Raw genomic sequence first — 57,671 nt, 5'->3', positions numbered from 1 at the left:
AGGTTTTTATATATACAGATAAGGAAATTATGGACAGAATATTTGAGAATAGCATACGATTTGGAGTTACATTAAATAAGAAGAAAAAAGAGTTGTTTTATGGTTATGGGATCAGACTGGGTACTCAAGAAGTAGCACGTTACGGTTGGCCTAAAGACTCAATGAAAGCAATAGCAGAAATAATATATGAAATTTCTTTGCCGGTTGTTGATGACAGAAAAGTTCAGCGCTTGTTATCAGGCATGCCACCAAAAAAAATACAGTATACTTTTGATGATGCGACAGCGGCATATTTTAAAAGATTTGTACAATAGGCGTGTTATTTAAAATGGTTTAGTATTTTGCTGTAATATTGTAGAGTAACAAGATTATAATCACAATTAAACTAATATTATGGAGTACATTTTTTAGGGCATCTACCTTAGCATTAGGGATTACGTGGTAGTGCCCTATGGGCTCTATGGTGCTTGTGTTATTTTAAAGTATTAAGATTTGGTAATTATAGAGATGCACGACTATTAACTGCAGCAATATTTTCAAAATATTTCATAGAAGAAAAGTATATGAAATTGATTATGGCAAAGTGGCCTTTGAAAGCAAGTCCACATGGGTGGAAGTATTTGGTTGAGGAAAGAAGTCTGATAAATGGAAGGAAAGTAATTATGGACGAATTAATAAGCGTTATAGTGCCAATATATAATGTTGAACCATATTTACGACAGTGTATTGAAAGCATTGTAAATCAGACTTATAAAAATATTGAGATAATATTGGTTGATGATGGCTCTACGGACAAATGCCCAGACATCTGCGATGAGTATGCTGCCGAAGACAAACGAATAAAGGTAATACATAAGATGAACGGCGGTCAGGACAGCGCGAGGAAAGAAGGCATGAAAAATGCAAATGGTGTATACATCGGTTACGTCGATGGGGATGATTGGATTGAACCGGAAATGTATGATACTTTATATAGACTTGCTAAGCAGTCAGGAGCTTTGATTGTTGAATCAGGTGTAATTGATACATACATAGACAAGGAGGTGTTACGTAAACCTTTTTATAATGATGGATTTTATTATGATAAGAAATTCTCAGATATTATTCCGACAATTATTTATACCGGTAATTTCTTTCAGCATGGGATTTTTCCATATCTGGTTACTAAGCTTTTTTATAAAGATTGCATATTTAATTATCAAATGATGTCGGAGGAAAGCAATAATCTTGTTGATGATGTTATGTGTGTGTTCCCTAGTGTAGTTAACACACAATCAATTTATATTACACATAAATGTTTTTATCATTACAGAATGAGGAATGGTTCAACTAAACGCACAAGAAGAAATGATGTTGCTGATATTGTTAAAAGCAATTATTCCGAATGGTTAAAAAGGTTTAATGCTGTTGGCTTTGAAAAAAGTATTGAAAGCCAGTTGAATTATTTTGTAATGTATTTATTTTTATCTAAAGCCATGTATACACTTGACGTTAAAGAATCGGATTTGTACCTTATGCCATATGGTGGAGTTAAAAAAGGTTCTAGAATTGTGTTGTACGGAGCGGGTGCGGTTGGGATTCAACTTTATAATTACATTTCAAGCAATAAGTGTTGTGATATTGTTTATTGGGCAGATAAAAATTATGCTTCATTTACTGATTTGAGTGTAAAAAGCCCAACGGCAATAGTCGATATAGATTTTGATTATTTAGTTATTGCCATTTTTAATAGAGATGCATATGTAAGTGCTAAAAACGATTTGATTTCAATGGGAATAGACGAAAAAAAAATACGTTGGATAGATAATAAATATTTAGAAAATCCAATGTTATTAATAAAGCAATGCTTAATATAAAATAATCTTTGAAGAAATTCAAATGGAGATTTGCTAATTCTGTTGCGTTCTATAACCTCAAAAGTGGGGAATAAAAGATGATATGCAGTATAATTGTTCCAATATACAAGGGTAATAAATATATAAAAAATTTGGTTGATATGTTACAGCAGTGGAGTGACTCAAATGATGATATTAGACTGGAAATCATCTTTGTAAATGATTTTCCTGAGCAACCTATCGTATTGCCTCAATGGAAAAATCAATGTAGGGTATCCATTCATGTATTAGATAATCAACGTAATATGGGAATTCATTACTCTCGAATTGTTGGGGCACAATATGCAACAGGTGAATATATTGTGTTCTTGGATCAAGATGACATATTGAATGTGGATTATTTAACTAGTCAGTTACAACATTTAAAGGATGGAGAAGCTGTAATTTGTAATGGTTTGTACAGAAATGGTGAAAAGATTTTTTCTTTATCTAACCCTATTGAAAAAGATTATTCTTTTAAAGAATATTTGGATCATGGTTATCCTTTAGTTTCATTAGGACAGCTGCTTATCAAAAGAGATAGTATACCTCAAGAATGGCTTAATAACTTAATGGTGCATAATGGATGGGACGATCATTTTTTATGGGCACTTATGATGGTGCATAATGTTAGGGTTAATATAAATGAGGATATTTTGTATGTACATGAGGAAGATGGTAATAATGCATCCTTTAATTGGAAACAAATGAGTCTATCAGGTCGGAATTTTAGAGACATATTTTTGAAGTTAAACTTAATGGGAGATACTGAGGAAAAACAATTCAGATACATGACTGATTCGAAAATATTGAAATACGAAGATTATGCTGAGTTAGAAAAACTATTGAATAAGGTTACATCGAATCAGTTAGAACAATATTTTCACTCAAAGGATATTCATAACATTTCCATATATGGATTTGGAGTATATGGAAAAGAATTATATAGAATTATGGAAAATATAGGGGTGGAAGTTGAATATTGTATAGATAAAAGAAACGATATCAAAAATGCCAATATTCCTGTAATTTCACTTGATGAAAATATGCGAAAGGTTGATGCTATTGTAGTATCGCCAGTAAATTCTTTTAAAGAAATAGAAAAAAATATTAAAAGGTATTGCTCTTTTGAAGTAATTTCATTATTCGATATTTTAAGAGAAATAAATAGTGATAGTTAACTGATTCAAAGATTTTTGGGATTTGAAGGGAGAATTATGGGTATTGCTTATGAAAATTTGGAAAATCTAAATTGTATTCTTTCAATCGACTACTTAACAGATGGATTTGACAAAAAAAATTTAAGCAACCGGGTTGCTGTGGTTATTCATCTGCATTATTCGGATACTTTTAATCAGTATAAAAAATATATGGATAATATACCTCAAGAGATTACTGTATATTTTACCACCTCTAATGATGAATTAAACAGGAAAATTGAAAATTATGCTAGGCATAGAGAAAATTGCAGAATGATACAGAAAAATAATCGCGGCAGGGATATAAGTTCTTTTTTAGTAGCTTGCCGCAAAGAGATTTTGAACTATAAGTATATTTGCTTTTTGCACGATAAAAAGGAAAAAGATCCAGAAATGAAAGCTGATACGAACAAATGGATCTATACCCAGTGGGAAAATATGCTAGGAAGTACAACGTATATATATAATGTACTTTCCTATTTTGATAAAAATACGCAAGTAGGTTTACTGCTCCCACCTATTCCAGTTAGTGAGCGTATTTCCTTTTCATATAGAAATAATTGGTTTAACAATTATGAAAATACCATCGAGTTGGCAGGTTGTCTCAACTTGAATTGCGATATCAACAAAGAAATCTCTCCTATGGCTTTAGGAACAGTTTATTGGGCAAGGGTTGATGCTTTAAGAAAGCTTTTTGAACATGAGTGGAAATACGAGGATTTTGATGTTGAACCATTGGCTGATGATGGAACATTAAGTCATGCGGTTGAGCGAATATTGGAATATGTTGCTAAGGATGCCGGATATGGAAGTAAATGGGTTATGACAGACCGTTATGCAGAAGAAAGCTTAGGATATTTTACGATCGCCTTATCAAAGGCATTTGAAAGGCTTAGAAGTTCATTAGGTCTTCGGTATATATATGATTTGGATCAATTTGATGCTAAGTCATTAGAATTAAAAAAGATGTATCGGAATTACAAAAAAGTATATATATATGGAGCGGGTTTATTAGGAAAAGATTGTCTTCATTTTATGAATTTTATTGACATAAAAATAGATGCCTTTATTGTTACAGAGATGAATGGAAATGAGTCCGTAATTGAATATATTCCGGTATATCCTTTCAATGAAATTGAATTTGACAACGAAACACTTGTAATCATAGCCGCCAACAAGAAATATCAGGAAGAGATTTTTGGGAATTTAAAAAAGAAGCAGTTGCCTGCAAGTTCCCTATATAATTGGTGTTCATACTAATTTATTTTGAGAAATTTGCCTTGAGCATAGCGAAAGGAATGATACTTAATATGGATATAAAAGAAAATATATTAGATGATACAAATCATAGATTTGGCATAGATAAATTTAATTTTCAGACATGGGAAGACTTTGATAATTTCAAAAAAAATAAATTTGTGTTTATATTCGGTATTGGTTACGGTGCTGACTTCTATTTTGAAAATTATACCGAAAATATTGTAGGCATTATTGATAATGATGAAAAAAAGCATGGGCTTCCGATTAATTTGTTTATTGATAAAATTGCATTGGATAAGTGTCAGGAAAAGAAAGTATTAGATGTTTCCGTATTAAAGCAGTATAAAAATGATAATATAGTTATTCTAATAGCTAACCTTAAAGCATTTGAACAAATTGCAGAGCAACTTGAACACTTAGGAATATGCAATTATTTTTCATTGCTCACAATGGAAGCTATAAGAAGAAAATCCTTCATTACGGCTAAAGATCATATTACTAATAGTATTATAACGAAACGCACTGATAAAATTGAACAAAATAAGCTTGTATTTTACACCACCGGTGGTTATTTTGGACATGGAAAATATATTGCTGAACAGCTATTAAAACTGCGCAATGATTTGGACATTGTTTGGATTGTTAACGATTTAACGTTAAATGTGCCGAAAGGTATCAGGCTTGTATATTGGAAAAATAGAAAGAAATATATTCATGAGATGCGAACAGCTAAGATATGGATACATGATGATATGGTTCCATTAGACATTCAAAAACGACCGGAACAGATTTATGTACAAGTTAAACATTGGTCCAGCGTTACATTAAAAACGTTTGGGTTTGACTTTACAACATTTCGCAATGACGCTGTTGAAATTGCAATGTGCAAACACAATTCAGAAATGATTGATTATATTATTACAGGTAGTAAGTTTGATACAGATACTTGCAGAAGCGGCTTTGGCTTTAAAGGTAAGATTATACAGGCTGGCTCGTCGCGTTCTGATGTTCTTTTTAACGAGAGTAAATATAGACAAAAAATATGTAGTTTTTATAATTTGGATAATAGCAAAAAAATTCTGCTATATGCACCGACATTTCGCTACAAGCAAGATGAATATAATATACGTGAGGCTTATGAGACAAATATCGATTACGAATTAATAGTTGATAAGCTGGCTAGTAGATTTTCTGATGAGTGGAGTGTTCTTTTGAGATTACATCCGTTAGTTTCCGAAGCAAGCAAATCAATGAAATTATTAAATTATGTTATTGATGCCAGCGATTACCCTGATAGTCAGGAGCTTGTTGCCGCTGCAGATGTAATGATTACAGATTATTCAAGCATTATGTTTGAGCCTGCTTTTGTAAGGAAGCCTGTGTTTTTGTTTGCACCTGACCGCAAGGAATATATCAACGGTGAACGTAAGCTGCTGATTGACTATGATACTCTCCCATTTTCCATTGCGGAATCAAACGAAGACCTGGCAAATAATATTGAAAATTTCAACCAGGAAGAATATGTAAGGCAAGTTGATGAATTTATGGAAAAGTACGGTGTTCATGAAGACGGACATGCAAGCGAGCGCGCGGCAAAGTTTATATCGGATTTAGTTGATGGTATAAGGAGTTAAATGAAATGCCGAAAATTTCTGTAATTATGCCGTCCTTAAACGTGGCAGATTATATTGAACAGTGTATGGAAAGTGTAATAAACCAAACACTGAAGGACATGGAAATAATTGTTGTAGATGCAGGGTCGACAGACGGAACTCTTGAAATATTGAAAAAATACGAATCACAGGACAATAGAGTTCATATTATACACTCTGATAAAAGAAGCTACGGCTACCAAGTAAACCTGGGAATTTCAATGGCTCATGGTGACTATATCGGAATTGTAGAAACTGATGACTATATAGAATTAAATATGTATGAAATCTTATATAGCCTAGCTTCGCAATCACAAGCAGATTATGTTAAGGGAAGTGCAGAAAGGTTTTTTGGTTTGACCGGAGGAATATCATATACCAGTAAAATTGAAGTTTTCACAAAAAAAGAATTTGCTCCTGATCATGGTATGATTACTGTCAATCCAAGTGTAACACCGGAACTTATTCTTAGGGATTATTACTTATGGACAGGCTTATATAAAAATGATCTTATTAAATCCATACGATTGAATGAAACTCCCGGCGCTGCCTATCAAGACATAGGTTTTCTTATTCAGACCTTTTGTAAAGCGCAAAAAGCAGTTTATGTGGATAAAATATTTTATCATTATCGGCAGGATAATCCAAATGCTTCAGTATATAATCACAAGGCTTTCCATTACATTGTTCAAGAGTATCAATATGCAGATGGTTTGCTTCAATATCAAGATGAAATGTGGCGTACATTAAGCTATTGCAAAATGTTTCGTCAAACAAATCAAAGAATTAGATTGATGGCGATTTCGGGCAGCGTTTGGGGTTCGGCAATATCGGATCTGCAAATCATCTCCGGCAAATTGAAACAAGGAATGAATAAAAATCATATTGCATCTGAACATTTATCGCTTAAAGAATGGTCGGAATTAGAATTAATGATACAAGATCCGATAGATCTATATGATTATTATATAATTGCCGAAACTGAGAAACGCAGAGAGCTTTCCTGTTTGTTAAAAAAATTGTCTGCTGTTGATCAAATTGTTGTTTTCGGATGTGGTTTATTCGGGGATTTTGTTTCTGTTTTGCTCGAAATAAACGGAATAGATAAAATTGAAGCATGCTGTGATAATAATTCTGATTTGTGGGGCAATGATTTGCAAGGAAAGCCTATAATTCCGCCGGAACAGGCTGTTCGGGATTACCCGCAGGCAGCATATATCGTTGCTAACAAAGCTCACCGTCAAGAAATAAAGAACCAATTAGTAAGCATGGGCATTGCTGATGATCATATTTATGCATATAGCTTGGATGCAGATACTTTATTGTTAAGTAAAGCTTATTTGCAGAGTCAATGAACATTACCTAAAATTTTCAATGAACGGAGCTAAGTTATGGTTAACGGTATTCCTCATCCGTTAAATGAAATTGACGCTGATATAGGTGCATATATTAATTCGCGTCCTGATAATAATTTCACCGATATTATAAGAAAGGATAAGCGTCTGGAGGTTTCACGCTATCTAAGCGATATTCCAAACGGTTTGTTCGCATGGTATCCGTTTGAAAGCACCTCGAAAGTATTGGTCATCGGCGGATTTTTTGGCGCATTCTTAATGAGCGTATGCAGAAGATGCGAAAGCATTGTCGTTGTAGAACAAGACGGATATCGTGCGCACTTTCTTAAAAAGCGTATGAATAATGTCAAAAATCTCAGTGTTATAAATTCCGATGTGATACAGTATCAAAAAAAATCCGAGCAAGTCTTCGATTATATCATTTGGGCAATTGACGAAAGTAATGACAGTTTGAGTGAAAAAGACTATGAAATTTACTTTTCAGCTATGAAAAGCCTGCTCGCACCAAAAGGGAAAATTCTTGCCGTAATTCCAAACCGCATGGGTGTCCGTTTTTTTTGCGGAGAAAGAGACATCCAATCGGGATTACCGTTTGAAGGAATAACCGATAATCACTTTGGTACGCATCGATTCAGCCGCAGTGAGCTTCTGAATTTTCTTGAAAATATGCATTTTAACTCCATAAAACTCTATTATCCGTTTCCCGACTATAGAAATCCTCAACTCATATATACAGATGATAATCCTCCATCAGAGGATATAACCGAGCGTATAAAGGCTTATAACCCTAACAACAACGAGAGAGTTCTAAGTGAGAAGAACCTATATCGTATCCTTGCTCAAAATAATGTACTGACCTCCTTTTCCAATTACTTTATTGCCGAGTGCGGGAACAATGTTAAATCCAGTAATATCCTGTATGCTGCAATTTCTTCAGAAAGGAGCCGCAGCAGAGGATTTGCCACGGTTATATGCAGCGACGACAAGGTAAGAAAGATACCAATATATGACGAAGGACTACAAGGGCTTAAAGAATTACAAAGCAATGCCGAAGAACAGATAGAAAGAAAAATACCGTCGCTTAAAATATCGATTGAAAACGGCATTGCAGTCATGGATAAAATTGAAGCGCCCACATTATCGAACTATTTAAGGCAGCTGGTCGATGACAAGAATGCGCAGGCTTTTTTTAATTGCTTAGATCTACTGTATAAGCACATATTAAATTCGTCGGATTATACTTCTAATAATTCACTATCAAGCATGGCGCAAAATGAAGATTGGGGACCTATACTAAAAAAGGCGTATGTTGAAATGATCCCCGTTAATTGCTTCTTCTTCAATGAAGAACTTTTGTTTTTTGATCAGGAATATACAACGGATGATTGCCCGGCAGGATATGTTATGTTCCGAGCTGTGAATGATATCTATAATTTTATACCTGAGACTGAACAACTGATTCCGCTAAAACAAATGCAGGAAAGATATAAGTTAGAACGTTTATGGAATTACTTTTTGAAAGTGGAAAATGAGTTAAGCAAAAAGATAGTAAACCGGGATATATATACAGGACGTTCAATGTGGATGAATGATTCCGAGCGTATTTATAGAAGCAATAGGAGGACAATGAAGTTGAGCAGCGACAGTTTAATTAAGCTTTTTGACCCCGTCTCAGGGCTCAATGATAAAAGTCTAGTTCTTTTTGGCTCTGGAAAATATGCGGATTATTTTTTGGATAAATATGGGCAACGGTATAAAACGGATTTTATTATTGATAACAACAAGGATAATTGGGGAACAGTAAAACGGGGAATAGTTGTAAAATCACCTTATGAAGCTAGTAATCTTATTTATGGAACATACCGGATTGTTATAGCAATCGCAAATTATCAACCGATAGTCGAGCAATTAAACTCTATGGGTATTTATGAGGACAGTTATCGTATTTACCAGAAAAGTATTGATGATTTACTGCCATTGACCGTTGCCGATACAATCTCTGACGGAAAATATAATATAGGTTATGTAACAGGAGCTTTTGACTTGTTTCATATTGGTCATCTTAACCTTCTTAAAAGATGCAAGGAGCGCAGTCATTACTTGATTGCAGGAGTATTAACAGATGAGATCATTGAAACTGAAAAGCATAAAACCCCGTTTATCCCCTTTGAAGAGCGTATTGAGATTGTTAAGCAGTGCAAATATGTGGATAGAGTCGTTCCGGTCGATAAACACAATACAAATAAAATTGATGCATGGAAAGATTTGCGTTATGGCTGCTTGTTCTCAGGGAGTGACCATGACGGCGAACTTTCTTGGACAAGACTTCAAATGCAGCTTCGTAGTTTAGGAGCGGAGCTTGAGTTCTTCCCATATACACAAAGCACAAGCTCATCTATGCTGCAAAAGGCGTTAAGAAAACAGATAACAGGTCAAACTCAGTGATGTAGAGATTTCTCATCCTAATGGAAAAGCGGGGATAAAATCTATGAGAAGTCTAAAAAGGCGGTGATGTATTCATGAAGTACGATTACTTGATTGTCGGTGCCGGGCCCTTTGGGGCTGTATTTGCACATGAAGCTATGAAGTGCAATAAAACTTGCCTAGTGATCGATAAGCGTAATCATATCGGAGGAAATATTTATACGGAACAAGTAGAAGATATTAACGTGCACAAATACGGCGCGCATATTTTCCACACCAATGATAAAGAAGTTTGGGAGTATGTAAATCGTTTTGCGACATTTAATCGTTATACCAATTCGCCAATAGCGAATTTTAATGGTGAGATATACAATCTGCCTTTTAATATGAATACATTCTATCGGTTGTGGGGCGTTTCTGATCCGAAGGAAGCAGAACAGATTATAGAGACGCAACGTTTGAAATGTGATGATCCACAGAACCTCGAAGAACAGGCTCTTTCATTGGTCGGACGCGATATTTACGAAAAGCTGATCAAAGGCTATACAGAAAAACAATGGGGGCGTGACTGCAAGGACTTACCTGCGTTTATTATTAAGCGCCTGCCCGTTCGTTTCACTTGGGATAATAACTATTTTAACGACCAGTACCAGGGAATACCAGTCGGTGGGTATACGCCGATCATTGAAAAGCTGCTTGAGGGCAGCGAGGTCAGACTGAATACGGATTATTTTGCACAGAGAGAATACTTTGATCAAATTGCAACAAAGACTGTTTACACAGGAATGCTTGATGAGTTCTACAATTACCAATTCGGCCCGTTGGAGTACCGCACACTGCGTTTTGATTCGGAAATTCTTGATCAACCTAATTTCCAAGGTAACGCCGTTGTAAATTACACGGATAAGGAAACTCCGTTTACGCGCATCATTGAACATAAACACTTTGAATTTGGCACTCAGCCTAAAACCGTAGTTACGCGCGAGTATTCAAAAGAGTATGAGAACGGAGATGAACCCTATTATCCGGTTAATGATCAAAGGAACAATGCGCGTTATCTAAGTTACAAAGGACTTGTTGAAAGTGAACAAAACATTATTTTCGGCGGCAGGCTGGCTGAATACAAGTATTACGATATGTGGCAAATCGTCAGAAACTCGCTGGATGCAGCAAGAAAAGAGCTGAAAGAAGCTCAAAAATAATCGTTATGAATGTGATTGAGGAGTTGAGCGCTTGAAGCAATCATTAACAGGTTTGGCAGGGATGAAGCTACGCGCAGTTGATGGCTCTCAAGAGCTGGGACATCCTGAGATGCTAAGCACCCCTCTTTTTTATTTGGCACAGCCTGGCGATAGACTGCGGCTTATGGATCCGGCGTATAAGTTCAACGTTGCAACCTACGCGCCGGAGATACAAGGTCGTTGGATTTACACCTATGCCTATGCGCCGGATGAGAGCTGGACGGTTTACCGGCAGGATTTAAGCGGCAGCAGCTACAGGCAAGACGATTATATATTTACGGAGTACGTTTACTTTCGTGTATGTCTAAGGAAAATGAATGGAACAGAATTTGAAGGTTTTGAGGATATCAATCGTATTCTTTCTTTTGAAAAAAATGCAACTCCCCTATCTGAAATGAAGCCGTGGCTCAGAAATGAAATAGAGCGGGTCTCGGAGTGTGTTATGGATGTACGGGAAAAGAATGAACTTTCCTTTGCGTTGTTGACCGATACACATTATACAGTAAACGGGACTTGGGATGACACGTCTGTATCCATCCAACAACTGCATAAAGAATTAGGCTTTGATGGGATCATTCACCTCGGGGATTTCACGGATGGCATGGTAACGCGTGAGGTGAGCCGCTATTATGTAGAACAGATTCTTGGAGACTTAAAAAAGTGCGAAATACCTGTATGGGTGACGCTTGGCAATCATGACACAAACTATTTCGGGAATAACCCGGATCAGTTTTCCTTAAAAGAACAGTGCGAGCTTTATTTAGGCAAAGACGAACCGCGATATTCCATTGATTTTGGTGCACATAAACTGCGTTTTATATTCTTGGACTCCTTCGACCCGTATGAGACATTGCGTTATGGATACAACGCAGCATGCATCCAGTGGCTAAATAAACAACTAGAAAACACGCCTGATGATTGGCAAATTGTGATCTTTTCCCACCTAACGTCTATTAGACGCTTACAGTATTGGGCAAAGGAAATGCGTGGCGAAAACGAGTTGATGGGGTTGTTGAACAATCATGCCGGAAAAATACTTGCCTTTATAAATGGTCATAACCATGCAGACTTTTTGGACAATGAAGAAAGCTTTCCTATTATATCCATAGTAAATTCCAAGTGTGAAGCATTTACGGAATATAAGCCGGAAGGCTTTATCACCCCTGATCGAAAACTCGGGGAGCCCTCGCAAGAAGCATTTGATATTATGCTCGTTAACACAGAGAAGAGACAGATACGCTTTGTGAGATTTGGCGCGGGTAAAGATAAGATCGTTACACATGGAAGGGCGGAGTGGCTTTAATGAAAATATGGGGTCATCGCGGGGCCTATTCTTCCGCGCCAGAAAATACGCTTGTTGGTTTTCAAATGGCAGCCCAAATGGGCGCTGAAGGAGTAGAGCTTGACATTCAGCTTACCAAGGACAGAGAGATCGTCGTCATCCACGACGAAACTGTTGACCGAACGAGCAATGGACAAGGGTGGGTAAAGGACTTTACCCTTTCTGAAATAAAAAAGCTCAATTTCAATAAAAGCGGCCGCACTAAGCCGCTCTTTATGGAAGTGCCAACGCTGGCAGAAGTATTGGAATTATTGAAACCGACAGGATTGACTATCAATATAGAGTTGAAAACAGGTGTCATCTATTACGATGGGATTGAACCTATTGCGTTAAAATTAGTAGAAAAGTACGGCATCTGCGACAGGATTATATGGTCGTCATTTAACCACTATTCTGTTCAGAAAATAAAGCTGCTTGAGCCGTCATCCAAAACTGCGCTGCTATGCGGCGGGGAAATATTGGTCACTGGGGAGCAATGCGAAAAGGTTGGAGCTGAAGCGCTGCATCCTAGCGTTCATATGCTGCGCCATCCATCGCTCGCTGAAGATTGCCGCAAACGGGGCATAATGATACGTCCGTGGACGGTTACGAATGATGATGAGCTTAAACTTGCAAGAGATCTCAGTGTAGACGCGGTGATGGTTAACAGAATTGACTGGGCGAAGGGTGCTTTGGCGCATGGGAATTGAAATGCAGAGGGCAACCCCCGGGTATCGTGGGGATATGGGATGGATTTCAGAGCGGTCTAATGATTTATCTGAACAAGCCGGATTTCAAAATGAGCACCGAAGTATTCGGTGACATGACGCTTAGGAGAATTAATTGGTGAATAAACTAAATGAGTTACAGGTCGTTGAACTTGATATTCTAAAAGAATTTACAAGGGTCGCAAAGCGTGAAGGGCTAACCTGGTTCGCCATGTTTGGAACTCTTCTCGGCGCGGTACGTCATAAAGGATTTATCCCTTGGGATGACGATATTGATATTGCCTTGCCGCGTAAGGAATATGATCGTCTCCGGCTTTCGCAGCATTGGTTCAGTGAACCCTATTTCCTGCAGACACCGCAAAATGATCCTGCTGCCGCTCCCCATTATATAAGGCTGCAGCGAATCGATACGACGGTCCTCTCGAACTTTCCTAATGGATATACGCGAGGCGGTCACATGGGAGCCTATATCGACATCCTTCCTCTAGACGATATGCCCGGCGGCGATGCTGCAAAGCGCGTTCAGGAAACCGCTTTGAAGATGCAAATTCAAATGTACGCTTCGGCTGCCCTCGATGAATGTGAGGGGCCTGAGATCTCCGAAAGTAAAGAGGGATTTTGTTACGGTGCCGGCGGAATATCTGGACAATACGACTTTTTTGCAGAGCGGTATGAACGCTTCTGCTCAAAGTATTCTAACCAGTTATATTACGCTATCCCCGTTGTAATGGGCGAGCATGGCAGAAGGGTGTATGACAAGAAGTGGTTCTCGGAAAGTGTTGAAATGGACTTTGAAGATTTAAAAATTCCAGTGCCTGTCGGCTACAAGGAAACGCTAATTGCATCTTATCCTGGCGGGCTATACGAGCCGGATGCGAAAGATCGCAAACCAAAGCACCGGGATCATAGTATTGTGGATTTGGGCCGGTCTTACCAAGAGTATGTTCGTGCCTATACAGACATGCTATGCGGTATTGAAAATAAAAAGGTGTACATCTTCGGTGCTGGTGATAGCCTGCGGATTTGGTTAGAGCGTTACAGCAATGGGTTGAATGTAGTTTGCGCTTTTGATAATCGTAAAGCCGCATGGGGGAGTTTAGCATATGGTGTACCCGTGCGATCTCCTTCCGAATTGCCTGTGTTAATGGATGAGAATTCACGGCTAATTATTGCAAGCATCTATCATAAAGAAATAGCCAAGCAGCTTGAGGAAATGAATATATTCGATTACTACTTTTTTATTGACGGCTTAAAATATACGAGGTGTTTAAACAATGCGAAGTAAGTGAGCATGGTTGTCCCCTGTTACAATAAAGTGAAAGACATCGGGGCAATGCTGGAAAGGTAATTGTCCAGGTATGGGAATGGTACCCGTGAGGTAATCTTCGAATGCGAGCCGAAACTTCGCGCTCGGGGGTATGAGGTTGTTATTGTCGATCAAATAAACGCAGACTGCTGTGTGGCCGTGTAGGCAAATGGTAACTATGTCCAGATTTAATGAACTCAAAGAGGATGATATTATCTACATGGGCATCTTAATTTGATCCGTCAGTCGAAGTAACGGTGCGACAAGCTGACTGTGGGTGTTCTTACAGATGAGCTGGTAGCGAACCAAAAAAATAAATGGCCGACCATACAACTTAACGAACGCCTAGAAATTGTGCGCGGGAATATCTTCCTATTGCTGAGGGCAGCTATACAAAACTTGCGAGCTATAATTTGTTGTCCATCATGTGTACTTCAGATAGGCGCAAAGATTTTACGATGAATACAATCGGCTCTGTAAAATCGCTGTAAGCCACCTGACAGAAAGTGTTGTATTAGGATGCTGGAATGCGAGAAGGCTCATTACTTCCTGCTGCTGCGTTTTATAAATCAGAAAATTGGCATATAAGGGTGAACTATCTATTGTTTTCTAAAGAATTTTGTGTGATCTCTGCTATTTCAAAATTAGACTTTTTAGGATGGATAAGATGAAACTTTCCCTAGTCATGATTGTAAAGAACGAGGAAGTCACCTTGAAACGCTGCCTGGGAAGTGTCTCTAAATTCGTTGATGAAATAATAATTGTTGACACTGGTTCAACAGATGGGACTAAGCGAATCGCTGCAGAGTTTCAAGCCAAGGTATTCGATTACGAGTGGACCAGCGACTTCGCTGCTGCACGTAATTTTGCGCTTTCACAGGCGACCAGTGAGTGGAGTTTGGTATTGGATGCAGATGAATTTATTTCTAACGACTGTGAAGATGAGATATATAGTTTCATATCCCATTCTCCTGCCATAGGCCAAATAAAAAGAATAGATAAATTTATGTCGAAAGATGGAGTGAGCTTTGAGCAAAGCTATATTTCACGCCTTTTCCCATCCAGTTGCCGATATTCCGGGAAAATTCATGAACAGATAGTATCTGACCTGCCCAGAGTGAGAGTGGATGTAGAGATTCAGCATGATGGTTACTTTGAAAAAAAGAAGTCAGACAGAAATATTCCAATACTCTTACAGGTAATTGAGGAGAATCCCCAAGACCCATATTACTACTATCAAATTGCCAAGGAATATCGTGGAATAGACGAACATGATAAAACGTATGCTTCATTGAAACAGGCATATAGTAAAATCACTCATAAAGAAGGATATGCTCCGAGTCTTATCGTCAATTTTTTGTATGCGATCATTGCTTCAGGTCACTTGGATGAGGGACTGGCCATAGTTGAAGCTGAGCAGGATTTTCTTAGTGAGTCTGCGGATTTTTATTTTGTCTCTGCTCTTTTTCTTCTTGAGCTCATTCTTAGCGATCCTGATCAATATAGTGATCTGATTCCGTATATCGAACGTTTTTACTTAAGAGCGCTTGAGATTGGTGAAACGGAACAAGAGGGAAGTGTCATAGGGACAGGTAGCTTTGCTGCCCACCATAATTTAGGTGTATATTACGAGGTAATAGGCGATCTGGAAAAGGCAAGACAGCAATATACCCTAGCCAAGAATTATGGTTATGCTCCATCTATTGAGCGATTGTCTCTTTTATAAATCATCTTCTATTAGATGTTTCATTCCAAAACATTTTGGTTAAAGACTCTTAATTGACGATACAATTCAGCCGCTATCTGCGTCATTTGTAGAATTTTGTAGAAGAAAAGTTCACTTATTATACGTGGTAAAATATAGAAGGTAAACATTTTCTTTTCCAATTGACAATGGAGAAGCTGCGGTGGTATAGTCGATTTGTGAGCAAGACTCACGTTCATCTGATGACGAAGGGAATGTTTAATCAATGGAAGGTAAAGTAAAATGGTTTAACGCAGAAAAAGGTTACGGTTTCATCGAAACTGCCGATGGTGGCGACGTATTCGTACACTTCTCCGCGATTCAAACTGATGGTTTCAAAACATTGGATGAAGGCCAATCCGTAGAGTTCGACATCGTTGAAGGTGCACGCGGACCACAAGCAGCTAACGTCATCAAATTATAATCATCCGGCGCAGCCGACCTACATATACGGTAGATGGTTAGCAATTGAGACAACGCTAGCATAGACCCTGGAGATTTTCTCCAGGGTCTTTTTTGTGATTTCTTTACAAAAAGTCAACTCAAATGTGGCGAATTTAAACTGAAATTAGTCATTGAGTAAAATTATTTTACGGGAAAACGTTAAAAAGTCCTAATATTTGGGTAATAAAACGTTGGGTTTTCTATCTTGCCTCGGCGTACTTTCTTTTTGCTCAGGCGTATGGCTTTTGAACGGGAAAGGTGCTTAGGAGTGATACAGCAAGCCTAGGCCCATGCCCAGCAAACACTCAGGAAGATTAAAAGCAGAATGAAAAAGTGTCGGTTCTCCCATACTTGGTTTGCCGCATATTTAGCATTTTAACCTCTGCTGCTCAACGAAGGCCTGGCTTCAAGATTTAATGATGCCGAGGGTTTTATAGAATCCATGCATATTTTGAAGATAAGCATCATCCTTCAGAGATGAGTCAGCCAAAATACTTTGCATGCTCTCCAGAAATGCCGCAGGAGAGCTGGTGTCTGCAGTGTCGAACCGGTTCTGAATATGTGTATTGTTTAGTAGCTGATCATTCTGTGCAGTTTGTTCCTTGAATTGATCTGCCCACTCCGGATGTTTGGGAACCTTTTTCACAAAATCAAGAAGTATATCCAGTCCATTGCCTCCGAGGGAAATGTCGTTCATAAATCGGCTGTACGTTTCCGGGTCAGCTTGTTTCATTAATTCGGAAGGATTTATATAATCTTCTGGAGCACCTGCCGGACGGCTTGACGGCAATTTATAACTGATGTCACCTGTTACCGGATCGGTAGACCGGGTAGAAGCGACAGCTGCAATTGTATTCATTGTCTTTAGGAACTTGTCCGCCTGCTCACCTTCCATATAATTTTCTGCAATATATTTGGACTGTGAAATTCCCATTTCGAGCAGTGCCTTTCGTTTCTCATCGTCATTTACGTTTCCATCTACGATGAAGTTGGATTCTATGATACCGTATACAGCATCAGCAACTTCCGCCGGCTTTCCTTCCAGGACCTGGGTCAGGGCTTCGTTGATTTCTGCTGTTCCATAATATTTTGCTGGATGTGATTGAATGGCGTCAGCTGCCAGCTGTCGGCCTTTCTCACTGATTTCGACCTGGTCATAGGTGATGGCACCGGACGAATCTGCATTATGCCACTGAGCAATGGATTTTTGGGCGGCTGTATCAAGCCGCGGAGTACTGCTAGCAGGGGTCTGGTACGGGATTTGAGACGTAATTCTCATAAAGTTATACCTCCTGAATATTTTTGAACGAATAAGAAGAGCGTACAGATTCTGTAACCCTATAGATATATATATCGGCAATGGAACAAACTGGATTAAGAGGCATATGTTTTATGGGAATTGTCTGATCTTTGGGAACAATTATTGTTTATTTTTTGTATTTTTATAAATTTTTTCATGAAACGCAACTTTTTCACATTATCCGGGTAATAGAATACGTTGAGCTTTTTGTCTTGCCTCGACGCACAATACACTTTACTCTAGGAGGATGAACAGCAAAATGAAAAAGAAGTGGCGTGGTCTTGTGACCGGACTGCTGGGAATCAGCATGCTGTTAGGTTCACTCGGCAGTGTATCAGCCGCGCCGGTACCCAAGGATATTAAAGGGCACTGGGCACAAAAGCAATTGCAGGCCTGGCTTGATAAAGGTTATCTGGGAGGGTACCAGGACGGTACTGTTAAGCCCAACAAAGCCATTACACGTGCAGAGTATGTGGCTTTGGTTAACCGCCTGTTCGGTTATACCGATACGGCAACAATCAGCTTCAAGGACCTCAAGAAATCGAACTGGTACTACAGTGAAGTTGCCAAAGCGGTAAAAGCCGGATACATCGGCGGGTATGAGAACAATACCTTCCGTCCCAACGCTTCGCTTACACGGCAAGAGGCTGCTGTTATTGCAGCCAAGATTTTGAAGCTGAACACTAAGGCGTCTACAACCAAGTTTAAGGACAGCAGCCAGTTTGCGGCCTGGAGCCGTGGAGCTATTGCGGCAGCGGCCGACAAGAAAGTCATCAAAGGTTATCCGGATGGAACTTTCGGTCCCAAGAGGGCATTAACCCGGGCAGAGGCTGTTGGAATTATCAGCAATTCGGTGGCTCAAAAGCCTTCGGCTCCTGGGGTGACTCCAACTCCAACTCCTACGCCTAAGCCAACAACTTCACCGGCTCCAACAACTAGCCCAACACCGGCACCAACCACAGTTCCGGGCGGCGGTGGTGGCGGTTCCGGCGGCGGTGGTGGCGGTTTCATTACACCGACAGTAACCAACGCTGCGTATGGACACGTTGGTTCTGTGACTGCGGACGTCTACTTGACGCCTAATGTAACGGGTGCTGTGTATTACGTAGTTGCGCCATATGCCATCAATGTAAGTGCACCAAGTGCGCAGCAGGTGAAAAATGGACAAATTGCTGCCGGAACGGCAGGCGTTCATCATGGAACCCAAGCGGTTACGGCAGGCACTACCGTGTCCTTCACGGTGTATGGACTAACGGCTGATACGGAATACGCTACTTATGTAACGGTTGCAGACAGCTACGGCAACTGGTCTTCTGTAGCCACTGTCCGCTTGAAAACCGCATCGGCTGGTGCGAATGCCATTGTTGTAGCACAGCCAGGGAATATCGGTACTGTGACGGCTGATGTGTATGTCAAATACGGCAAGGCAGGCGGGACAGCTCAAGAGGTTAGATATGTTGTGCTGAAGGATAATGCGGCAGTCCCTACAGCCACTCAAGTGGCGGAAGGCAAGGATAGTGCCGGGACACTGTTATCTTCTGCATTAAGAGGCACCATTTCTACGCAGCCTGGTGTAGGTCACACTCATCCACTGAGCGGTCTTACAGCGGCTACCGGCTACAAGGTTTACCTCGTCAGCGGACATGGCACTACCTGGTCCTCTGTTGAAGTTATACGGATTCATACGAAATAATTTTTCTGATTATGCTTGGAGAGAAGACTTGAAGCCCAACACTTTTTGGCAGTAAAGTTAAATAGCTTGAACTATTATCCGGAAGGGGCTGTCTGCAGCTCTTTCCGGATTTTTTTCCTTTATCCTTCTATTTCCGACTGAAACGATACTTGAAAGCGATACTCTGTACCGCTGTTTCGGAAGCATAGGCTCCTTAAAAGGACAGCGAAGCCGTTTCTGCTTGCACGCAAACAGCCGCTTCTTCTGCTCCGGCATACAGTTACACCTTTTGTTAGGTGAATGTAAAGGCTGTCATGATTTGTTTTTTACTTAGCCCTGACAATTTGGTATAATGGCTATGTAAACAAAGGAGGAGTGCCCATGCAATTCAGCATTCGAGGTCAACAAATTGAAGTGACCGACGCTTTGAGAGATTATGTTGATAAGAAGCTCAGCAGACTTGAGAAGTATTTCGATGCACCCCCTACCTCAGAAGGATATGTGACGCTTGGCGTCGTTCGCGGCCTTCATACGGTGGAAGTAACAATCCCGCTGGCAGGTGTAACGCTTCGTGCGGAAGACCGCAGCGATGATATGTACGCATCCATCGATGCCGTGGTGGACAAGCTGGAACGCCAAATCCGCAAGCACAAGACCAAGCTTAATCGTAAATTCCGCCAGGAAGGAAGCCTGAAAACACTCTTCGTGGAAGGCGCACCAAGCAGCGTTGCTGTGGAGGAACAGGATTACGATGATTTGGAGGTTGTGCGGAACAAGCGCTTCACCTTGAAGCCGATGGACGTAGAAGAAGCGATCCTGCAAATGAACATGGTTGGACATAATTTCTTCGTGTTCTCCAACATCGACACTTCTGAAGTCAGCGTTGTTTACAAACGCAATGACGGCAAATATGGTCTGATCGAACAAGACTAGGTCTGGTGCATGAAGCCCGGCCGGGACTTGGGATAGGCGGTTTGCTTCAAACTCACGCAGAAAATTAACCGAGCCCCTATTCGCCTTAAGCGAATAGGGCTCTTGTTCGTATATATGTGATGGGAGTATGACAAATTAACGGCACTTTGGCAGTAGAGGGCTGACTTGAAAAATAAGGTTGGGGCTGCTTGTATTGCGGCTTGTCTTACAAACTGTTACAATTTATGAAGCAGCGGAATCGAAATCTTATATGGCCCTTTCAATATTAGTGAGGATGGGCTCGGTTCCACCATCTGTGTTGCATGAAAGGGGTTAACCATGCTAGGACTTGTAAAAAAAATATTCGGCGACACCAACGAACGTGATGTCAAACGTCTGATGAAGACGGTCGATGTAATTAATGGGTTGGAGCCCGATTTTGTATCGCTTTCCGATGAAGAATTGAGAGCCAAGACTGCTGAATTCCGTGCCCGGATCGAGAAGGGCGAAACCTTGGAAGAACTTCTTCCAGAGGCATTTGCAACCGTACGCGAAGCTTCCAAACGGACGCTGGGCATGCGGCATTTTGACGTTCAATTGGTTGGAGGCATGGCGCTGCATGAAGGCCGGATCTCCGAGATGAAGACAGGTGAAGGCAAGACGCTGGTAGGTACTCTGCCAGTCTACCTGAATGCATTGCTTGGCAAAGGTGTGCATGTCGTAACGGTCAATGACTATCTGGCTCAGCGCGACAGCGCGCAGATGGGACAAATCTATAACTTTCTGGGCATGACGGTTGGGGTGAACCTGAACGGCATGGACCATGCTGATAAACAAGAAGCTTATGCCTGCGATATTACGTATGGTACCAATAATGAATTCGGTTTTGACTACCTGCGCGACAACATGGTGCTCTATAAGGAGCAAATGGTTCAGCGCCCGCTCTATTTCTGTATTATTGATGAAGTTGACTCCATTCTGATTGATGAAGCGCGGACTCCTCTTATTATTTCCGGGCAAGCTGAGAAATCGACGGAGCTGTACTATGCAGCAGACCGTTTCGTGAAGAGACTTACTGCTGAAGAAGATTATACGGTTGATATTAAGGTGAAATCCGTGGCTTTGACTGAAAAAGGTGTGGCTACGGCAGAACGTGCCTTTGGCGTTGAGAACCTGTATGACCACAGCAATGTAACCCTGAATCATCACATTGTTCAAGCGCTCAAGGCGAACGTCATTATGCGCCGCGACGTGGACTACGTAGTGAATGAGGATGAGGTTGTTATTGTTGATGAATTTACCGGCCGTTTGATGGCGGGACGCCGCTACAGTGACGGATTGCACCAGGCTATTGAAGCCAAAGAAGAAATTCAGGTGCAGAATGAGAGCATGACCCTGGCCACGATTACATTCCAGAACTACTTCCGGATGTACCGCAAGCTGGGTGGCATGACGGGTACCGCGAAGACCGAAGAAGAAGAGTTCAAGAAGATTTATGGTCTGGAAGTTCTGCAGGTGCCGACCAATAAGCCGAACCAGCGTGTGGATATGCCAGACGTTGTGTACAAAAGCGAAAACGGCAAGTTTAACGCGGTTGTAGAGGAAATTGTGGAGCGCCACAAGAAGAATCAGCCTGTACTGGTAGGTACGGTATCCATTGAAAATTCGGAACGTGTATCCGAGATGCTGAAACGCAAAGGTGTCAGACACCAGGTGCTGAATGCGAAGCATCATGCGGCAGAAGCAGAGATTATCTCGCATGCCGGCCAGCCGGGAACAGTAACCATTGCTACGAATATGGCGGGACGCGGTACGGATATCGTATTGGGTGAAGGTGTGACGGATCTTGGAGGTCTGCATATTATTGGTACAGAACGCCATGAATCGCGCCGGATCGATAATCAGCTGCGAGGACGCGCGGGACGTCAAGGCGACCCGGGTTCCACTCAGTTCTACCTGTCGCTCGGCGACGAACTGATGAAGCGTTTTGGTGCAGACAACGTGCTGAACATGATGGACCGACTTGGTTTTGAAGAGGATCAGCCGATTGAGAGCCGCATGATTACGCGCGCTGTAGAATCCGCCCAAAAACGTGTTGAAGGCAACAACTTCGATATCCGTAAAGTCGTCCTTCAATATGATGACGTCATGAATCAGCAGCGTGAGATTATCTACAAGCAGCGCCGCGAGATTCTGGAGTCTGACAATATCAAAGACATTGTGGTTGAAATGATCAAGCCGGTTATTGACCGTATCGTTCATGCCCACTGCAGTGACGATATTCCGGAGAACTGGGAGCTGCAGGAGGTTGCTGATTATGTGAACAGCAAGCTTTTGGAGGAAGGCCAGTTGACCCGCGATGATCTGTGGGGCAAGGAAGTTGAGGAGATCATCGAATACATCTTCAACCTTGTGCTGGAGAAATACGCAGCCCGCGAAGAACGCCTTGGCTCTGAGCTGGTGCGTGAATTCGAGAAGGTTATCGTGCTTCGCTCCGTAGACAGCAAATGGATGGATCATATTGATGCGATGGATCAGCTTCGTCAAGGGATTCACCTGCGCGCGTATGGCGGTACTGACCCGCTCCGCGAATATCAGTTTGAAGGCTTTGAAATGTTCAATGCCATGACTGCCACCATTCAGGAAGAAGTTGCGACCTATATTATGAAGGCGCATATTGAAACCAACCAGGAACGGCAATCCGTAGTGGAGGAGAACAAAATCTCCACCAATGGCGAGCCTGCCGAGAAGCAGCCGGTGCATGTTCAGGCTGCGATTGGCCGCAACGATCCTTGCCCTTGCGGCAGCGGCAAAAAGTACAAAAACTGCCACGGCCAGAACGCGTAAGTACAGCGTGCTTTTGGTTACTAAGCTTGCCTTATCTTTTCAGTAAACCAGTGCGCAGGCATCAACCTGCGAAAGCTGTTTACAACACTGTGTTTGGACTTTGGGTCTTGTCCCACAGTTCAAGGGTTATAATGACAATAAAAAGCGGCTGGGCCCGGGGGACTCCCCGTTTGCGGCCCGGCCGCTTTTTTGGGCATTAAGACTTGGGTGGATGAATCTAAGCAGATAAGGTCTTGAACTGAAAATCCGAGATGCAGGTGAAAGTAACGGAGGGGAAGTTTGGAACTGGAGGAGCGAACGCGTCCGCCTTTGTCTGCGGATTTCAACCGCAAATAGCGGTTCAATCGAAGAAATCTGCAGACAACAGCGGCCGGAAGTCCAAACATTCCCCGCAGTTACGTTTTCCACCGATCTAATGATCGTAAGTTCGGGTATCCTCGGAATGACTATATTCACCCTCTTTATGTCCAATAAGCCGCCCCGGCGCAATATTTTATTTTGAAAGGTGAAGTGACTCCACATGATCGATGCTAATGTTAAGCAGGACCTGCGTGAAATAGGCAAGAAACTAACTGACCTTAGGGGGTCTCTTTGACTTAGATCTCAAGCAGGAAATGATCGCGAACTTCGAAGAAAAGATGGCAGCACCCGGGTTCTGGGATGATCCCGAAAAAGCGCAAGGTGTAATTGCAGAGATGAATGCAGTGAAATCATCCGTAGATCAGTACGAGAAGCTGCAGCAGGAATATGACGATGCAGCGATGATGGTGGAGCTGGCGGATGAGGAGGGCGATGCGGAGCTGGCGGCAGAGGTTGCTGATACCATCCGCACTGTAGGCGGCAAGGTCGATGAATTCGAGCTGCAGCTGCTGCTCAACCAGCCGTATGACAAGCTCAATGCGATTCTGGAGCTGCATCCCGGGGCTGGCGGAACGGAATCCCAGGACTGGGGCCAAATGCTGCTGCGCATGTATACCCGCTGGGCGGAGAAACGCGGCTTCAAGGTAGAAGTCCTGGATTATTTGCCGGGTGACGAAGCCGGGATCAAGAGTGTTACTTTGCTAATCAAAGGTTACAATGTCTATGGCTACCTAAAGGCGGAAAAAGGAGTGCACCGTCTGGTGCGTATCTCCCCATTTGATGCATCAGGCCGACGGCATACCTCCTTTGTATCCTGCGATGTGGTGCCTGAGATTACGGATGATGTTGAGGTGGAAATCCGCACGGAGGACCTGAAGATTGATACGTACCGTGCCAGCGGCGCGGGCGGTCAGCATATCAATACAACCGACTCTGCGGTGCGTATCACTCACTTGCCTACCGGCGTGGTAGTCACCTGCCAGAATGAGCGGTCGCAGATCAAGAACCGGGAACAGGCGATGAAGATGCTGCGTTCCAAGCTGTATGAGCGCAAGCTGCAGGAGCAGCAGCAGCAGCTTGATGAAATTCGCGGCGAGCAATCTGATATTGCCTGGGGAAGCCAGATCCGCTCCTATGTATTCCATCCCTATAGCATGGTAAAGGATCACCGTACTTCCGTGGAAACCGGAAATGTCGGGGCAGTGATGGACGGCGATCTGGACGCTTTTATCGATGGATATTTGCGCAGCCAGATTAAGACAGAAGCTGAATAAGGGCATCATGATAATTCCTACGCGTCTTCGGAGGTGTAGGAATTTTTTTGAGAAGATTAGGCAGTCTATGCTTCAAGTACAACGTTAAGGAGAAAACAACCTGCATGCAAAAAATGAATTCACGCAATAAACCCCCGTTAATTCCACTCAATGGGCCCTTGCGCCATACGGTGGATATTCTGCTGATTCTGCTGGGCTCGTTGATTACGGGTCTGGCGTTTAATCTGTTTTTCCTGCCGAGCAGAATTGCTTCCGGAGGGGTGTCCGGCTTGTCCGTACTCGCGGAGGCCTGGCTGGGGGCTGAACCGGCGTTCACCCAGTGGGCGCTGAATATTCCGCTCTTTATCCTGGGCGTGGTGTTCCTCGGCAAACAATATGGCCTCCGTTCGCTGCTGGGCAGCTTTGTGCTGCCGCTGTTTATCTTTTTGACGAAGGATGGGCCGGTTCCGACCACGAATCCGCTGCTTGCCTCTATTTACGGAGGGATTGGTGTCGGGCTTGGGCTGGGACTGGTATTCCGCGGGCGCGGGTCTACGGGCGGTTTGACCATTTTGGCGCAGATTATTCAGAAGATTACAGGGTTCAGCTTCTCGCTGTCTGTCGTGCTGCTGGATGGTACGGTGATTACGCTGGCTGCTTTTGTACTGGGCATGGAACAGGCGATGTATGCCTTGATCGGCTTGTTTGTAACGGGCAAGGTGATCAATGCGTTGGAGGTGGGCTTCAGCACAACCAAGGTGGCGTATATCATTTCCGACCAGACGGAAGAGATCTCACAGGCGATTTTGAACGATCTGGACCGTGGCTTGACCAAGCTGAATGCGCAAGGCGGGTATACCGGCGATAGCCGTACGGTGCTTATGGTGGTAGTGGGGCAAAATGAGATCACCCGGCTGAAAGCCATAGTGCGTTCTGTGGATCCGGGAGCGTTCGTGATTATCACGGAGGCGCATGAGGTGCTGGGCGAAGGGTTCAAAAGAGAGGTGCAGTCTCCTTAGGGGGCTGCTTCTTTTTTTGGCGAAAAGGTTTCGATGATCTGGACCGAATAAGCCTGAAGCGGATAGGATAGGGAGTGTGGACTCCTTTATAGGAGGACTTAAGCCGGATTTCAATAAACTTGACGTTACATGTTGTATTTATATTAATTCGGTCGTATAATAATACATATTTCTAAGAGCGGTATTCATTTATATATGAAAAGCAGGAAGCGGGGATGACTGTGACTGGTAAGCTGAGAGCAGCAATTGTGGGATCGACGGGATATGGGGGCGTGGAGCTGATTAGGCTGCTGCAGGGCCACCCTGATATAGAGATTACTTCAGTGGTTTCTTCTTCAAGCGCCGGCACGCCTATTGAGGAGGGTTTTCCGCATTTAACGGGGATTGTGCAGCGCAATCTGGATGGAGTGGACGCGGCGGAGATCGCCGGGAGGGCGGATGTGGTGTTTACAGCAACGCCTTCGGGGGTAAGTGCCAAGCTGGTGCCGGAGCTGCTGGAGGCAGGACTGAAGGTGGTTGATCTGTCCGGTGACTTCCGGCTGAAGGACGGCACGGAATATGAGCAGTGGTATAAGCATCCGGCTCCGCCTGAAGCGTATCTGCAACAGGCTGTATACGGATTATGCGAGGTGTTCGGGGAACGGGCGGCTGGAGTGGACTTTGTCTCCAATCCGGGTTGCTATCCGACAGCTACGCTGCTGGGCTTGGTTCCTGCGCTGCAAGCTGGTTGGATTAAACCGGACAGCATTATTATTGATGCCAAATCGGGTGTATCCGGCGCAGGCCGGGGCACGAGTCTAACGGTCCATTACGCCGAGATCAATGAGAATTTCAAAGCTTACAAGGTCAACAAGCATCAGCATATTCCCGAAATTGAGCAGACCCTGACGGAGATCGCCGGAGAAAAAGTGACGATTACGTTCACTACGCACCTGGTGCCGATGACGCGGGGAATTATGAGCACGATGTACGCCGGGATGAGCGGCGGGTACAGCGAGCAGGATTTTGTGGACTTATACCGTAAGTATTATGCAGGTCGTCCTTATGTGCGGGTTCGTGATGCGGGTGTGCTTCCAGCCACCAAAGAGGTCAGCGGTTCCAATTATTGTGATATCGGTTTTGCCACAGACGCCCGTACAGGCCGGGTAACGATTGTATCCGTCATTGACAATATTGTTAAAGGTGCGGCGGGGCAAGCGATTCAGAACCTGAATTTGATGATGGGATGGGAGGAAACCCGCGGACTTGGTTACACACCAGTGTATCCATAAGCTTCAGCGGTCAACAATATAATGAGTGAGAAACAAGTTTTTACCATCGTTGAGGGCGGAAGTGTTACAACCCCTAAGGGGTTTACGGCTGGCGGACTGCACTGCGGACTCAAAAAAACGGAGCGCAACGATCTGGCGGCCATCCTCTGTGAGGTGCCGGCGACAGCGGCTGCGGTATATACAACGAATGTATTCCAGGCTGCACCGCTGAAGGTGACGCGGGAGAGTCTGGCGGACGGGACGCTGCAGGCGGTCATCGTGAACAGCGGGAATGCCAATGCCTGTACCGGTGAACAGGGCGAAGCCGATGCCTATGAAATGCGTGCTGCCGCTGCCCGTCAGCTTGGGGTGAATGAACAGGATGTCGCGGTGGCTTCTACCGGTGTCATCGGCGAGCTGCTGAAGATGGACCGTGTGCGCAGCGGCATTGCCGGACTGCCGGAGAAGCTGGACGGAGGAGCCGCCGGGGCGGAAGAGTTCTGCCAGGCTATTTTAACGACAGATCTGGTTAAAAAAGAATGCTGCGTCAAAGTAAAAGTCGGTGAAGTGGAAGTTACAATTGCCGGGGCTGCTAAAGGCTCGGGAATGATTCATCCGAATATGGCGACCATGCTGGGCTTCATGACCACGGATGCTGTGATTGACGGCGGGGATCTGCTCAGTCTGCTGCGTACCGCGACCAACACCACTTTTAATATGATTACGGTAGATGGAGATACAAGCACCAATGATATGCTGGTCACGATGGCGAGCGGGCTGGCCGGGAATGCCAAGCTGACGCAGCTGCATGCGGACTGGGATGCTTTTGCCGCTGCATTCACACATGTGTGCAAAAGTCTGGCTATGGCGATTGCCCGTGACGGCGAAGGAGCGACAAAGCTGATTGAAGTGCAGATTGACGGTGCAGTGCATGATGAGGCTGCGGCGGCGATTGCCAAGACAGTGGTCGGCTCCAGTCTTGTGAAATCGGCGATTTTTGGCGCAGATGCCAACTGGGGCAGAATTATTGCGGCAGTAGGACGCGCAGGAGTGCCGGTATCCCCGGAACGGGTGGATATTTCACTTGGCGGGATCGAAGTGCTGCGAGAGTCGAAGCCGGTGGCTTTTGATGAAGAGAAAGCTCTGCATTATTTGCAAAAAAGCGATACCGTGCTGATTACCGTAGCTTTGTCTGACGGAGAAGGCAAGGCTACCGCCTGGGGCTGCGATCTGACGTATGATTATGTGCGCATTAATGCCGCATACCGTACCTGATTCACGGCTGGGGCTCAGCTTACTGGGGGGATACCAATACTATGACTTTTGAACCTGTTGAGAATCATAAGGCTGGCGGGCTGTTCGTTATGAAATGTGGCGGCAGTACGCTGGCGGCGCTTCCGGATTCATTTTTTGACGATTTGCGGGAGCTGCAGTTGAACGGTGCCCAGCCGGTTATAGTGCATGGCGGCGGACCTGCGATCTCCGGCAATCTGGAGAAGCTTGGCATTGAGAGCAGCTTTGTGAACGGCTTGCGGGTGACGACCGAGGAAGTGCTGGATGTGGTGGAAATGACGCTGGCGGGGAGCATCAACAAGGCGATTGTCCGAAGGATTCAAGGCAGCGGCGGGCAGGCGCTCGGCTTATCCGGTGTGGATGGGCGGCTCATTACGGCCCGGCTGGTTGCCAATAGCGATGAAGTTGGGCTGGTCGGTGAAGTGACTGAGGTCAAGGCAGAGATTGTACAGGGTGTTCTGGCGATGGGCTATATTCCTGTGATCGCGCCAATCGGTGTGGATGCCGGGGGCCAGCGCTACAATATTAATGCGGATACGGCGGCGGGTGCGGTGGCTTCTTTTGTCGGATCGCCCCAAATGATTGTGGTCACGGATGTGCCGGGTATTATGCGCACGCTGGATGGCCGCAAAACCGTGCTTCCGTCTGTGACGGTAGGGCAGATTGAAGATTTGATCGAGAATGGCGAAATTTACGGCGGAATGATTCCAAAAGTGCGTGCCGCGATCGATTGTATCCAGGGCAGTGTGTCTGAAGTCGTGATTGTTGACGGCAAGGAGCCGCGGGTGCTCAGCCGGGTGCTGCAGGGTGAAGAGTTGGGAACACGGATTATTCGTTCATAACTATATAAGATGAACTTAAAGAATTCATAAAAGGGTAGAAGTGCGGAGGGGAAGTTTGGATACTTACAGAGCGAATGCGTCCGCCTGAAAGCTTTCTGTAGGAAAGCTCGCTATCTTCAGCATAATCAGTCACCGGATTTCAACCGCTAAGGCGGTTCCAATCAAGAAATTCTTACGACAACAGCGGCTGGAAGTCCAAACAAACATTCCCCGTAGTTACGACCATACCCCACAATGTAAAACTAAAGTTCAACTTATATAATAACAAGCGCTGACGGGAATACCGGAAGCAGCATGGTGGGAGAGTGACTAAGAATGAGTGAGCTTACGCAAGCGGACAAAGATTCTTTGACAGGGGCACCGCAGGACCGTTCAGTAGAAGCAGGGGTTCAGGAGGCTGCTCCTGCCAAGCTGAGTGCGGTATTCCCGTCCTACGCCAGATATGACATCAGTCTGGTCAAGGGCAAGGGCAGCTGGGTGTGGGATGATCAGGGCAACAAGTATCTGGACTTTATGTGCGGGCTGGCGGTAACGAGCCTTGGCCACGCGCCGGAGAAGGTTGGTGCGAAGCTGAAGGCGCAGATTGACACCCTGTGGCATGTCTCGAACCTGTTCCACATTCCGGGACAGGACCGGGTGGCTGCGCTGCTTACAGCGAACAGCTGCGCAGATCAGGTGTTTTTTTGCAACAGCGGGGCGGAAGCGAATGAAGCAGCGATCAAGCTGGCGCGCCGTTATCACCAGAAGGTGAAGGGAACGGGCCGCTATGAAGTGATTACGTTCGAGCAGTCCTTCCATGGACGTACATTGGCCACCCTGACGGCTACCGGACAGCAAAAGGTAAAAGAAGGCTTCCTGCCGCTTCCGGCAGGCTTCAAGACCGTGCCGCTGCATGATCTTCCGGCGCTGAAGGCTGCAATCTCCGGGAATACCGCAGCAATTATGCTGGAGATGGTTCTGGCCGAAGGCGGCGTGCTGGAGGTGCAGCAGGAATTCCTGGCTGCGGTGGTTGAGCTGTGCAAAGAGCACGGGCTGCTGCTGATCGTGGATGAGGTGCAGACTGGTATGGGACGTACGGGCAAGCTGTTTGCGCATCAGCATTACGGCATTGAGCCGGATATTTTCACTTTGGCCAAAGGGGTGGCCAGCGGCTTCCCGGCAGGTGTTATGCTGGGCAAAGGTTATCTGCGTGAAGCGTTCAGCCCGGGCAGTCATGCCAGCACCTTCGGCGGTACGCCGCTGGCTGCGGCAGTCATGGAAGCAACGATTGAAACGATGCTGGAAGATAATCTGGCGCAGCGTGCCGCCGACATGGGCGAGTACCTGAAGGGACTGCTCGGAGACAAGCTGGCGGATACGCCGTTTGTGAAGGAGATCCGCGGCAAAGGCCTGCTCATCGGCATCGAATGCGCGGCACCGGTAGCAGATATCGTACTGGCCGGACAGAAGCGCGGGCTGCTGTTCGTGCAGGCCGGACCCAACGTGATTCGGCTGCTGCCTAACCTGTACGTAAGCGTCGAGGAGATTCACCAGGCGGTGGACATCCTTTCAGAACTCATTCATACTTATGCTAACAATGGAAAGTGGGAGGCAGGTTCATGAGCCAGGAAGTGAAAAACGGTGCACAACAAATCGCGCAGCAGCTCAAAGGCCGTGATTTGCTGGAGCTGAACGACTACAGCCCGGAGGAAATCACATATTTGATTGATTTGGCGATTGAGCTGAAGCGGAAGCAAAAGAGCGGGGAGGTCTACCAGCCGCTGAAGGGCAAAACGATCGGGCTTATTTTCGAAAAATCCTCGACCCGCACACGCGTCTCGTTCGAAGTGGGTATGTACCAGCTCGGCGGTCATGCACTGTTCCTGAGCAAAAATGACATTCAGCTCGGACGCGGCGAAACCGTCGGCGATACGGCGCAGGTCATGTCCCGTTATCTGGACGGCATTATGATCCGCACCTTCGGCCATGACAAAGTAGAGGATCTGGCCCGTTATGCATCGGTGCCTGTGATCAACGGCCTGAGCGATCTGGCCCATCCGTGCCAGGTGCTGGCTGATTACCAGACCGTCTACGAGCACAAAGGCAAGCTGAAGGGCCTGAAGCTGGCCTACATCGGCGATGGCAACAACATGGCGCATTCCCTGCTGATCGGCGGTGCCAAGCTGGGCGTGCATGTCTCGGTTGCCGGACCGGAAGGCTATGAGCCGGATGCGGCTGTCGTTGCGGAGGCGCGCGAGATTGCCAAGGAAACCGGATCGGTAATCGTGGTTACCCGCAGCCCGCAGGAAGCCGTACAGGACGCCGATGTAATCTACACAGATGTCTGGGCGAGCATGGGCTTTGAGGCTGAGCAGCTGGCGCGTGAGGCTGCGTTCAAGGACTACCAGGTCAACGAGGAACTCGTCAAAGGCGCGAAGAGCGACTACCTGTTCCTGCACTGCCTGCCGGCTCACCGTGAGGAAGAGGTCAGCACCAGCGTAATCGACGGCCCGAACTCGGTCATCTTCGACCAGGCTGAGAACCGCCTGCATGCGCAGAAAGCGCTGATGGCGGCATTGATGGGCTAAGGACCGTATTCACGGGCTAAGCTATAGCTAAGAGCTCAGAGTATTCAGCGATCTGGAGTAAATCAGGATTGGTCATGCAAATCTGGCAAGGCTCTTGCTTGGTCTTATATTATATAAAACACTATATAGGTTGAACTTAGATGAGCGTTAGATTCCGGTGCATAGCAGCGGAGTGAAAGTTTGGAACTGTAGGAGCGCTAGCGTCCGCCTTTGTCTCCGGATTTCAACCGCGATCAGCGGTACCAATCAAGAAATCTGGAGACAACAGCGGCCGGAAGTCCAAACATTTCACGCAGTTGCGTCCGGGCACCGGGTATCTATAGGCAATCTCAAGAAGTTCATCCTATACCCCCGACACGAAAGGAAGTTGCACCCCCATGCCAAAAGAAAAAATCGTGCTCGCCTACTCCGGCGGGCTGGATACCTCGGTCATCCTGAAATGGCTGAAAGAAACTTATGATGCGGAGATTATTGCTTTTACAGCCGATATCGGCCAGAAGGAAGAGCTGGATGGCCTGGAGGAAAAAGCCCTCGCAACCGGCGCGTCGAAGGTCTACATCGATGATCTTCGCGACGAATTTGCGAGCGACTTCATCTACCCGATGTTCCAGTCGGGCGCTTTGTATGAAGGCCAATACCTGCTCGGCACAAGCATCGCCCGTCCGCTGATTGCGAAGCGTATGGTGGACATCGCCATCGCTGAAGGAGCAACGGCTATTGCCCATGGCGCAACCGGCAAAGGGAATGACCAGGTGCGTTTCGAACTGAACGCAGCGGCCTTATCGCCAAGCATCAAGGTGATTGCACCTTGGCGGCTTGAAGAGTTCCGTAACCAGTTCCCCGGCCGGGCGGAAATGATCGCCTATGCGGAAGCCAACGGCATTCCGGTTCAGGCCTCGGCGGCCAAGCCGTATTCCATGGACCGCAACCTGCTGCACATCAGCTATGAGAGCGGCGTGCTGGAAGATCCGTGGTTCGATCCTAGCGCACCGGAGAACAAGGGAATGTTCCTTCTCAGCAACGCGCCGGAGGATGCCCCGGATCAGCCGGAATACCTGGAGCTGGAATTCCTCAAGGGAGATTGTGTCGCACTGAATGGCGAGCCTCTATCTCCACTGCAGGTTATGGAGAAGCTGAATGAGCTGGGCGGCAAGCATGGTATTGGACGTGTGGATATGGTGGAGAACCGTTTTGTCGGCATGAAGAGCCGCGGCGTGTACGAAACACCGGGCGGAACCATCCTGTTCACCGCTCACCGCAAAATGGAGTCCATCACGATGGACCGCGAAGTGATGAACCTGCGCGACAGCCTGATTACCCGCTACAGCACACTCGTGTACAACGGCTTCTGGTTCGCGCCTGAACGCCTTGCGCTGCAGGCGCTGGTGAAGGAAAGCCAGAAGAACGTTACCGGCACCGTGCGCGTGAAGCTGTACAAAGGCAACATCATCGGAGCCGGCGTGAAGTCTCCGGTCAGCCTGTACAATCCGGAGATTGCCACTATGGAGGCAGACCCGACTCAGGCATATGATCAAGGGGATGCTACAGGCTTTATCCGCCTGAACGCCCTGCGTTTGAAGGTATCGGCTGGCGTGGCAGAATCGGACAAATAACATAACCAGACAGCCGAAGGCCGTTCCTCCCGTCAGGACAGGGGCGGCCCTTCTAACGTCAATAGAGGAGGATACAACAGGTGAGCAAGCTGTGGGGCGGACGTTTTACCAAAGGAACGAATAAACTGGTGGAGGAATATACGGCCTCCATCGGATTTGATAAGCTACTTGCTGAAGAGGATGTGCAGGGCAGTCTGGCTCATGTCACAATGCTGGGCAAATGCGGCATCCTGCCGCAGGACGATGTAGAGACGATCAAGAATGGACTGAACAAGGTGCTCGACAAAGTCCGTGCGGGAGAGATTGTTTTTTCCGTGGCAGATGAAGATATTCATATGAATATTGAAAAGAATCTGATCGAGGAGATAGGCCCGGTCGGCGGCAAGCTGCACACCGGACGCAGCCGCAACGATCAGGTGGCTACGGATATGCACCTGTACTTGCGCAATCGGGTGGTGGAGCTGGTGGCCCTGCTGCATGAGCTGCAGGAAGCGCTGATCGGTCAAGCCAAAGACAACGTGGATACGATCGTTCCGGGCTATACGCATCTGCAGCGTGCCCAGCCGATCCTGTTCGCTCATCACCTGCTGGCTTACGTGTCTATGTTCCGTCGTGATGCTGAACGCCTGACGGACAGCTACAAGCGGATCAACGTGCTGCCGCTGGGAGCAGGGGCGCTTGCGGGAACCACTTTCCCGATTGACCGCCATTTTGTAGCGGAGCAGCTCGGGTTCGACAGTGTCTATGAGAACAGCCTAGACGCGGTCAGCGACCGGGATTTCATCGTCGAATTTCTGGCCAACGCGGCGCTGGTGATGACTCACCTCTCCCGGCTCAGTGAAGAGCTGGTGCTGTGGAGCAGCACGGAGTTCAGCTTCGTGGAGCTGGATGATGCCTTCTGCACAGGCAGCAGCATTATGCCGCAGAAGAAAAACCCGGATGTGCCTGAGCTGGTACGGGGCAAGACGGGCCGTGTCTACGGCAACCTGATCGGGCTGCTGACGGTACTCAAGTCCCTGCCGCTGGCATACAACAAAGATATGCAGGAAGACAAAGAGGGCATGTTCGATACTGTAGCCACTTTGACAGGAGCGCTGCAGCTGTTCGCGCCAATGATCTCTACGATGAAGGTGAACAAGAGCCGGATGCGTGAAGCCGTTAATACGGACTTCTCTAACGCGACGGATATCGCTGACTTCCTGGTAGGCAAAGGTCTGCCTTTCCGCCAGGCGCATGAGGTCATCGGCAAGACGGTGCTGTACTGTATTAACGAAGGCAAATTCCTGCTGGATCTGACGCTGGAGGAGTTCAAGCAGTTCTCCCCGCTGTTCGATGAGCAGATCTACGCCGTGCTGCAGCCAGAGGCTGTGGTGAACGCCCGCAATGTCTATGGCGGTACGGCTACGGTGCAGGTCAAGGCAGCGATTGAACGGGCAGAGACAGCCTTGAACGATGCCAGTGAGTGGATTGCGCAGCACGCAAATACTATCCGGTAAAAAGAGGCCGGTTGGCTACAATAGATTGCAGGATAGATTGTTGAATAAATTACTTGATAGATTGCTGAATTGATTGCCGGAATGAACAAAAGACTGTCTATCGCCGCATCACTGGATGTGGGGAGGACAGTTTTTTAATTGTATGGAAAATAGTGAACTTTCTTCGTTGTAGAAGGCGGGTATAGAGTTTGAGAAAAGAATCTTTTAGTTGGACTAGTCTAAAGGACGAATGTGGAACGAAACAACAGCAGAACTGCCGTTGTTGAAGCACTGAAGTGGAAAAAGGAAACTTAAATTCCTTAGAAATCAACATTCGCGGAGGTTGAGTGGAAAAAGGAAACCTAATTCGGGGGGATTCCCTCATGTGAAGCGAAATGGGCTGATTTAGTGCAACTTTTTCCACTTAACCAGCCGGGTTGCTTAATGCTCAAGCAAATTAATGATACTTTTTCCACCTAATCAGCTAAAGAAGCGCCAAGAAGACACGTACCTTTGAATTCTGCGTAATCGGGCAAAATCGGAGTAATGAAAGATTCCACAACAAGCTAAGTTCTATCAGGACTTAGCCTGTTGTGCGTCCACCTTAAGCTTGCGGGTTACAGTTCAGGCTAGGCCTGCCCTTATTTACCCAGAGGCAGCCAGGCCAGCACATCACGGATTTTGGTATCCCAATAGCCCCATTCATGATCGCCCGGACCTTCCTCATAGGTTAAGGACAGCGACGTCTTGGCGCAGGCCCTGCGGAAGGCTTGGTTGTCTTCATAGAGGAAATCCTCTGTTCCGCAGCACTGGTAGAGAAGCGGCTTAGGACCCTTGGAGCGGTCTACCTCTTTCAGCAGGTATAGCAAATCATCCGGAGTGTTCTCAATACTCTGTTTGCCAAAAATCCGTTCATACTCTGGGGACTTCTTGGTTGGATCCTCCGGGTTCAGGAAATGATGCGCCATATCGAGCGCTCCCGACAGGCTTGCCGCCGCCGCAAAGGCTTCAGGCTTGCGCAGTCCCAGCTTGACCGCCCCATAGCCGCCCATCGACAGCCCGGCCACAAAGGTATCCTCGCGTTTGGGGGACAGGGGGAAGAATGAACGGGCCAGCGCGGGCAGCTCTTCACTGATAAAGGTCCAGTACCGGCCTCCCTCGTACATATCCGTATAAAAGCCCCGGTGCACCTGCGGCATCACCACTGCAATCCCCATTTGTGCCACATAGCGCTCAATGGAAGTGCGGCGGAGCCAGATGGAGTCGTCATCCGAGAGGCCGTGCAGCAGATAGAGTGTCGGGTGCAGTGTTCCCTTAGTAACATTGTTCATGCCAATTTGCGTAGTAGTCTGTTGCGGCAAAATCACCGTCATGGAGGTGCTTAGTCCCAGTACATCCGAATAAAATCTGCACTCAATCAAAGCCATATTTTTATCTCCTTTCCCTTCAGCCCAAATCATAGCACAGGACCAAACAGATATAAATTGTAAAAATCTTATTTTTATCCTGCCGTAATCCTGTTTTGACCCTATAGGGAATTGGGTATTTTAACTTGCAAGCTGCAGTAAGTTATAAAGTACTTATTGCACAATTATAAGGAGGAATTAATTATGAACAAAAAAGTGCTGCTCAGCTCACTCGCTCTTTCACTGGGTCTGGTATCAGCGGGGAGCGGAGCGTTCGCGGCTTCGCCATCCTTTGGAATCGAAGGGGTAAAGGCGGTGGCGGTATCCGCGCCAGGCAAGGAAGGTCCGGCAACGATTAACAATCTGACGGTGAAGAGTGTGATCCCGCTCCTGGTTCACGCCAAGAAGCTGTATACATATACCAGTCGTGGGGGCGTAACATTTCAACCGGAAACGTTTCAATATAAAGGCACGGAGTACCGTTATCTCTCCAGTGATATTGGGAGCAAGCAGCAGCTGATGAGTTATGTCAAACGCGCCTATACGCACAATGCCGCTGCGTTTTATGTGCAGACACAGTTTTTGGAGCAGAACGGACGAATGGCGCAAGTAAATACCGATATAGGCAATTCAATGCAGTATGATAAGGCAACAGCGCGTATGGTTTCGAAGACTGCGACCACTGCTGTATTTGAGTTAAGTGTGCCGGATCAGGGGACGAACCAAAGCGTAGTGGTGAAGCTGAAGAAAGTGAGCGGATATTGGAGAATTGACATGTCTCCGGACACGCTGTTTTAACAGCGTGCTGAGGCTGTCAGGAGGAATGGAGAAGCGAAAGAGCAGCAGTTGGGGCGGAGCAGACTGAATGGGCGGAAGGCAAATAGAAAGCCGGCCAGGAATGCGCAGGGGTTGTACAGGGGATACCCTGGGTACGACCTGGAGAGCCGCTTAATGCTGCTCCCGCGTCAGGTCAGAAACATACACCACACCGGCAAAAGCTCCTTCCTCCGTAACGATAATGCAATCGTTCTTCATCGCTTCTGGGCGTTCCAAGGCTGACGTCAGAACGTGTTCCGGCGGGGTAAAGATGTCAACGGTCAGCGGTTTACGGTTCATGAGCCTGGTTACGGGTTCACGGTAGAACAATTCCATACCTGAATGTCCGGTAACCTTGAGGAAAAAGCGTTCACACATCAAGAGGCCGGCCGGCGTATGGTCTGGATGGCAGACAACGAGACATTTGGCTTCGGGGTGCTGGAACAACACGCGGAGGGTTTCACGGCAGGTATGGGCAGCGGGGACGGTTGGGGCGATGCGGAGCAAGGCAGATAACGGATTGGAAGCAATTATGCTCATCGCAGTTCATCCTTTCTGTTACAAATTTTCCCTTAAGGATACCACTCCATCGTAAAGGGCATGTGCTGCCGAAGTAAGCGCAATGTAAAAGCAGGGGCGGCAAGCTGCCGCTCCAGTTAATCTTCATGTCAAAAAGGCGGCAGGACTATGATTGTCCTGACCGCCTTTTTGATGATACGCAGGAGTAGAGCGTGCCGACTGGAAGCCGCCAGGCGTATGGGTTACATCAACCCCGGACACCATCCTCTACCAGGGGCTGCCTGCGGGAATCGGGCTGGATGGACTTGCCCATGCCGCCCCGGTTGATGGCGATGATGCGTTTTTGCGCGTAATAGGTGTCCCGGGAGAGCAGCTTCTTTTCTACGGCTTTGCCGTCCACGAGCCGGGTGATGTAGGTTTCAACGATGTAGCCGGTTTTTCCGTTCTGGATAACCCGTGTGCCTCCGCGCGGGAGTGAAGGGTCGCTCACATATTTATCGGCGGGTGCAAGCAGCTCCACCGTCCGGGACTGGACCAGGAAGGTGACGTTCTTCGGGAACGTGCCGAACAGCTTCACCGTTAAGGTGCGGCCTTGGACGGCGGCATGGATCATCAGAGATTTGCCGGTATTGTTGCGGAAGCGGAAGTTAATGTTGCCTTCAGAGAAGGTGGCATCCTGTCCCTTCGGCAGATAGTTAACCGGCAGCGAATGGTTCCGCCGCTCCACGATTTCGAGCCCTGAACGCAGGGCAGCGTTATACAGCGTGCTGGATACCTGGCAGATTCCTCCGCCCACCCCAGGCTGCAGCCGGCCGTTGACGATAACCGGTGCTTCCCTGAAGCCGGTGTCAGCCTGGGCCTTCTGAATGGCCTTGCCGTAATCGAAGACAGCACCCGGAGGCAGAAGGGTGCCGTTGACGGCTTGGGCGGCAGCCTGGACATTGAAGGTGCGGCCGGGGCCGCTTGCCCCGAGGGAGGTGCTGAACTGTGCAATTTTCCGCTCAATGCCCTGCTCCTTCAGGGTCTTCAGCGTGACCTCCGGCTCCCGGATGCTGAGCGGAACTTCAAGCACGATCCGTTTGCCCTGAAGGCTGTCGGCATTGCGGAGTGACAGGGGGACCGCTGCCTGCAGGGTAAGCTCCAGTGCATGCCAGTCTACCTTATAGGAGGTTTTCCCGGGCGTGTATACCACACGGTCATCTGCGGTGATGCGCCGTTCAGCGTCTACAGGGGCCCCAAAGGTTTCTTTTTCCCAGTCAGGATTCAGACTTTTCTGCAGCTGTGCCAGATCCAGATGTGCCCCAAGTTCCCAGCTGCGGGAAAAACTCCAGCGGGCGCGCACCCGTTCCAGCAGTCCGCCTTCAGTGAGCGAATTCAGGCCCTGCAGAAAGTCTTCTGCCTCATAGGTCATACCCGCCTGCTGCAGTGTAACAGTGAGCTTGGTGTTAGGCTCTGCTTTCAGTGTTAAAGGAACGGCCTCGAGCGCTTGCAGTCTGGTGGCTAGTCCCGCGCGTACTTCGGCTATATCCATACCTCCGACGTCCCAGCCGGCGACAGAGGTTTTGGGGGGAAGCGTCTGCTGACTGCCATATAAATGAAGTCCTCCGGCTATAAGGGAGCCGGCCAGGATCAGGCTTATTAGGGCAATGAGGGCAGCATGGATTTTTTTCATAAAAGATCTCCTTCAGTTGGGCGGATTTGCGCGGACTGGGCGCAGGCCAGGAATACTAGACTTAATGAATGGCTTTTACAGCCGATATAAATAGATAGAACCGGTAGCAGGCCGGTTGTTTCTGGATTTGCAGTAATGTAGATGCAAGCGGTGATGCTGAGGTTTTTTCCGGTTTTTAATATACTTTTTATGTATATGTGCGATATCGGTAAAACTTTCGGGTACTCAAGCGGTTACGGATTTGTTACAATAGATACGCCTGCGGTATTCATGCAGTTTATGGAAACTTCCGCGGTTTGCTGCGGAATATGTCAGAATCGGGAAGTGATGAAGTGATTGAAATGCAGGATGTGTGGAAGACCTATTCGAACGGAACCCATGCGCTCCAGGGCGTATCCGTCAAGATCGACCGCAATGAATTCGTCTATGTTGTCGGACCGTCCGGCGCCGGTAAATCAACGTTCATGAAATTAATTTATAGAGAAGAAATGCCAACCAAAGGACAAATTTCGGTAGGCGGGTTCAATATAGGCAAGCTGAAGCCGCGCAAAATCCCCTATGTCCGCCGCAATATCGGAGTGGTCTTTCAGGATTTCCGCCTGCTGCCGAAGCTCACGGCCTATGAGAATGTCGCGTTTGCCATGGAGGTTATCGAAGCTCCGAAGAAAGTGATTAAGAAACGTGTACCTGAAGTGCTCGAATTAGTGGGCCTGCGCAGCAAAGCGAACCGTGAGCCCTCTCAGCTGTCCGGCGGGGAGCAGCAGCGGATTGCAATCGCCCGGGCGATAGTCAACAACCCCTCTGTCATTATTGCGGACGAGCCTACCGGGAACCTGGATCCTGAAACCTCGTGGGGAATCATGCAGCTGCTGGACGAAATTAATTTTCGCGGGACAACCATTGTGATGGCGACTCACAACAGGGATATCGTCAACAAAATGCGCAAACGGGTCCTGGCCATCGAGAACGGAAATATCGTCAGAGACCAAGTGAGAGGGGAATATGGTTATGAGTTTTAAAACCTTCTTGCGGCATGTGCGGGAAGGCTTCAAAAATGTATTCCGCAACGGCTGGATGTCGGTGGCTTCCATCACTTCCATTGTCGTCTCCCTATTCGTGCTTGGTGTCTTTATATTGCTTGTGCTTAATGTCAACGCTATCGCCGACAAGGCGGACAGCCAGGTGCAGATCAACGTACATCTGGCATTGAATACCGACCAGAAGATGCGTGAAACGCTGGAGAATGAAATCGGCAGCATGCCGGAGGTCAGCAAGGTGGAGTTCGTCTCCAAGGAGCAGGGGCTGAAGGAATTCCGCGAGGATATGGGGCCGGATGCCGCCGAGCTGCTCGAAGGCTTTGATAAGGATAATAACCCGCTGCCGGATAAGCTGCTCGTGGAGGTCATTCAGCCTACGACGGTTCCGTTTGTGGCGGAGAAGATAGAAGCGCTTAACAAGTCTCATGAAGAGAAGCCGATTTACAAAGTGAATTATGGCAAAGGCTCGGTGGAGACGCTCTTCAAGGTGACGAAGGCAGTACGCAACATCGGGTTTATTTTTGTAGCGGGACTGGCGCTCATGTCGATGTTCCTGATCTCCAATACGATCCGGGTAACGATACTTGCCCGCCGCAAGGAGATTGGCATTATGAAGCTGGTGGGTGCGACGAATTATTTTATCCGCTGGCCCTTCTTTATTGAAGGAGCGCTGATCGGGCTGATCGGCTCGCTGGTTACCTCGGGGGCGCTTTATGCAGGCTACAGCAGTCTCGTGTCCTCTGTCCAGGGGGACCCGATGCTGGGGCTGCAGCTGATTCCGTTTCAGGATATTTGGGTTCTGCTCTGCGGGCTGCTTGTCGGCCTCGGTGTGCTGATCGGTATATGGGGAAGTACCGTATCGATCCGCAAATTCCTCAAAGTATAGTCTATGATCCGATTCCAGGATGACCATCTTACAAGACAAAGGACGGGGAGTGCGAGTTGAAGAAGATTGCCGCCGGGCTGGCCGCTGTGCTGCTGGTTGCCACACTATTCCAACCCTCTGACGGATATGCCAAAAAAACCACGGTTGCAGAAATCGACAAGCAGCTGAAACAGCTGCAGCAGGAGGTTCAGGCTGCCAAAGCTGCGCAGGACAAGGCTGCTTCACGGAACCAGGAAGCCAAGCATTATTTGAATAAAACGAATCTTAATCTGCAGTACGTGCTGGATCAAATTGATCAGGTTAAAGGCCAAATGACGGATATTTCCGGCAGAATCGCCAGCACGGAGAAATCGCTGAACATTACGGCCAGCGAACTCGATGAGGCGGAAGCACGTGTGGCTTCCCGTGAGAAGCTGCTGGAGTCCAGGGTCCGCCTGATGTATACCGACGGTGCGGTTTCCTATTTGGATGTTTTGCTCTCATCCACCAGTTTTTCCGATTTCCTGGACCGGGCGGATTCCCTCAAAATGATTGTCGACCAGGATCAGGACCTGCTCGTGCAGCACAAGCTGGACAAGCAGACGGTTATTGCCAAGAAACAGGAGCTTGAAGGGCAGTACGCCCAGGCCAAGCAGCTGTATACGGATCTGGAGTCCCAGCGGAGTACGCTGAAAGAGAAGGAGGCGGAGAAGCAGGAGCTGATCGCCTACTACGATAAGGAAATCCACGAGACGGATGGCCTCACGGAAGAGCAGGATGCCAAGCTGGTGCAGCTGGCCACCCAGCGCTCCGTGCTGGAGAACAAGAAGGACCAGATCAAAGCGGAAGAAGCCGCACGCAAAGCAGCGGCAGCCAAAGCCGAAGCGGCACGGAGAGCGGCAGCCGCTGCTGCGGCGGCCAAAGCCCGGGCTGCCAGCAGCAGTTCAAGCTCCAGCTCCGGCTCGGACAGCGACCCAAGCTACTCTGAATATGCGGGCGGAAACGGGCCATTCCTGCTTCCTGTCGGATCGGCACGGATTTCTTCCCCATACGGGCTACGGACCCATCCGGTGACCGGTGAAGTAGGTAAGATGCATACGGGTACGGACTTTGCCGTTCCGCAAGGGACAAGCATTCATGCTGCCGATTCCGGTACGGTCATTGTCGCTGAATGGTGGAGCGGCTATGGATATACGGTAGTGATTGACCATGGCGGCGGGGTATGGACGCTCTACGGCCATATCCGCGAAGGCGGCATTAAGGTTAGTGTGGGCGAACGGGTATCCCGCGGCCAGACCATTGCTGAATCGGGTGCAACCGGCCGCGTCACCGGCCCGCATCTGCACTTTGAAGTGCGGATCGACGGCAAACCGGTTGATCCGATGCCTTACCTGTGAGACTTGGGACGGCTGGAATGGACTTGGAATGATATTATAAATATTAATTTGGTTTACGGCATATACTGGAAGAGATACCGTTCTTCACAGAACGGGCGTGTCCTCAGCTTCATGACATGGGACAAGAAGGGACGGTGGGAACATCATGTTGAAGAAAAGCACAGCGGCTTTTATGATTGTCGCTGCCTTGCTGTGCGGAAGCCTGCTGACCTTGGGCGTCACCGGCTATGCGGATATATTCGGACGGGCTGCGGGTGAAAGTGCGGCGGCAGCGCTTGTGCCGCCAGGCGGCCTGCAGGAGAAGGAATCACAGAAGCTTGGAACCGCGCTGAGCCTCATTGAGGGCTATTACTACGAAAAGGTAGACCGGACGAAGCTGATCGACGGTGCCGTCAATGGAATGATGGAAGCGCTGGGCGATCCTTATTCAAATTATATGGGCAAGGAAACCGCTGAGAAGTTTGAGGAAAGTATTGAAGGCTCTTTCTCGGGAATCGGGGCTGAGGTCTCCTCGGAGAACGGGAAGGTGGTTATAGTCTCCCCAATCAAAGGCTCACCGGCTGAAAAGGCAGGCCTCAAGGCCAAAGACGTGATTCTGTCGGTAAACGGGGCAACGCTCGAAGGCATGGAGCTGAATGATGCGGTGGCTAAGATCCGCGGACCGAAGGGAAGCAAGGCCACGCTCAAGATCCAGCGTACCGGAGCGGCGGAACCGCTTGAATACGTGCTTACCCGCGATGATGTGAAGCTGGAAACCGTCTATGCCAAGCTCGAAAAGGATGGTGTAGGCGTTATCGAGGTTACCCAGTTCTCCATGAATACTGCTGAGCGGTTCAAGGAAGAGCTTGGCAAGCTGGAGAAGCAGGGCATGAAGGGACTCGTCATTGATGTCCGCAACGATCCGGGCGGCGTACTGCCGGTGGTGATTGATATGGCCGAACAATTCGTGCCGGCGGGCAAGACCATTGTGCAGGTGGAGGAAAAGGGCAAGAAGCCGGAAGTCAGCCCTTCTAAAGGCTCAAGCAAAAAATATCCGGTCGTTGTACTGATGAATAAAGGCAGCGCAAGCGCCTCGGAGATTCTGGCCGGCGCCCTGCAGCAGTCTGCAGGAGCCAAGCTGATCGGAGAAAATTCCTTCGGCAAAGGCACGGTCCAGACGAGCTTCGACAAGCAGCTCGGCGACGGCAGCCTGCTGAAGATTACGATTGCCAAATGGCTGACGCCAAACGGCACATGGATTCACGGCAAGGGCATCAAGCCGGATATCGCGGTGGCCCAGCCGGATTATTTCTCGGTAGCGCCGATTAACAAAAGCGTATCACTGCAATACAACATGAACAACGCGGATGTCAAAAGTGCACAGACCATGCTGGACGGTCTGGGCTACAAACCGGGCCGCAAGGACGGTTATTTCGATACTGCGACCAAAGATGCGGTGAAGAAATTTCAGAGTGCCTCCAAGCTGCAGGCGACAGGCATCATTGATGCCAAGACCGCCGAAGCGCTGGAGCTGGCGCTAATCAAAGCCATTCAGAATCCGGTCAACGACAACCAGCTCAATCGGGGAATTGCCGAGGTTCAGAAGGAAATTCAGGCGTCGTTGTCGAAAAAGTAAGAAGGCTGAGTTCAGCCTTCTTTTTTTCTAAAAATATTTGAATGTATATGTTTCCCGCTATGAATGACTTTTCTATTTCTCCCTGTAACGGTACCTGAAAGCGAACGCTGCATTGCTGCAGATCAACACTACCCGGACTTAAAAGGAGTGTGACGAACGGTTTGAATGGAATGCCGGAACTGCTTACTAGCTGGGGCACAGCAGTCGTACATCTGCTGATTCAGCCCTATTACTATATTGCTATTTTGTTTATTGCTCTCTACTACCGCAGGCAGGTGGCGCTGGAGCGGAAATTAATTCACGTGAAGCTGCACAGCTGGGGCCGCGAAACCTGGCGTACGGTATGGAGCGGCCTGGTTGCGGGACTGGCCGTTTCTCTGGCTGCTGTCGCTCTGGGGGTATCCCTGACCGGTACGGCGGTGGCCATCATTTGGGTTGTCAGCCTGGTGCTTATGCTGTTCCGTGTGCGCTATTTGTGTTTTGCCTACTCCATAGGGTTGCTTGGCATCCTGCAATTTGTCCTTTCGTTTTTTCCGGACACACTGCAGAGCGGGCTGGCCGGCACCATCGCCACCGCGCTGCGGGAGATGGATATTCCTGCCCTGCTGGTGCTGGCCGCTCTGCTGCATCTGGCCGAGGCGCTGCTGGCGCGCTGGCAGGGTGCAAGGCTGGCTGCGCCGCTCTTTCTCAAAGGCAAGCGCGGCAAGGTGGTCGGCGGCTATCAGCTGGAGGCGTTCTGGCCGCTGCCGCTGTTCCTGCTGATTCCTTCGGGCACAGGAATCGGCGATCTGCCCTGGCACCCGCTGCTGGGCGGCGGGCTGGGCCTGGTGTCCCTGCCGGTCATCATCGGTTTCAGCGAGATGACCCAAGGGCTGCTGCCCGGGCGAAAGAGCGCCCGCACGGCAGGACGGCTGCTGCTGTACAGCACCGTCCTGCTGGCTCTAAGCGGGCTTGCCGCCTGGTGGAGCCCGCTGACCGTGCTCGCGGCGCTCGCCGCGGTGCTGCTGCACGAAGCACTGGGCTGGTACAGCGCTCTGGAGGAGCGCAGTCTAAGCCCGATCTTCGTGCATCCTCCAGCCGGCCGCAAGGTGCTGGCCGTGCTGCCGGACAGCCCCGCGCAGGAGCTGGGCATCCTGCCGGGCGAGATCCTGCTGAAGGTCAACGGGGTCCTGTTGACCGATGCCGCGCAGCTGCATGAGGCGCTGCGCATGAATCCCGCGTTCTGCAAGCTGGAGGTGCAGAACCGCGCCGGCGAGAGCAAATACCTCCAGCGCGCGATCTATGCTGGCGACCACCATCAGCTCGGCATCATTCTGGTACCGGAGCCGGACGGTTCGGTCACCGCAGAGGCCAAGTCTTCCAGCATCTTCAGCATTATCGCGATGAAGACTGGGGCGAGCCGCCGGGGTCTTCCATCCGGCGGACTGGGACGGGCCAAGGGCACAGCTGCGGAGCCTGAGAAGGAATCAACCGGAGTCTAGCATGGCCGATTCTTGCGGCTCCGGATATTGGACAGAGCTCCAGCAATTATTATGGACACCTACCCATCCGGGAAATGGCCAGTTATACAGGGCTGTAACAATTCAAAAGCCTGTGTTCTCCTGATATTCAGGAAGCACAGGCTTTTTTAATGTATAGGAATTATAGAATACAAAAAATTGCGGATTACTTGAAAGTTGCCGGCGATGCAGGCGGCGCACTCGGGCTCATCTGCAGCATGAAGCGGACGGAGCAGACCTTATTTTGCGAAAAAGCCTGCTTTCCTGCGGATGCGGGCTCATTCAGCTCATGGAGTAGTCTATGTTGGAAAAAGTATCACTAATTCGGCTGAAAACGGTCGTATGGGATGAATAGGTATGAATTAGGTGTACAAAATCCCACTAAAACCTGCTGTAGCCAAAATTTCAGCTGAGTAGTTTTACTTTTTCCACTTAGATTCAGTTCCTTATGAGCCTCATTGCATTCCCCGGCTTTCAAGTTCTCCAGTTCAACTCATATAGGGGGATTCCTTACAAAAGTTGAACGTTCCTTACGTAAGTTGAACTTTAGATTCTCATCTTGGGTTTGAACGCAGCTGCGGGGAATGTGTGGACATCCGGCCGCTGTGCAGCTAGGCTCGCAAGCAGGTAGGCGCAAGCAGGTAGGCTCACAAGCAGGTAGACTCGCAAGCAGTTGGCTGGCCGCCACAAACCTCAATTTCCGTGTTCCCGCTGATTCTTCCAATAGAAGATGGCGATTTGTGTCCGGTCCCGCAGGCCGAGCTTGCTGAGGATATCGGTGATGTAATTTTTGACCGTGCCTTCACTTAAAAAGAGTCCGGCAGCGATTTCCTTATTGGTATGGCCTTCCGCGATTAAGGATACCACGGCCAGCTCGGCTTTGGTCAGCCCGTACGCCTCCAACGTCTTAGGCATCGCCTCCTTCGGAGGTGCGGCCGGCTGCAGAAAACCAGCCAGCTTGCGGGCGATGTCAGGATGGATGAGCAGATTGCCTTCATGTACGGTTTTGATACCCTGGATAATCCGGTCCGGCGGAATATTTTTCAGCAAATACCCGCTCGCCCCGTTCCGCAGCGCTTCGATAATGTATTCGTCGTCGTCGAAGGTCGTCAGCATCAGCACGGAGATACCGGGGAAGGCTTCCTTGATGGATTTGGTGCCCTCGACACCGTCGCAGTCCGGCATCCGGATATCCATCAGCACCACATCGGCATGAGGCAGCTGCTTCAGCAGGGCCAGAGCTTCACGGCCATCGCCAGCGGAGCCCGCTACCTCAATTTCCGGGTCCAGTGCAACCAGTACCTTAAGGCTTTCGCGGATAAATGAATCGTCGTCAACGATAACTACTTTAATCATGTGAGGCCGGTCTCCTTTAGCTGTAGAAGTTGAATTTTAAATCTCTTGGTGTATACAACTTATAGAATTATGTATATAAATTGAACTTGAGTTTTTTCGATTTTGGGGTTGGTCGTGACTACAGAGAAGGTTTGGACTTCCAGCCGCTGTTGTCGTAAGCATTTCTTGATTGGAACCGCCTTTAGCGGTTGAAATCCGCTGACTGATGATGCTGAAGATAGCGAGCTTTCCTACGGAAAGCTTTCAGGCGGGCGCTACCGCTCCTACAGTTCCAAACTTCTCCTCCGCTACTTTTCCCCTTATTCTTAATTTTTCAAGTTCAATCTATATATAGCAGAACATTTTACAGTGGAAGTTTGTCGGGCTGATTGTGCAGGGCAATCCTGGTAATGACAGCGAACTCCGGCTCCAGCTGAAGCTCCAGCGTTCCACCGACCAAATGGACCCGTTCGGCCATTCCCTGCAGACCCATCCCTCCTTTGCCCCTGAGTTTCAGCAGAGGGTTTTCTTCCGGGCGCTGTCCGTTATTGCCTACCTCCATGGCCACCTCCTGCTCGCTGAACGAGACTTTGATCCATACAGCGGTGGCTTGACCATGGCGGAGAGCATTGGTGAGAGCCTCCTGGGCGTTTTTGTAGAGGGTGACCCGTACGCTGGGATACAGGGGATACGGTATGCCGTACACCTGGTAGGAGGTTTCAATGCCGGTATCCCGGCCAAGCTCCTCCAGCAGCCGGTCCAGCGCATAAGCCCCTTCAAGCTGCGAGCCATAGTTGATCCGCCGGACAGCAGCACGCATATCGTCCATACTGGCCGCCAGCTGGTCCCGGATCTGATTCATCATGTCCATCCCTGTCTCCGGTGAATGCGGCAGCGTGTGGATGGCGGCCTCAGTCATCATTTTGACCCGGATCAGGCGGTGGCCGATATCGTCATGCAGCTGACGGGCAATCCGTACTCTTTCCTCAGCTTGAGCGGCCCCTTCGATCTGGGCGGTGAATTGGAGCAGGCTGCTGCGGGCTTCTTCCAGCTCAAAATGCTTTTTGCGCAGTTCGTCATAAAGGAACAGTGTGTCAACTCTCCCGCGCCCTGCGCGCATAAGCAGCTTATTCAGGGCAGCGGAGAACAAAAAGGTAAGGTTCATAACCACCCGTATCCGGGGCTCTGCGCCGCTTAACGCCACATTTAGCGCCACAGCATGAATAACGAAGAAGACAAGCACCACTGGCCTGTTCTCTAGTCGGGAGTAATTCAACAGTGCCGAAACGGCCGGGAAAATCATCAGATCTCCATAATGCTGGCACAGCCAGGCCGTATAGAGCAGCTCAATGGCGCAGGCCAGCGCACGGAGAGGACCCGGCAGCCGCCCGCCAAGAGCGACAACGAGCAGCAGCAAAAGAAAATGGAAAGTAAACAGCTCATAGTCGGCATAGTCATAGAGATAGATGGCCATCAGGGCAGGGATGATCATAAGCGCATAGCGCAGGACATTCATTTCTCTGTTCAAATGGAGGTCATCCTTTATAAGGTTGTTATGTTTATCTTAGCATAAGAACCTGCTGATTCAGGAGATGACTTAAGTCACCTCCAATTCATGACCTTTCGTACCTTCGGCGGCCTCCATCTTACGCTACAATAAATCCATAGAAGCATACAGGAACAGGAGAGATGAAAGATGGCATTTGCAGTCCTAAGCGATGTAGTGAAACGGTATGATCAAAAACTAACGGTAGATCACGTGAATTTCAGCATTCAGGAAGGAGAGATTTTCGGCCTGCTCGGCCCGAACGGTGCGGGGAAAAGCACCACCATCAGTATGATCTGCGGCTTGCTGAAGGCTGACGGCGGCGATATTGTGATTGACGGACTGTCAGTCCTGAGCAAACCGCTTGAGGTCAAAAAACGCATCGGTCTCGTTCCCCAGGAGCTGGCCTTATATGAAAATATGACCGCAACAGAAAATGTGAGCTTTTTCGGCAAGCTATACGGACTGCGCGGCAAGCTGCTGAAGGAACGGGTTGAGGAGGCGCTGGCCTTCACCGGACTTAGTGACCGGGCAAAGGACAAACCGTCTACCTTCTCCGGCGGAATGAAAAGAAGGCTGAACATCGCCTGTGCGATCATGCACCGTCCGAAGCTGATTATTATGGATGAGCCGACCGTGGGAATTGATCCCCAATCGCGCAATCACATTCTGGAATCGGTAAAAGCTCTGAACAAGCTGGGCTCAACAGTCATCTATACGAGCCACTATATGGAGGAAGTAGCGGCTATATGCGACCGGGTAGCGATTATGGACAAAGGCCACATCATTGCCTGCGGAACCGAACACGAGCTGCGGGAGCGGGTCGCCCATGAAGAAAAGATTGTTGTAAAGGCCTCCCATATTACGCCGGCCCTGATCCAAGAGCTGAAGCAGCACCCGCGGATCAGCCGCGTCGAGCTGAACGAAGATACAGTAGAGCTGTACTTACCCTCCTCGCAAAGTGAGCTGCAGGACATTTTATTTATTTTTGCCAAGCATGAAGGGGTTATTGCTTCCCTGAATATTGAAGAGCCGGATCTGGAGACCCTGTTTCTCAGCCTGACCGGGCGGACCTTGCGGGACTAGAAGAGGAGGAGGGGTGAAATGAACATTTGGACGATTATGACATACGAGCTGCGCAGATTGTTCCGCTCACGCTCGATGCTGCTGAATATGTTTTTGCTGCCGATGGTGCTGATCTTTCTTCTGGGAGCCTCGCTGTCCGGGGTGGTCGGTGTCAAAAGCGCAACCAAGATAGAACCTGTACGGGTGGCAGTAGTAAATCCCGCAGGTGAAGGGCAGTCGGCCATGATTGCCGCTTTTGTGAAGCTGCCCGAAATTCAGAAGGTGATTGTTCCACAGGATGTTGAGAGCCGCCAGGCGGCGGAAAGTGGACTGCGCACCGGCAAGTACGGCTATGCGGTTATTGTTCCAGACGGCTTCGACCGCGAGGTGCAGCAGGGCGGCAAAGCGCAATTGGAATTTATTCTCGGCAAGAACCACACGGATAATTTGGCGGCGGGAACCGCTTTTGACAATTTTCTGAGCACGGTGAATTATAAGCAGGCGGCAGTGGCGGCACTTGGGCCGCAGGCGATGGCGGTGGAGGCTTCCTCTTCAGAGAACCACGAAGCGGTCAAGCTGGGCGATCTTAACAACGGGGGCAGAACCTATACGGCATCCCAATTTTATGCGGCATCCATGCTGCTGATGTTTCTGCTCTACAGCGGAATGACAGTCACCAACTCTCTTTTCAGCGAAAAGGATAACCATACCCTCCACCGGATCAATTCGATGCCGGTCAAAGCCTCGGAGCTGTTCATCGGCAAAATGCTCGGTGTAGGCATCGTGTCCATCATTCAGTGCCTGGCGATTATTCTGCTAAGCGATTGGTTGTTCGGTGTTTACTGGGGCAACCGCCCGGGTCTTCTGCTGCTGTTCTGTCTGCTGATGATTATTGCTTCCATGACGCTGTCCATTGTAGTCTCCTTGTTCAGTAAAACGGCGGCGAGCGCAAGAAGCATCATTAGTGTAGTTACGGTATGTATGACCTTTATCAGTGGAGGAATGGCTCCTCTCCCGGATTCCTGGGTAAATACCATAGGTGCTTTTACGATTAACCACTGGGTGCTGCAGGCGATCGTCCGGATGATGCTGCATTCAGAACTGTCACAGCTTGCACCGAATCTGCTCATGATATCGGTCATCTGTCTGGTGATGCTCTGCGGAGCGATTTTCTCATATTGGAAGGTGGGCTACCATGAATAAAATACTGGCGATTGCCTGGAATATGGTCAAGCGGACGATCGCGTCCCGCACGGGCATGATTACGTATATTTTGCTGCCGAGTATTGTCGTCGCCGCTATTATTTCGGTTACCGGAGGGGTGGAAGGCGATAAGCCAACGGTACTGTACAGCAATATGGATACGGGCGCAGCGGGACAGCATCTGCTTGCTGAACTAGAGAACACCGGCGATTACAAGCTGGTTGCCCGCAGTGATGAAACGGCACTGAGAGAAGGTATTATTCAGCAGGAAGGCGCAGCGGGCATATCAATTCCGGCGCAGTATACCGCCCAGCTTGCCCATGGACAGCAGCCTGAGCTGAGCGTATACGAGCTTAGGGCGTCAGAAACCTCGATTTTGGTCAAAATGAAAGTGAACACAATTGCGGGTGAAATCCTGGAAACTGCCCGGACCGTAAACGCCGTTAACGGAGGAGCAGGCGATGCAGAGGCTAAGCTTGGTGCGATTCTGAAGCAGGCGGAGCTGCATAATGTCGGAAGTACACGTACCGATTATGATCTGTATCCCCGGCAAACGCTTGGCGTCATTACAGGGCTGACACTCATGTTCCTCATGGGGCTGGTAACAAGCACCGTCTCCCTGATTATGGACGACCGCAAGGGGCGGACGATGATGCGGATGTTCAGCGCCCCGGTCCGTTCTTATGAAATTGCGCTGGGTAATTTTTTGGGCAGCTGTATGGTGGGCATCCTCCAGATTGCCGTTGTGCTGACGCTCGGAAAATGGGTGCTGCGTTATGATTATGAGGTTCCGATGTACCTGTACTTCCTTGTCCTGGCAGCTTTTATGCTTGTATCCATGGGGATTGCCAGCACGGTAGCGGGGCTGGTCCGCAATCCGGGCAACGCAGGTATGCTGAATGCCCTTATTCTAACACCAACCTGCATGCTGGGCGGCTGCTTCTGGCCGATCTCGGTGATGCCGGACTATATGCAAAAAGCGGCCAACTTCGTGCCGCAGAAATGGGCCATTCAAGCGGTGGATATCGCTGCAGCCGGTGGAAGCTGGAATGAGCTATGGCTGCCTTTTGCCGTCCTGGGGCTCATGGCCGCGGTGCTGCTGGCGATTGGCTCGGCCATTCTCCGTCCGAATGAGGCGGGAATCAGCGCTTAGGCTTGCAGCCCCTGCCGTTAAAGGAATAGAATCAGCCTGCTGTATCCGGGCCGGAGCCGGAGAGGCAGGCTGATTCCTTTTTCAAAGCTATAAAGGGTTAGGTGCAGCGGCCATTTCTTAATCATAGGAATCAAGAGAAAATATGGTATACTACTTGCAAAGTTGTTAGCGGAAATCTATTAAAACAGCAAAATGTAAGCGCTAGCAATTCATTTATGCTTCCGAAACGGGTTTTAATGCGATTGAGTTCAGGAAGTGATGCTTTACCATACTTTTAGGAGGATGAGAACATGGGCAGCCACAAATTAGCTTGGACCTGGCGGGTGAAAGAGGAGAACCTGGAGGAGTATGTGCAGATGCATCTGAACCCCTGGCCGGAAATTATGGAGGAGCATTCCAAGGCCGGAATTACGAATTACTCTATTTTTCAGAACGGCAATCAGTTTTTTTATTGCTTTGAGTGCAAGGATACGGAAGCGGCTTTTGCCTACATCGCCCAGAGTGAGGCCTGCAACAGATGGAATGCCATAACCTCGAAGATGGTCGAAGGCTCCTTTGACTTCAATGAGGAAACGCCGATGGTGCCGCTGCGCGAGGTGTTTTATCTGGAGTAAGGTTATCTCTGCTAAGTGAACAACCCTTCGGCTTGCTTATTAAGCTCTTCTTCCACGGAAGAAGGGCTTTTTTGTACTGTGTGAATTTAACGCTGCACCAGACTGCTCTGTCTCTGGAAGGAGAAGTTCCCGGTCTGGAGAACGAGAGCGAAACCCATCGCCGGGCGGTTTTGGAGATGGCCTTCAGGCCCTACACTTAGCTAAGTGAGCTATACATAAGAATTAGACGCAGAGAAACCTATTTTTAAGGAATGGAAGGGGAACAGAGAAATGACATGGTTAACAAAATGGTCGTTCGGCAACAAGGGGGCTGTGGGGCTTCTGGTTGTCATGTCACTTGTGGTGGGGATCCTCAGCTATACCTCGCTGCCAATGGAGTTTATGCCGGAGGCCGATAATCCTCAGGTTACCGTTACGGTACTTGGTCCGGGCCAGGATGCGCATTCCATGGAAGCGAATGTGACGAAGCCGATTGAGTCGGCTACCTCTGCCGTGAAAGGCAAAACCGAGCAGATGTCCACCTCCGGAGACGGCTATGCGAAGGTAGATATTTATTTTGACGGCAAAACCAATATGAAGGATGCGGCACAGGAGGTGGAGAAGGCGGTCGGCGGACTGCATTTCCCCGAAGGGGTCATGGACCCGTTCATTGTGCAGCTGAACACCTCGATGATTCCGATCTCCCAGCTCACGATATCCTTCGATGAAGGGATCACCAAGGACAATCTGAAGCTTGCCGAGGAGACCATCATTCCCGAGCTGCAAAAAATCGACGGAGTAGCGAATGTAGCCCTGTATGGCAAAACGGCTCCGCAAGTCAACGTGAAGCTTAATCCGCAGGCGATGGCCGCAAAAGGCGTAGCTACAGCCCAGGTGCTGGGACTGCTGCAGGGACGGAGTGTATCGGCTTCGATTGGAGAGCAGACCATTGGCGGGCAGACGGGGAATGTGAATGTGGTTTCCTCGATTGACAGCATCGATACGCTGAAAAAACTGGCGGTCGCTCCCGGTGTTACCTTGCAGGATATCGCTGCTGTGGAAGCGGTGACGGATCAGGAGAGCGTCAGCCGTTCGAACGGCAAGGATGTATTGTTCGCTGTCATAACGAAGGAAGCCAATGCCAATGCAGTCGATGTAGGGGACAAGGTACGTGACGTTGCAAAAGACCTGACCGGGTCGGTCAAAAATGCAGAGGTCGCCGTCATCTTCAGCACCTCGGATATGGTGGTCACCTCCGTTAACAGCATGATGCGTGAAGTTCTGCTCGGGGCATTATTTGCGACGATTGTCATTCTGATCTTCCTGCGCAATGTGCGCGCCACCCTGATTACCGCGGTATCGATTCCGCTGTCGCTGGCAGTTACACTTTATTTGTTGGACGTGTCCGGCATTACCTTGAATATTGTAACGCTGGGCGGTGTGGCCGTCGCCGTCGGGCGGCTGGTCGATGACAGCATTGTCGTCATTGAGAACATCCACCGCAGGATGCAGAAGGAGCCCTTCTCCATTCACATGATTATCAGCGCTACCCGCGAGGTCGCAAGGGCAATCACTACATCGACAATCGCTACGGTTGCTGTATTTCTGCCTATGGGTCTGCTGAATGGAAGCCTGCAGGCGTTCCTGCTTCCGTTTGCGCTGACGGTAACTTACTCGCTGCTGACTTCACTGGTAGTGGCGCTGACCGTGGTTCCGCTGCTAAGCTCCTGGCTGCTGCGCAGCTCTTCCCTGAAGGAGCATGAGCCGTCCAGACGGTTCAGCCATTTTCTGGAATGGAACCTGCGCCATAAATGGATTACGCTGACGCTGGGTCTGGTGCTGCTGGTCGGCTCCGTTGCCGCCTATGTTACCATGCCCAAAGGGGCGCTGGATGCTTCGGATGCCAGCAATGTTACCGTACAATTGGTCTACCCCAATGACGTTCCGGTGAAAGAAGTGCTGGAGAAGGGCAAACAGCTGGAAGCCGAACTAATGAAACAGCCGCAGGCCAAAACCGTAATTATGATGACCGGCAACAGTGCCGACTCGGCACAATGGGGGAGTGTGACATCGCTGACCCAGGTGGATTATACCGTGATGATGAAAAAGGATGCCGATGCGCAGATGTTCCTGGACCAGGTTCGCGGGTGGCAGGAATCCTATGCGGGGGCAACACTGACTGCCAATGAGTCCAGCATGATGGGTGGAAGCTCGACCAGTGAATACGTAGATATCGTTGGAGATGACCTGAAGTCTATCAATTCAGTGGCTCAAGCCGTAGCTGCCAAAGTGAAAACCGTAGACGGTGTACAAAAGGTCACCAGCAACATGGAGGATACCAAGCCGGTGTTCGCTTTCAAGGTAAACCCGGCTGCTGCGAATGCGCAGGAAATTTCCATGCAGCTGGCAGCGATGCTGAATCCGGTTCCGCTGGGGCAAATAGAACTGGACGGCTCGCCTGCCGGAGTGGTATTGGAGCCTGTGCTGCAGCCGAAGGAGCAGAAGGATCTGGAGAATATCACGATTATGACTGCCGGGGGTCCTCAGCCGCTCTCCACGTTGGCTTCCCTTGAGGTCACCGACCAGCCAGCCATGCTCTACCATAAAGACGGCAAGCCGTATGTGCGCATTACCGCCGAAGTCGATCCGAAGAAGGTATCAGCCATTGGCGCAGATATCCAAAAACAAACGGACAGCATTACCCTGCCTGAAGGAGTAACATTGTTCGCAGGAGGTGCTTCGGCAGATCAGGCCGGAGACTTCAATGACCTTGGCATGACAGCGCTGATCTCCATCGGTCTCGTCTATCTCATCATGGTTCTGACCTTCAAAACACTGCGTGCACCGCTGGCCATTATGTTCTCTCTGCCGCTTGCGGCCATCGGAGCAGTGGTTGCATTGATTATTTCCGGTGTAACTCCCGACTTCACGGCCTTGTTCGGAGCCTTGATGCTGATCGGTATCGTTGTTACCAATGCGATTGTACTGATCGACCGCATCAAACAGAATGAAGAGCATATGAGCGTACGTGAGTCGATTATCGAGGCCGCCGGAACCCGGCTGCGTCCGATACTGATGACGGCCATCGCGACCATCTGCGCCATGCTGCCGCTATTGTTCGGGCATTCCGAGCAGGGCAGCATTGTCTCCCAGAGCCTCGCGATAGTAGTCATCGGCGGCTTGACCGCAGCCACACTGCTGACACTGGTGGTTGTACCGGCCATCTATGAGCTGCTGTATTTCCGTAAGTCCGCTAAGGAACGGACACAAGAGAAGACTTCGGCTGCGGCTTAGGCAGTTCGTTGAGCAGAGCTAACTTAATCATCCTATAACAAGAGCAGTGCGGAGATCTCCGCACTGCTCTTAGTCGAATAAAAGATATTTTTTCAACTCTTATTCGTAAGATTAGCCCACTGTCAATTGTCCTATAAGTATCCTATGATATATTTATTATTATAATAGCCACTGGCAATTTGTGGGTTGCAAGATAAGGGAATGGTTGTAACAAATGCAGATGGATCAGTTAACGAAAACAGGGGGCGTTTGTATTGACAACCTTCAATTCCGGGATAAAAATGTGGTGTTCGCCGGAGGATCTTCCAGCAGTGCAAGCTGCATCTTTTCGTCAAACGAATGCTTCAGATCTACATAGTCCGCTCCAGTCCTCACAGATTTCCTCTGTAATAGAAAGTAAAGCGATCTATAGTGAGGCTATGGTGGCATCCATGAGAGCTGAAATGGTGGACATCAGCCGGTTTATTCCGATTCCTTATGTGGTGTTTCTGACAGATGAAGAAGGGAAGATTCTTGACCTGATCTGCTCATCGGGGAGTCTTCAGGAGAATATGGACTGTGCCGGGCTGAGGCAAGGCGTTAATCTCTCCAAGCGCTATTCGGGCTTGAATGCAGTTTCGCTGGCTATGGAGATGAACCGTATAGGAGTGGTGCGGGGAAAGGAGCATACGGACGCTGTGTTCCAGAGCTGGAATTGTGTCTGTGCACCGCTCATTCTGGACGGCGGCACGCAGGGTTATGTGGATATTTCTTTTGATGCCGGCCAGCATATTGAATTTGCGATTCCTTTCGTACAGCAATTAGCGGAGAATGTAGCATATAAACGAATGGTTAACAATGCGGGTCTGCAGCAATTCAGACGGGAAAAGGCGCTGGACAAATACAAGCTGACCGGGAGAGAGAAAGAGGTTGCTTCACTATGGCTCTCCGACAAAAGTGCGCTGCATATCTCCAACACGCTGGGTATCAGCGAGGGCTCCGTACGCAATGTCGTGAAGAGCATTTATATTAAAATGAATGTAAGCGACCGTTCCCAATTCGCCAAGAAGCTTGTGTAAACGATAAATAAGGCTAATCCGCAAAAAAGTCAGGAATGACTTCGGGATTAGCCGCTGTAGGTGATGCTGCGGTATGGTTCTTAGAGAAGGACGGCGTATCTGCGTTGCTTATTGTAATACCGAAAGCTTAGCCGCAGGAGCAGTTCAGCACCGGCTTGCGTGCAGCCTGTGTCTCGTCGAGACGGCTGATCTCCGTCGTATGGGGAGCATTAATGACGATTTCCGGTGTTTCCTGGGCTTCCTTCACGATCTGAATCATCGTTTCGATGAAGCCGTCGAGCGTTTCTTTGCTTTCGGTTTCGGTAGGCTCGATCATCATGCACTCTTCTACCGTCAGCGGGAAGTATACAGTTGGCGGGTGGTAGCCGAAGTCGAGCAGCCGTTTGGCCACATCCAGTGTGCGTACACCGTACTGCTTAAGGTTTCTGCCGGACATGACAAATTCATGCTTGCAGATGCCCGGATACGGAATTTCAAAATAAGGTGCGAGCCGGTGCATCATATAGTTGGCATTCAGCACGGCGTTCTCGGAAACCTCGCGCAGGCCGTCCGGTCCGTAGGTACGGATATAAGCGTAGGCACGGACCAGGATGCCGAAGTTGCCATAAAAGGCTTTGACGCGTCCGATGGATTCCGGACCGCCGTAA

At 48.4% G+C, this 57,671-nt stretch carries 44 protein-coding genes (2 of these 44 cut by a window edge); 37 read left to right on the top strand and 7 right to left on the bottom strand.

From position 1 onward, the window contains the following. The 13 genes from BLQ82_RS24200 to BLQ82_RS24140 form a co-directional block, all read left to right on the top strand. Positions 1 to 314: the final stretch of an NTP transferase domain-containing protein gene (locus BLQ82_RS24200; protein ID WP_062523085.1), read on the top strand. Its footprint begins 1,993 nt before the window's first position; 314 of the gene's 2,307 nt are visible here — the last part of the coding sequence; its start codon lies off the left edge, out of view; its stop codon occupies positions 312 to 314. 249 nt (positions 315 to 563) lie between these two features. After that, positions 564 to 1,856, top strand: a complete 1,293-nt coding sequence (locus BLQ82_RS24195; protein ID WP_062523083.1) for a glycosyltransferase family 2 protein — start codon at positions 564 to 566, stop codon at positions 1,854 to 1,856. 77 nt (positions 1,857 to 1,933) lie between these two features. Next, positions 1,934 to 3,055 carry a glycosyltransferase family 2 protein gene (locus BLQ82_RS24190; RefSeq protein ID WP_062523081.1) on the top strand — a complete coding sequence of 374 codons (1,122 nt, stop codon included), beginning with the start codon at positions 1,934 to 1,936 and terminating at the stop codon, positions 3,053 to 3,055. 36 nt (positions 3,056 to 3,091) lie between these two features. After that, positions 3,092 to 4,333, top strand: coding sequence for a rhamnan synthesis F family protein (locus BLQ82_RS24185; RefSeq protein WP_062523079.1), 1,242 nt, complete (start codon positions 3,092 to 3,094; stop codon positions 4,331 to 4,333). Positions 4,334 to 4,383: 50 nt separating this feature from the next. After that, entirely contained in the window at positions 4,384 to 5,967 is a 1,584-nt protein-coding gene (locus BLQ82_RS24180) for a CDP-glycerol glycerophosphotransferase family protein (RefSeq protein ID WP_163704295.1), read from the top strand. A 5-nt stretch (positions 5,968 to 5,972) separates the two neighbouring features. Then, the gene (locus BLQ82_RS24175) at positions 5,973 to 7,340 is read left to right on the top strand and encodes a glycosyltransferase family 2 protein (protein WP_062523075.1); all 1,368 of its coding nucleotides are present in this window, start codon (positions 5,973 to 5,975) and stop codon (positions 7,338 to 7,340) included. Between the two features lie 36 nt (positions 7,341 to 7,376). Beyond that, positions 7,377 to 9,785 carry an adenylyltransferase/cytidyltransferase family protein gene (locus BLQ82_RS31605; RefSeq protein WP_143013537.1) on the top strand — a complete coding sequence of 803 codons (2,409 nt, stop codon included), beginning with the start codon at positions 7,377 to 7,379 and terminating at the stop codon, positions 9,783 to 9,785. 74 nt (positions 9,786 to 9,859) lie between these two features. Next, positions 9,860 to 10,966, top strand: coding sequence for a UDP-galactopyranose mutase (glf, locus tag BLQ82_RS24165; protein ID WP_062523073.1), 1,107 nt, complete (start codon positions 9,860 to 9,862; stop codon positions 10,964 to 10,966). Positions 10,967 to 10,997: 31 nt separating this feature from the next. Further along, positions 10,998 to 12,308, top strand: a complete 1,311-nt coding sequence (locus tag BLQ82_RS24160) for a metallophosphoesterase family protein (RefSeq protein WP_062523071.1) — start codon at positions 10,998 to 11,000, stop codon at positions 12,306 to 12,308. Continuing rightward, positions 12,308 to 13,036 carry a glycerophosphodiester phosphodiesterase gene (locus BLQ82_RS24155; protein WP_062523068.1) on the top strand — a complete coding sequence of 243 codons (729 nt, stop codon included), beginning with the start codon at positions 12,308 to 12,310 and terminating at the stop codon, positions 13,034 to 13,036. Before BLQ82_RS24160 ends, BLQ82_RS24155 begins: the two co-directional genes overlap by 1 nt. Before the next feature lie 136 nt (positions 13,037 to 13,172). Continuing rightward, positions 13,173 to 14,339 carry a LicD family protein gene (locus BLQ82_RS24150; protein WP_062523066.1) on the top strand — a complete coding sequence of 389 codons (1,167 nt, stop codon included), beginning with the start codon at positions 13,173 to 13,175 and terminating at the stop codon, positions 14,337 to 14,339. A 688-nt stretch (positions 14,340 to 15,027) separates the two neighbouring features. Then, complete coding sequence (locus tag BLQ82_RS24145) at positions 15,028 to 16,086, top strand: tetratricopeptide repeat-containing glycosyltransferase family 2 protein (RefSeq protein ID WP_244280975.1); 1,059 nt, start codon at positions 15,028 to 15,030, stop codon at positions 16,084 to 16,086. 244 nt (positions 16,087 to 16,330) lie between these two features. Continuing rightward, entirely contained in the window at positions 16,331 to 16,528 is a 198-nt protein-coding gene (locus BLQ82_RS24140; protein ID WP_019915069.1) for a cold shock domain-containing protein, read from the top strand. A gap of 426 nt (positions 16,529 to 16,954) precedes the next feature. On the opposite strand, the gene BLQ82_RS24135 is transcribed toward BLQ82_RS24140, so the two are convergent. Continuing rightward, a complete protein-coding gene (locus BLQ82_RS24135; protein ID WP_062523064.1) occupies positions 16,955 to 17,827 on the bottom strand; it encodes a hypothetical protein in 873 nt (290 codons plus the stop codon). Between the two features lie 280 nt (positions 17,828 to 18,107). On the opposite strand from BLQ82_RS24135, the gene BLQ82_RS24130 reads away from it, so the two are divergent. From BLQ82_RS24130 to argH, 12 genes are all read left to right on the top strand, one after another. Beyond that, on the top strand, positions 18,108 to 19,541 hold the full coding sequence (locus BLQ82_RS24130) for an S-layer homology domain-containing protein (RefSeq protein WP_074648584.1): 1,434 nt from the start codon (positions 18,108 to 18,110) through the stop codon (positions 19,539 to 19,541). Positions 19,542 to 19,901: 360 nt separating this feature from the next. After that, positions 19,902 to 20,453, top strand: coding sequence for a ribosome hibernation-promoting factor, HPF/YfiA family (gene hpf, locus BLQ82_RS24125; RefSeq protein WP_020431975.1), 552 nt, complete (start codon positions 19,902 to 19,904; stop codon positions 20,451 to 20,453). A gap of 318 nt (positions 20,454 to 20,771) precedes the next feature. Beyond that, a complete protein-coding gene (gene secA / locus BLQ82_RS24120) occupies positions 20,772 to 23,279 on the top strand; it encodes a preprotein translocase subunit SecA (protein WP_062523061.1) in 2,508 nt (835 codons plus the stop codon). 520 nt (positions 23,280 to 23,799) lie between these two features. Continuing rightward, positions 23,800 to 24,913 (top strand): peptide chain release factor 2 gene (gene prfB / locus BLQ82_RS24115; protein WP_143013536.1). Its coding sequence is split into 2 segments (ribosomal slippage): positions 23,800 to 23,871 and positions 23,873 to 24,913, totalling 1,113 coding nucleotides; the frame shifts between segments, so codons are not numbered across the junction. A 104-nt stretch (positions 24,914 to 25,017) separates the two neighbouring features. After that, on the top strand, positions 25,018 to 25,911 hold the full coding sequence (locus BLQ82_RS24110) for a YitT family protein (RefSeq protein WP_062523059.1): 894 nt from the start codon (positions 25,018 to 25,020) through the stop codon (positions 25,909 to 25,911). Between the two features lie 215 nt (positions 25,912 to 26,126). Further along, positions 26,127 to 27,182 (top strand): N-acetyl-gamma-glutamyl-phosphate reductase, encoded by a 1,056-nt coding sequence (gene argC, locus BLQ82_RS24105; RefSeq protein ID WP_062523057.1) that lies wholly within the window; start codon positions 26,127 to 26,129, stop codon positions 27,180 to 27,182. A 21-nt stretch (positions 27,183 to 27,203) separates the two neighbouring features. Then, a complete protein-coding gene (argJ, locus tag BLQ82_RS24100; protein WP_062523055.1) occupies positions 27,204 to 28,436 on the top strand; it encodes a bifunctional glutamate N-acetyltransferase/amino-acid acetyltransferase ArgJ in 1,233 nt (410 codons plus the stop codon). Positions 28,437 to 28,477: 41 nt separating this feature from the next. After that, the gene (argB, locus tag BLQ82_RS24095) at positions 28,478 to 29,296 is read left to right on the top strand and encodes an acetylglutamate kinase (RefSeq protein ID WP_062523052.1); all 819 of its coding nucleotides are present in this window, start codon (positions 28,478 to 28,480) and stop codon (positions 29,294 to 29,296) included. Positions 29,297 to 29,611: 315 nt separating this feature from the next. Continuing rightward, entirely contained in the window at positions 29,612 to 30,898 is a 1,287-nt protein-coding gene (locus BLQ82_RS24090) for an aspartate aminotransferase family protein (protein WP_244280973.1), read from the top strand. After that, positions 30,895 to 31,863, top strand: coding sequence for an ornithine carbamoyltransferase (gene argF / locus BLQ82_RS24085; RefSeq protein ID WP_062523050.1), 969 nt, complete (start codon positions 30,895 to 30,897; stop codon positions 31,861 to 31,863). Before BLQ82_RS24090 ends, argF begins: the two co-directional genes overlap by 4 nt. Before the next feature lie 377 nt (positions 31,864 to 32,240). Further along, positions 32,241 to 33,476, top strand: a complete 1,236-nt coding sequence (locus BLQ82_RS24075) for an argininosuccinate synthase (RefSeq protein ID WP_062523048.1) — start codon at positions 32,241 to 32,243, stop codon at positions 33,474 to 33,476. A gap of 80 nt (positions 33,477 to 33,556) precedes the next feature. Beyond that, positions 33,557 to 34,972 (top strand): argininosuccinate lyase, encoded by a 1,416-nt coding sequence (argH, locus tag BLQ82_RS24070; protein ID WP_062523046.1) that lies wholly within the window; start codon positions 33,557 to 33,559, stop codon positions 34,970 to 34,972. 620 nt (positions 34,973 to 35,592) lie between these two features. Here the strand turns inward: argH and BLQ82_RS24065 are convergent. Continuing rightward, positions 35,593 to 36,378, bottom strand: a complete 786-nt coding sequence (locus BLQ82_RS24065; protein ID WP_062523044.1) for an alpha/beta hydrolase — start codon at positions 36,376 to 36,378, stop codon at positions 35,593 to 35,595. A 183-nt stretch (positions 36,379 to 36,561) separates the two neighbouring features. Between BLQ82_RS24065 and BLQ82_RS24060 the strand changes: the two genes are divergently transcribed. Beyond that, a complete protein-coding gene (locus BLQ82_RS24060; RefSeq protein WP_062523042.1) occupies positions 36,562 to 37,155 on the top strand; it encodes a DL-endopeptidase inhibitor IseA family protein in 594 nt (197 codons plus the stop codon). 150 nt (positions 37,156 to 37,305) lie between these two features. Here BLQ82_RS24060 and BLQ82_RS24055 read toward each other — a convergent pair whose 3' ends face one another. Together BLQ82_RS24055 and BLQ82_RS24050 are read right to left on the bottom strand one after the other, a co-directional pair. Then, complete coding sequence (locus BLQ82_RS24055) at positions 37,306 to 37,713, bottom strand: CBS domain-containing protein (RefSeq protein ID WP_062523039.1); 408 nt, start codon at positions 37,711 to 37,713, stop codon at positions 37,306 to 37,308. A 226-nt stretch (positions 37,714 to 37,939) separates the two neighbouring features. Further along, the gene (locus tag BLQ82_RS24050) at positions 37,940 to 39,364 is read right to left on the bottom strand and encodes a VanW family protein (protein WP_062523037.1); all 1,425 of its coding nucleotides are present in this window, start codon (positions 39,362 to 39,364) and stop codon (positions 37,940 to 37,942) included. Between the two features lie 332 nt (positions 39,365 to 39,696). On the opposite strand from BLQ82_RS24050, the gene ftsE reads away from it, so the two are divergent. From ftsE to BLQ82_RS24025, 5 genes are all read left to right on the top strand, one after another. Beyond that, positions 39,697 to 40,383, top strand: coding sequence for a cell division ATP-binding protein FtsE (gene ftsE, locus BLQ82_RS24045; RefSeq protein ID WP_062523138.1), 687 nt, complete (start codon positions 39,697 to 39,699; stop codon positions 40,381 to 40,383). After that, positions 40,373 to 41,287, top strand: a complete 915-nt coding sequence (gene ftsX / locus BLQ82_RS24040) for a permease-like cell division protein FtsX (RefSeq protein WP_062523035.1) — start codon at positions 40,373 to 40,375, stop codon at positions 41,285 to 41,287. The genes ftsE and ftsX overlap by 11 nt, the downstream gene beginning before the upstream one ends. A 56-nt stretch (positions 41,288 to 41,343) precedes the next feature. Further along, positions 41,344 to 42,663, top strand: a complete 1,320-nt coding sequence (locus BLQ82_RS24035; protein ID WP_062523033.1) for a murein hydrolase activator EnvC family protein — start codon at positions 41,344 to 41,346, stop codon at positions 42,661 to 42,663. 145 nt (positions 42,664 to 42,808) lie between these two features. Beyond that, positions 42,809 to 44,278 (top strand): S41 family peptidase, encoded by a 1,470-nt coding sequence (locus tag BLQ82_RS24030; RefSeq protein WP_062523031.1) that lies wholly within the window; start codon positions 42,809 to 42,811, stop codon positions 44,276 to 44,278. 161 nt (positions 44,279 to 44,439) lie between these two features. Then, positions 44,440 to 45,759 carry a PDZ domain-containing protein gene (locus BLQ82_RS24025; RefSeq protein ID WP_425281119.1) on the top strand — a complete coding sequence of 440 codons (1,320 nt, stop codon included), beginning with the start codon at positions 44,440 to 44,442 and terminating at the stop codon, positions 45,757 to 45,759. Between the two features lie 711 nt (positions 45,760 to 46,470). On the opposite strand, the gene BLQ82_RS24020 is transcribed toward BLQ82_RS24025, so the two are convergent. Both BLQ82_RS24020 and BLQ82_RS24015 read right to left on the bottom strand, forming a co-directional pair. After that, a complete protein-coding gene (locus BLQ82_RS24020) occupies positions 46,471 to 47,133 on the bottom strand; it encodes a response regulator transcription factor (RefSeq protein ID WP_062523029.1) in 663 nt (220 codons plus the stop codon). 343 nt (positions 47,134 to 47,476) lie between these two features. Continuing rightward, positions 47,477 to 48,640, bottom strand: a complete 1,164-nt coding sequence (locus tag BLQ82_RS24015) for a sensor histidine kinase (RefSeq protein ID WP_062523027.1) — start codon at positions 48,638 to 48,640, stop codon at positions 47,477 to 47,479. A gap of 168 nt (positions 48,641 to 48,808) precedes the next feature. On the opposite strand from BLQ82_RS24015, the gene BLQ82_RS24010 reads away from it, so the two are divergent. The 6 genes from BLQ82_RS24010 to BLQ82_RS23985 all read left to right on the top strand — a co-directional run bounded on the left by BLQ82_RS24010 (position 48,809) and on the right by BLQ82_RS23985 (position 57,024). Beyond that, entirely contained in the window at positions 48,809 to 49,744 is a 936-nt protein-coding gene (locus BLQ82_RS24010; RefSeq protein WP_062523025.1) for an ABC transporter ATP-binding protein, read from the top strand. Between the two features lie 18 nt (positions 49,745 to 49,762). Next, positions 49,763 to 50,926, top strand: a complete 1,164-nt coding sequence (locus tag BLQ82_RS24005; RefSeq protein WP_062523023.1) for an ABC transporter permease — start codon at positions 49,763 to 49,765, stop codon at positions 50,924 to 50,926. Next, positions 50,919 to 52,079 (top strand): ABC transporter permease, encoded by a 1,161-nt coding sequence (locus BLQ82_RS24000; RefSeq protein WP_062523021.1) that lies wholly within the window; start codon positions 50,919 to 50,921, stop codon positions 52,077 to 52,079. The genes BLQ82_RS24005 and BLQ82_RS24000 overlap by 8 nt, the downstream gene beginning before the upstream one ends. A 290-nt stretch (positions 52,080 to 52,369) precedes the next feature. Beyond that, the gene (locus BLQ82_RS23995) at positions 52,370 to 52,693 is read left to right on the top strand and encodes an L-rhamnose mutarotase (RefSeq protein ID WP_062523019.1); all 324 of its coding nucleotides are present in this window, start codon (positions 52,370 to 52,372) and stop codon (positions 52,691 to 52,693) included. Positions 52,694 to 52,963: 270 nt separating this feature from the next. Then, a complete protein-coding gene (locus tag BLQ82_RS23990; protein WP_062523018.1) occupies positions 52,964 to 55,966 on the top strand; it encodes an efflux RND transporter permease subunit in 3,003 nt (1,000 codons plus the stop codon). A 431-nt stretch (positions 55,967 to 56,397) separates the two neighbouring features. Beyond that, positions 56,398 to 57,024 carry a helix-turn-helix domain-containing protein gene (locus BLQ82_RS23985; protein ID WP_062523016.1) on the top strand — a complete coding sequence of 209 codons (627 nt, stop codon included), beginning with the start codon at positions 56,398 to 56,400 and terminating at the stop codon, positions 57,022 to 57,024. A 127-nt stretch (positions 57,025 to 57,151) separates the two neighbouring features. On the opposite strand, the gene gcvPB is transcribed toward BLQ82_RS23985, so the two are convergent. Further along, positions 57,152 to 57,671, bottom strand: partial view of an aminomethyl-transferring glycine dehydrogenase subunit GcvPB gene (gcvPB, locus tag BLQ82_RS23980; RefSeq protein ID WP_062523014.1) — the 3' portion only. Its footprint extends 941 nt past the window's final position; the window shows 520 of its 1,461 coding nt (coding positions 942-1,461); its start codon lies off the right edge, out of view; the stop codon is at positions 57,152 to 57,154.

The sequence above is a fragment of the Paenibacillus jilunlii genome (assembly GCF_900102965.1).
Classification (GTDB): domain Bacteria; phylum Bacillota; class Bacilli; order Paenibacillales; family Paenibacillaceae; genus Paenibacillus_AQ; species Paenibacillus_AQ jilunlii.
This window is presented reverse-complemented; position numbering and strand designations above follow the sequence as displayed.

What these genes read in the sequence shown, in the direction of transcription:
- BLQ82_RS24055 (WP_062523039.1), bottom strand. Translation starts at nt 37,713, where the DNA reads ATGAGCATAATTGCTTCCAATCCGTTATCTGCCTTGCTCCGCATCGCC.
- BLQ82_RS24190 (WP_062523081.1), top strand. Translation starts at nt 1,934, where the DNA reads ATGATATGCAGTATAATTGTTCCAATATACAAGGGTAATAAATATATA.
- BLQ82_RS23990 (WP_062523018.1), top strand. Translation starts at nt 52,964, where the DNA reads ATGACATGGTTAACAAAATGGTCGTTCGGCAACAAGGGGGCTGTGGGG.
- BLQ82_RS24135 (WP_062523064.1), bottom strand. Translation starts at nt 17,827, where the DNA reads ATGAGAATTACGTCTCAAATCCCGTACCAGACCCCTGCTAGCAGTACT.
- BLQ82_RS24060 (WP_062523042.1), top strand. Translation starts at nt 36,562, where the DNA reads ATGAACAAAAAAGTGCTGCTCAGCTCACTCGCTCTTTCACTGGGTCTG.
- BLQ82_RS24090 (WP_244280973.1), top strand. Translation starts at nt 29,612, where the DNA reads ATGAGTGAGCTTACGCAAGCGGACAAAGATTCTTTGACAGGGGCACCG.
- BLQ82_RS24145 (WP_244280975.1), top strand. Translation starts at nt 15,028, where the DNA reads ATGAAACTTTCCCTAGTCATGATTGTAAAGAACGAGGAAGTCACCTTG.
- BLQ82_RS23995 (WP_062523019.1), top strand. Translation starts at nt 52,370, where the DNA reads ATGGGCAGCCACAAATTAGCTTGGACCTGGCGGGTGAAAGAGGAGAAC.
- BLQ82_RS24180 (WP_163704295.1), top strand. Translation starts at nt 4,384, where the DNA reads ATGGATATAAAAGAAAATATATTAGATGATACAAATCATAGATTTGGC.
- ftsX (WP_062523035.1), top strand. Translation starts at nt 40,373, where the DNA reads ATGAGTTTTAAAACCTTCTTGCGGCATGTGCGGGAAGGCTTCAAAAAT.
- BLQ82_RS24005 (WP_062523023.1), top strand. Translation starts at nt 49,763, where the DNA reads ATGAACATTTGGACGATTATGACATACGAGCTGCGCAGATTGTTCCGC.
- BLQ82_RS24050 (WP_062523037.1), bottom strand. Translation starts at nt 39,364, where the DNA reads ATGAAAAAAATCCATGCTGCCCTCATTGCCCTAATAAGCCTGATCCTG.
- BLQ82_RS24140 (WP_019915069.1), top strand. Translation starts at nt 16,331, where the DNA reads ATGGAAGGTAAAGTAAAATGGTTTAACGCAGAAAAAGGTTACGGTTTC.
- argB (WP_062523052.1), top strand. Translation starts at nt 28,478, where the DNA reads ATGACTTTTGAACCTGTTGAGAATCATAAGGCTGGCGGGCTGTTCGTT.
- BLQ82_RS24185 (WP_062523079.1), top strand. Translation starts at nt 3,092, where the DNA reads ATGGGTATTGCTTATGAAAATTTGGAAAATCTAAATTGTATTCTTTCA.
- BLQ82_RS24010 (WP_062523025.1), top strand. Translation starts at nt 48,809, where the DNA reads ATGGCATTTGCAGTCCTAAGCGATGTAGTGAAACGGTATGATCAAAAA.
- argC (WP_062523057.1), top strand. Translation starts at nt 26,127, where the DNA reads ATGACTGTGACTGGTAAGCTGAGAGCAGCAATTGTGGGATCGACGGGA.
- BLQ82_RS31605 (WP_143013537.1), top strand. Translation starts at nt 7,377, where the DNA reads ATGGTTAACGGTATTCCTCATCCGTTAAATGAAATTGACGCTGATATA.
- argF (WP_062523050.1), top strand. Translation starts at nt 30,895, where the DNA reads ATGAGCCAGGAAGTGAAAAACGGTGCACAACAAATCGCGCAGCAGCTC.
- BLQ82_RS24075 (WP_062523048.1), top strand. Translation starts at nt 32,241, where the DNA reads ATGCCAAAAGAAAAAATCGTGCTCGCCTACTCCGGCGGGCTGGATACC.
- glf (WP_062523073.1), top strand. Translation starts at nt 9,860, where the DNA reads ATGAAGTACGATTACTTGATTGTCGGTGCCGGGCCCTTTGGGGCTGTA.
- BLQ82_RS24030 (WP_062523031.1), top strand. Translation starts at nt 42,809, where the DNA reads ATGTTGAAGAAAAGCACAGCGGCTTTTATGATTGTCGCTGCCTTGCTG.
- BLQ82_RS24195 (WP_062523083.1), top strand. Translation starts at nt 564, where the DNA reads ATGAAATTGATTATGGCAAAGTGGCCTTTGAAAGCAAGTCCACATGGG.
- secA (WP_062523061.1), top strand. Translation starts at nt 20,772, where the DNA reads ATGCTAGGACTTGTAAAAAAAATATTCGGCGACACCAACGAACGTGAT.
- BLQ82_RS23985 (WP_062523016.1), top strand. Translation starts at nt 56,398, where the DNA reads ATGAGAGCTGAAATGGTGGACATCAGCCGGTTTATTCCGATTCCTTAT.
- argJ (WP_062523055.1), top strand. Translation starts at nt 27,204, where the DNA reads ATGAGTGAGAAACAAGTTTTTACCATCGTTGAGGGCGGAAGTGTTACA.
- BLQ82_RS24155 (WP_062523068.1), top strand. Translation starts at nt 12,308, where the DNA reads ATGAAAATATGGGGTCATCGCGGGGCCTATTCTTCCGCGCCAGAAAAT.
- BLQ82_RS24065 (WP_062523044.1), bottom strand. Translation starts at nt 36,378, where the DNA reads ATGGCTTTGATTGAGTGCAGATTTTATTCGGATGTACTGGGACTAAGC.
- BLQ82_RS24175 (WP_062523075.1), top strand. Translation starts at nt 5,973, where the DNA reads ATGCCGAAAATTTCTGTAATTATGCCGTCCTTAAACGTGGCAGATTAT.
- hpf (WP_020431975.1), top strand. Translation starts at nt 19,902, where the DNA reads ATGCAATTCAGCATTCGAGGTCAACAAATTGAAGTGACCGACGCTTTG.
- BLQ82_RS24000 (WP_062523021.1), top strand. Translation starts at nt 50,919, where the DNA reads ATGAATAAAATACTGGCGATTGCCTGGAATATGGTCAAGCGGACGATC.
- BLQ82_RS24130 (WP_074648584.1), top strand. Translation starts at nt 18,108, where the DNA reads ATGAAAAAGAAGTGGCGTGGTCTTGTGACCGGACTGCTGGGAATCAGC.
- BLQ82_RS24020 (WP_062523029.1), bottom strand. Translation starts at nt 47,133, where the DNA reads ATGATTAAAGTAGTTATCGTTGACGACGATTCATTTATCCGCGAAAGC.
- BLQ82_RS24110 (WP_062523059.1), top strand. Translation starts at nt 25,018, where the DNA reads ATGCAAAAAATGAATTCACGCAATAAACCCCCGTTAATTCCACTCAAT.